Below are 57671 nucleotides of genomic sequence, written 5' to 3'. Positions count from 1 at the left end.
TTAGGCGTTGAAGGTGTCTTAGAAACATTAGTTGATGTTATTCCTGCTCCTACAGGTGACCGTGAGGCTCCTTTACAGGCATTAATCATTGACTCATGGTTTGATAACTATTTAGGTGTTGTCTCTTTAGTTCGTATTAAAGATGGTCGTATCCGCAAGGGCGACAAAATGTTGGTTAAATCTACTGGTCAGACTCACATTGTTACATCGGTAGGTGTATTCAACCCTAAACATACTGAAACTGGCGTGCTTGAAGCTGGTGAAGTAGGCTTTGTTATCGCGGGTATTAAAGATATTTTTGGTGCGCCGGTAGGTGATACCATCACGCTTTCAACAACCCCTGAAGTAGCTTCACTTCCTGGTTTTAAAAAGGTTAAACCTCAGGTTTACGCAGGCCTTTTCCCAATTGATGCAAGCGATTTTGAACCATTCCGCGAAGCCCTACAAAAACTACAGATCAATGACTCGGCTTTATTCTTTGAACCTGAAAGTTCAGATGCGCTTGGTTTTGGTTTCCGTTGTGGTTTCTTGGGCATGTTGCACATGGAAATCGTACAAGAGCGTTTAGAGCGCGAGTATGACCTTGATTTGATCAGCTCAGCGCCAACGGTAGTGTATGAAGCTGTAACTAAAAAAGGCGATACGATCTATATCGATAGTCCATCTAAAATGCCGGATGGCTCTGTTGTTGAAGATTTACGTGAGCCAATTGCAGAGTGTCATATTCTTGTACCGCAAGAGTACTTAGGTAACGTCATGACCCTATGTATTGAGCGCCGTGGTGTACAAAAAGACATGAAATTCTTAGGTAATCAAGTTTCAATTACTTTTGAAATTCCTATGGCTGAAGTGGTTATGGACTTCTTTGATAAGCTTAAATCATGTTCACGTGGTTTTGCTTCACTTGACTATAACTTTATTCGTTTTGAGAGTTCATCTTTAGTTAAGGTTGACGTGTTAATTAATGGTGAGAAGGTCGATGCGCTTGCAATGATTTGTCACCGTAATGATGCTCGTCATCGTGGTATTGCTTTAGTTGAGAAAATGAAAGATTTGATTCCACGTCAAATGTTCGATGTCGCAATTCAGGCTGCTATTGGTGCACAAATTATTGCTCGTTCGACCGTGAAGGCGATGCGTAAAAACGTTTTAGCAAAATGTTATGGCGGTGACGTGTCTCGTAAGAAGAAACTACTTGCGAAACAAAAAGAAGGTAAGAAACGTATGAAACAAGTGGGTAGTGTAGAAATCCCACAAGAAGCGTTCTTAGCTGTTTTGAAAGTAGAAAGATAAGAGAAAAGGCTGGGATGAACTTATCTACTCCCAGCCGCAAGGCAAGCAGCTAAGCTGCGAGTGAGGTCCTGTGGATTTTGATTTTAATTTAATTCTTGTTCCTGTTACGCTGATTTTATTTGCAGTGTGGTTGCTAGATAAGCTTGTTTTTAAACAGCGTGCAAATAAAGGGCGAGAGAACGAAAATTTTGTTATTACATGGGCCTATGACTTTTGGCCGGTTTTAGCTGTTGTGCTTGTACTTCGCTCATTTCTTTATGAACCATTTAATATTCCATCAGACTCTATGGTTCCGACCTTAGAGACGGGCGATTTTATTTTAGTTAATAAATTTGACTATGGTGTCCGTTTACCTATCGTCAATAAAAAAGTGATTGATATCGGTGAACCGAAACGTGGTGATGTCATTGTATTCCGTTATCCGCCACAACCTACTATTAGTTATATTAAACGTGTAATTGGCTTACCTGGTGACCATATTGTTTATGATCATGGACAATTGATTATTAATGGTCAAAAAATTCCTAAAGTACCAACACAGTTTAGTCGCGAAAAAGATGCTTTAGATACACCAACTTCTATTTATCATAAAGAAACAATTGGTGCTCATACCTTTACGATGCGTGAGCTTGAAGGCGTAAATGTTGCGCGTCAGGCACCATTTATCAACTATGTTGATAATGGTAAATATGCAAACCAAGACGGTTTATATTGGGAAGTAACAGTTCCGAAAGGACATTACTTTGCAATGGGGGATAACCGTGATCAAAGTGCTGACAGTCGTTTCTGGGGCTTCGTACCTGAAGAAAATTTAACAGGCCGAGCTTTCTATGTCTGGATGCATAAAGAACCTGGTTTCCACCTGCCAAGCTTTAACCGAAATGGGAAAATAGATTAAAAACAACCATTAGGAAAACAAAAATGCGTAAGGCACAACAGGGTACTTCGTATTTAGCAATTTTATTTGGGGTGGTCATATTTGCAATTGCGGTGAAAGCCGTACTTGCAGTTTGGCCAGCATATTGGGATGATCGTGTGATTAATAATCAGATTACAGAGCTTATGCAACAAAGCTCGGCTGATATCACACCCCAAAAGTTTATGACACAGATGGACCAACGACTGGAAATGAACAACATTCGTGATCTGCATTTTAAAGAGATTGCTGAAGTGTTTAACCAGCCAAGTCTAACAGTCAAAAAGAAATATGAGGTAAGAAAGCCTTTCTTACTGAATATTGATTTAGTTTTAACATTTGAGAAGAGTTTTGACAAAACATCAGTTCAAGCTAAGTGATCCTCGCTTACTCAGTCGAATCGGTTATCAATTTAAGCAGCCTGAATTGCTACAGTTGGCTTTGACTCATCGTTCGGTGAGTCATAAGTATAACTACGAACGTCTGGAATTTTTGGGCGATTCACTGTTGGGGATGATTATCGCCAATTATTTATACCATGCGTACCCTCATGAAAATGAGGGGCGACTAACGCGTATGCGCGCGACTTTAGTACGTCAGGAAGCATTAGGTAAAATTGCAACCGATTTGCAACTTAGTCGGTGTTTAATATTAAGCACAGGCGAGTTGAAATCTGGTGGTCATCATCGTGAGTCAATATTGGCTGACACAGTGGAGGCCATTATTGGTGCAATTTATCTTGATAGTAGTGATCTGAACCTACTCAAAGATATTGTGTTAAAATGGTATACGCCTTATTTAGATCATATTGAGCCAACAGATCAACTCAAGGATCCAAAATCACGTTTACAAGAGTATCTACAAGCACGTAAAAAACCTCTCCCTGTTTACGAGGTTGTAGATATTCAGGGTGATGCGCCTCATCAGCACTTTAAAGTCGAATGTTTGGTAGATGGTTTATCAAAAATTCATGGTGAGGGGTCAAGTCGTCGTTTTGCCGAGCAGGCAGCAGCGGCGGAAATTTTAAAGTTATTGGAGCAATAACCTGCATGTCGATGCATTCTGATCAAATCAATCCAGATTCAAACGAAAACCAAGATCCAAACAATCTGATTGATCAATTTTTTAGTTCCAAAGGCGTTACAATTCCTTCGGATTTTAAGAGCGGATTTGTGGCGATTGTAGGACGTCCAAATGTGGGTAAATCTACCCTCATGAACCATTTATTGGGCCAAAAACTCTCTATTACTTCACGTAAACCTCAAACGACACGCCATAAAATTATCGGTATTGATTCGCGTGAAAAAATGCAAGCGGTTTATGTCGATACCCCAGGTATGCATAAGAAAGAAGTACGTGCAATCAATAAAATGATGAACCGTGCTGCGCATTCTGCGTTACGTGACGTGAATTTAGTCTTATTTGTTATTGATGCCCACAAGTGGACACAAAATGACGATTTAGTTCTTGAGAAACTCAAGAATGCTGATATGCCAGTTATTTTGGTGATTAATAAAGCTGATACTTTTGGAGATAAGAGAGAGATTCTCCCTTTAATTCAAGAACGTGCCAAACTTATGAATTTTGCTGAGATTGTTCCTGTTTCTGCACTCCGTGGAGCAAACTTAGAGCACTTAAGTGAAACGATCGAAAAATATCTTCCTTATCAGCCACCTTTGTATTCATTCGATCAAATTACGGACCGTTCAGAGCGCTTCTTGGCAAGTGAAATCATCCGTGAAAAAATCATGCGTCAGTTGGGTGAAGAGCTACCTTATGATTTAACAGTACAAATTGAATCTTTCAAAACGGAAGAAGCAACTGTTAATGAAAAAACTGGTCGTTTAAAACCAGCATGTACCTATATTGATGCCACTATTTTTGTGGATCGTCCTGGTCAAAAAGCGATTGTAATTGGTGAAAAAGGTGCCAAGCTTAAAACAATTGGCATGGATGCACGTAAAGACATGGAAAAAATGTTCGAACAAAAGATCATGCTTACCTTATGGGTTAAGGTCAAAGGCGGTTGGTCTGATGATGAACGTGCTTTAAAAAGTTTAGGATATAGTGATATCTAAAAAGTAGGGAATACTGGTATGAAAGCAATTACATCAATATTGATTATCGTTGGATGTACATTGATGTTGCAAGGTTGTGTATATAAGCTTGTAACCGTACCAGTAGGTATTGCTTATAAAACGACTAAAGGTGTAGTGAAGGGTACAGCTGCTGTTGTAGGGGCTGTAATTCCTGATGGTGATGATGACGATAAAAAAGAAAAAGAATCTGAGGAATAGTTTCTTTTTATGATGCGCAATGAAGTCCTACATGGATATATGATTCACCATCGTAAATACCGTGAAAAAAGCCATATTGTGCATCTCTTCACTCAAGAATATGGGCGGGTTGATGGTATTTTAAGACAGACTCCGCCTCCTCAATATCAGCCAATCCGTTTGCAAGCCACAGGCAAAAGTGAGCTCAAAAATTTTACAAAGCTGGAAATACTAAATCAGCCGGTTTTCTTTTTTGGCGATGCTTTTTTTGCAGGCTTCTATTTAAACGAAATTGTTCTTAGACTTTGCCCACTAGAAGAGGCAATGCCACAAACTTTTGAACAATACCAGTTAACGCTGCTTCAACTCCAGCAGCTATCTTCTCATGAAAATCCGGATTTATTTCTTAGACAGATCTTGAGGCAATTTGAGCATATCTTGCTTGCAGAGCTAGGCTATGCGATTGATTTTTCAATTGATAGCTCACAAAAAGAAATTTTGCCTCAACAGTTTTATCAGTTTCAAGTGACTGAAGGATTTGCCCCCGTTGTTCAGGCAAGTCGCTCATCGTTGTCAGGAAAAGCAATTTTATCCATGCTGGATTATGAGCAGGGACAGGATTTTTCTCACGAACAATTGCAATTATTAGGTAAACTATACCGTCAAATGATTACATCGCTTTTAGGTGACCGTCCCCTAAAAAGTCGACAATTGTGGATTCAAAATACTCAAACTCAATCGTAATTAGGATTTTTTTATGGCTGCATTGCTTGGTGTAAACATAGACCATGTTGCTACTTTAAGACAGGCGCGCGGTACTGCTTACCCAGACCCTGTAGAAGCTGCTCTTATTTGTGAACAAGCGGGTGCAGAGGGGATCACTTTGCATTTGCGTGAAGATCGCAGACATATTCAAGATGATGACGTGCGTCGTATGCGTCCATTATTAAAAACACGTATGAATCTTGAAATGGCCGTAACTGATGAAATGGTTGAGTTTGCGAAAGAAATTCAACCGCAACATGTGTGTTTTGTACCAGAACGACGCCAAGAAGTTACAACAGAAGGTGGTTTAGATGTAGTAGGTAACTTTGAAAAAGTTAAAGCTGCAACTCAAGCCTTAGCTGCCATTGGTTGTGACGTTTCACTCTTTATTGATGCTGATTTTGCTCAAATTGATGCAGCAATTGCTTGTGGAGCGCCTACTATTGAATTACATACTGGGGCGTATGCAGATGCAACAACAGAGCAAGAGCAACAAGAAGAACTTGCTCGCATCGTAAAAGGTGTAGAATACGCAGCTTCAAAAGGTTTGGTTGTAAATGCTGGTCACGGTTTGAATCTGAAAAATATTGCTCCAATTGCGGCAATTCCACAAATTCATGAGTTAAATATTGGTCACTCAATTATTGCGGAAAGTGTTTTTGTTGGACTAGTACAGGCGGTGAAAGACATGAAAACAGCGATTCAGGCAGCAGGATAAGTAGTAATGTCGAGTATCAATTACGATGAATTAATGCAGCCTGTATTAGCATTTTTAGGGTGCCAAACCCCAAAAGAATGGTTGGATGAGGCTGTTAATAATTTAGACATCTTGATGCAAGATCATGCTAACTGTGAGAAAAAGGCAGCGGGTACAGCCATGAACTTGATGTTCCGCTATAGCTTTTTCACGGACCTACAAGTTAAGCTTGCCCAGCTTGTACGTGAAGAAATGCTTCACTATGAACAAGTTCTAGAATTTATGACGAAACGTGGGCAAGAGTGGAAAGGTTTAAGTGCTGGACGCTATGCAGGTGGCTTACGAAAAGAAATCCGCACATATGAACCAGAAGCTCTAATTGATGTACTCGTGATTGGGGCTTTTGTAGAAGCACGTTCATGTGAACGCTTTTATGCGCTTGCTCCGCGTGTTGATGATGAGTTAGGACGCTATTACCGTTACTTGCTTAAGTCAGAATCTCGTCATTTTGAAGACTATTTAGCACTAGCGCTTGACGTCGCAAAAACTGCCAAAATGAAAGATCCTGAAGAAGATATTCAACAGCGTATTGAACATATCCGTGAAGTTGAAAAGAATCTGATTTTGACTCCAGATGATACTTTCCGTTTTCATAGTGGTATCCCTGCATAAGCTTGGATACCTCAAGTTAAAAAGTTTACCTTTCATGGTAAACTTTTTTATTAAGTAGCTCTAACTTCTAAATAGTTTGAGCCGATATTTAAGGTTAAGTAAGGACCATTTTTTAGTTTTTTAATGCATATCATTATTTAATAAATATATTTTTTACAGATTTAAATTTCTCTTAAAATTTTTAAAAAAACTTTTATTTTTTTAGGCTAATAATAAATATTGTGTAAATATAAAGGCTGATATGTTCATCATGAGTTCAACTGAAACAGTTGATTATTTCTAAGGATATAAGAATGTTAGCATTAGTTACAGGCGCATCAGCAGGTTTTGGTTATAGTATTTCAAAAAAACTGATTGAGTCAGGCTATAAAGTTATTGGATGTGGAAGACGCGCAGAAAAATTAGAAGAACTGCAAAAACAGCTTGGCGAAAATTTCTACCCACTCGTATTTGATATGACTGATACGGCAGAAAATATAAATAAGTTATTTAAAGAATTACCAAATGAATTTCAAATCGATCAAATTGATTTATTAGTGAATAATGCAGGCTTGGCATTGGGTCTAGAGCCAGCAGATAAAGCGGATTTAGATGATTGGTACACCATGATTGATACCAATGTTAAAGGCCTTGTTACGGTTACCCGATTAATTTTACCAAGTATGGTAAAGAAGAAATCAGGCTTAATCATTAATATGGGTTCAATTGCAGGTACATACCCATATCCAGGTGGTAATGTATATGGGGCAACAAAAGCTTTTGTAGAGCAGTTTAGTTTAAATCTACGTGCAGATTTGGCTGGTACTGGCGTGCGAGTAACGAATATTGAGCCAGGGTTGTGTGGTGGTACCGAATTTTCTCTTGTACGTTTTAAGGGAGATCAGGAGAAAGCTAACAGTCTATACGATAAGAAAAATCCAATTTTGCCGGAAGATATTGCAAATACAGTAGCATGGATCGCATCACAACCACCGCATATTAATATTAACCGTATAGAAATGATGCCAACGACTCAGACTTTTAACCCTTTAAAAGTTGTAGAAGTGGAATAATGTAATTTTAAAAAGATCTAAGCGTAGAAGGTCTACCTAAGTTTAGAACTGATGATTTGATCTGGTAAATATTCGAATTATGAAAAGCAAATCCTCTACAGGCAGTAGGGGATTTTTTTTATAGGTATACTTTAATAGAGAGCAATAAAAAAGCCCGCTTTAATGCTGCGGGCTTTTTAGTATTTGGCTCTCCCACCTGGGCTCGAACCAGGGACCTGCGGATTAACAGTCCGTCGCTCTACCGACTGAGCTATGGGAGAATCTGCATGCGATTATAAGGAGATTTTGACAAGGGTCAAGTAAAAATCGTCATGTTTCATTCATTTTTGTGTTGTATGCTTTTTATTTGACCAGTTGAAAGGTAAGATCATAAATTACTTGCACTTTGAAAATTCAATTGCTAGATTCAGAAAAGAACAAGCGTTTGGAGTAATCCAAACAGTGTGGATTTAAACCAACTTGCCAGCACTAAAATGGCTAAATCGGAGATAAGTATGAAAACACTTACTGTTGCTTCTATTTTTTCTAATTTTGATTTTTATCAACGCAATTATCTCAATATTTTAAATCAACCAGAATCTTATTGCACACCTGTAGAAGATGCATGGATTGATGCTTTTCCATTTAAAAAACAAGATTTGTACTTAGGTGACTTACTACAACTCTGGTTTAGTTCAAAATGGGATGTGCATACTTCATTGAAAGTTCTAAAGTGTTCCAAGGTAGTAGATCAATCTAAACCTCTCTATATTTTCCAGCTCGAAGGGGAATTATTCCTAGGTAAAAATAAAGTTTTAGCCTGGTCTACTCAGCATCATAAAGTGATAGAGCTTCAACTTAAGAATATTTGGGCACCTTATGTGGTTGCGCAAACTTGTGCCCGCCCAGATATTCCTTACTTAATAAAAAAGGCAGCCGTTTAAAGCTGCCTTAGTTTTTATGGTCGAATAATCATGCAGGTTGCTGTTGCATAAGCATAAAGTTTGCCTTCTTCATCAGTAATTTTTCCTTCGGAAATACCTAAATTTTTACTTAAATTGATTACTTTACCTGTAGCAATTAAAACCTGATTTTGTGGAAGAGGGCGGCACATTTTCACATTAAGATCTATGGTTCCATAACCCACACCAGCAGGTAGCATAGTATGTACAGCACAGCCAGTCACCGAATCTAGGACTGTTGCAGCAAAACCACCATGTACACCACCTAAAGGGTTTAAATGATTGTGATCTGCTTGTGCTTTAAAGGTCACAGATCCTTCAGAAATCTCAGTAGGTTGCATCGGAATAGTTTTGCTAATACTGGCAGGTGGAATATGACCTTCAATCATGGCTTGTAAAAATTCGAGGCCTGTCATTTCCATAGGATTTTTCATTTTTTGAGTCCTTCAGTTATTAAAGTTCTAAAATGGAACTTGATGTTAAATTAGGCATTAAATTAATTGTTGTCAAGTTGAGAAGAATAAAAAGATAGGTCACTTATAGTTTATAAAATTGTAAAATTTGGTTGAGCAGAATATTTTATAACATTAAAAATATAAACTTTTTGTGGAAAATAATAATGAACGGACAGTGTTTATGTGGTGAAACAACTTTCGAAGTTGAGTTAAAAAATCATGATGTACATGTTTGCCATTGCTCGATGTGTCGTAGACAAACCAGTGGTGTCATTATGACAGTTGATGTAGTTAAAGGTAGTTTAAAGTTTATTCAGCAAAAGCATCTTAGTGTATTTAACTCTTCTGAATGGGGTGAAAGAGGCTTTTGTAACGCTTGTGGAACAACAATTTTTTGGAGAACAAAAGATCAAAGTTACTGCAATATCAATGTGTTTTCTTTAAATGAACCAGTAAAAGACTTGAAATTAGATATGGAAATTTTTATTGATTCAAAACCTGATTTTTATAATTTTCAGAATGATACAAAAAAACTGACTGAGGCTGAAGTGGCAGCTTTATTTAATTTAGAATAATTTTAATTATAAAAAAGGCCTCAATTTTGAGGCCTTTTTTATATTTTCAAATTATTTAGCAGCTTTCTCAGCTTCGATAGATGCAATTGCAGCATCAACGCCTTCGATTGATTCAGCAGCTTTTTTAATACGTGCTAACGCATCAACAAGTACTTCGTCAGCTGTTGCATATGAAATACGCATGAAACCACCTAAACCAAATGCATCACCAGGAACGACCGCTACGCCAGTTTCTTCAAGTAACCACTCAGAGAATTCTGTGCAAGATTTTAAGCCTTTTGCACGAATAAGAGGGCGAATGTTTGCATACGCGTAGAAAGCGCCATCAGCAGGTAAGCAAGAGATACCTTTGATGTCGTTTAAGCCATTAACCACTAAGTCATGACGACGTTTAAACGCTTCAATCATTGGTTTTAAAACATCTTGTGGACCATTCAACGCAGCTTCAGCAGCAACTTGCGAAATTGAAGTCGGGTTAGAAGTTGATTGAGACTGGATTTTTTTCATTGCACCAATGATTTTTGCTGGGCCGGCTGCATAGCCAATACGCCAACCTGTCATTGCATATGCTTTAGAAACACCATTTAAAACAATCGTGCGGTCATATAAATCAGGTGCAACAGTTGCAATATTGTAGAACTCATCTTCCCAACGAATTGGTTCATACATGTCGTCAGATGCAACAAATACTTGCGGATGACGACGTAAAACCTCAGCTAAAGCTTCTAATTCAGCTTTGCTGTAAATCATACCTGTCGGGTTAGATGGGCTGTTTAATACCACTAAACGAGTGTTAGGAGTAATCGCCGCTTCTAATTGTTCAGGTGTAATTTTGAAACGTTGCTCTTCGCCACATTTCACGATAACAGGCGTACCTTCAGCAATAATGACCATATCTGGATAGCTTACCCAAAATGGTGCAGGGATGATCACTTCATCACCCTTGTTTAATAATGCTAGTGCCAAGTTAAAGAAGCTTTGCTTACCGCCACAAGAAACCAAAATCTGGTTAGGTTGGTAATCAAGATTATTATCACGCTTTAATTTAGCAATAATTGCTTTTTTTAACCCAGGAGTACCATCTACAGCCGTATATTTGGTGAAACCATTATTAATCGCTTCAATTGCAGCATCTTTGATGTGTTGAGGGGTATCAAAATCTGGCTCGCCAGCACCCAAACCAATCACGTTCTTGCCAGCAGCTTTAAGCTCAGCAGCTTTATTAGTTACAGCAAGTGTAGGGGACGGTTTGATAGCATTGACACGATCAGAAAGACGTACGTCCACGGCAATATTCCTCTTATGGGATTAAAAATAAAAAGCACACTATCTTATCGCAAAAATTAAGCAATTTGCGGATGTGGGGATTTTTAGATGTAAAAAAGTTTAATTTAGGAAAGATCTTGTTGCGGTTTTATTCAATTGAAGCTTTTTTCGAAAGAAACAAGAAAAATCCTTTATAATAAGCCGCAATCGAAATATCGAGAATGAATCATGACTGAGCAACAGCCAAAACAGAAAAAGGCTTTGGTGAAATTGCCATTTCCAATGCCGAATGAAAGTAACCAAGCAGGTGATGCTGTACACAACCAAGTACGTCCGAAACCTGAACAATATGCAGATAGAACTTGGATGCCACCGCGTGGTACTCGTCGTTCTATGGGTAAGCGCTAATTTAAATAAAAAAACAGGCAATATGCCTGTTTTTTTATGGTAGAAGAATTTCTTGATAATAACTTTTTTTCTTTTGATACATATGATGATCTGCGCGTTTTAGCATATCTTCAACTTGTTCATTTTCTTTTGTTGTGGCGTGCCCAATCGCAATACTAATAGGATGACTTGAATAATATTGATTATCTATATTAAAAAGCTCCTGAATGGTTTGCAGCATCATCAAAACATTCGCTTCATCTGCACCAGGCATTAAAATTACAAATTCGTCACCACCGATTCGAGAAGCTGTATAAGCAGTATTCATAATTGCCTGATTTAAAATATTACCTACTCGACGTAATAAACCATCACCAATATCATGGCCAAGTTGATCATTGGTTTCCTTTAAGCCGTTCATGTCTAAAAAAATTGAAGAAACAGGGCGGATAATACTGCGATTTAAACGATTAAGCTCTTCTGTAAAAAAAGCTCGGTTATAAAGTTTGGTCAGTACATCATGCTGGCCTAAATATTCTAGATAATTTTCGGCTTTCTTTCGTGCAGTAATATCTGTAAGTGCAACCTGTACCAATCCCCAAGTCTCTTCATAACCGGGGAATACGGTAAATTGCAATAAGACATTTCTGATTTGGCCATCTAATGCATAGTTAACGGCTTCACGCTTGTGGTGAATATTTCCTTGCCAGAGTTCAATCAGCTGTTCTCTAAAAGTTTCCACCATCTCTTCGGCAAAAATTTTATGGGTATTTTTTAACAGAGTGGTTTTATCTGGTGCTTTAAATAAATCGAGAGTCGACTGATTGACGTCTAAAATTAAAATGTCTTCTATGCATTGGCGAACAAATTCAGGATGTACATCTAAAAAAGTCCTAAAGTCTTCAATTCCTAATAGCCTAAGCTGATCAATTCTATTTTTAATACGGCTAAAATCTTCAACCCAAAGCGAAGTCGGGGAGTAGATAAACATTGACTCTGCTAGGCGTCGATTTTTCTCTTCCTGACGAAGTGCATTTTGATACGGAGTAATGTCTTCGGTGGTAATTAAAATACGGTCAAACGTAGTTTCAGAACCCGGTAAAATTGCTCCACGTAGTTGTACATCAATACGTTTACCAGAGAGCGTGTAATTTATAGTGGTACTCGAGAAATGAGTTTTGCCATTCCATAACGCTTCGAGTTCATGAATATGGGCTTCAAACATTTCTTTTTTAAAAATAAGATTTAAGTTGGCACATAACTCTTCTTGGTTTTTTGCTTCAAAAAGGTCTAATACTTTTTGGTTGACCTTAATAATTTTAATTTTATGAGCACATTCAACCACTAGATTTTCATTTTGACTTAGAAATTCATATAAGTTTTCAACCCCTTGATTTCTCCATAAGTCAAATAACTGCTTAACTTCACTAAAGTCTTCAATCCACATTGGAATTGGGGTGAGGTCAAAAATTGAAGAATCTAAAGTTTCCATGCGTTTCTTTTAAGTATTCAGTTTGTCTTAAAGTATAATGAGAAAAACTAAGATTTGGGAAAATAATCGATTTAAATCTATTAGAATAATTAAAATAAAAATATTAAATATAAGTAAAATAAAATAATGAGAAAGCAGAATTTATCTGCTTCACTCATAAAATATCCAAGTAAATTAACGGTTAATAGGGTGGTCGATATTTTTCTCATCGCGCCATAATTTTATAAAATCTTGCTCATCAAAATCATAAAGTTCCATAAGCGCAACAATTACACTTACGAAAATCATTGCACCTTCTGAGTTACCATGAATATTAAAAATCTTACCATTGAGCTTACCTAAAATATCCCTCAATTCGTGGTCACGGCCTCTGCCATAGCGGTCACGAGGATACAATTCCTCATTAAGCACAATAAGCGCTATCGCTTTTTCAGCACGTGATAAATCCGTTTTATCTAAAGCATCTTCAAAAGATTCACTGCCGTGATTGAAGTAGAAAATAACTTCATCATTAATGAAACTTTGAACCATTTTTTGAGTGAGTGTTGGGAACTGTGAAATAGCATCTTCTTCAACATACGGTTTAAACGATTCAGGAAAAATCACATTGTGATGTATGCCTTTAAAAAGAGGAGCGATTTCGGAAACCTTATAACCTGCGATCCCACATCCTAAAGCTGTCACAAAGTATTTCATTTTAGGATGATTTTTTGCATAAACTTTAAAGTCTTCAACATAATGCTCGATTTGGGAGAGTGGCATTTTTTGGATATGTTCATTTAATGTTGGAATTGCAAAGCTCTGACCAGCCCAGCCACGTCCTACACCCTCTACAGCCCCAAAATGCTGACTGGCAACACGTGCGGCTCCACTACCATGTTGTCCAGCCATATTACTACCGAAGACAAACACGGTATCTTCAGGGAGTTCGGTTACAATACTTTCATCATGATATTGATAGGTCATGGTTATGCTTTTTATCTAATGGATAAGTCCATGTTGCAACCGTTTACAGCATTGGTCAAGTATCAAGATGCTTAATATTTTCGATATAGATTAATCTCACTATAGACTTTAAATTAGGGAAAAAATCCCCATTAATTTGCTAGACGATAAATTCAAATTTTTTATAAAGAGAGAGAACTGTGAACGAAAATCAACCTTTCGATTTGGTCACTCATTACCAGCCAGCGGGTGATCAGCCACAGGCAATTGAAAAGCTGGTGAATGGTATCGAAAAGGGTTTTCGTAATCAGTTACTGCTAGGTGTGACCGGTTCAGGTAAGACCTATACCATGGCAAATGTGATTGCCCAAACTCAGCGCCCGACGATTGTGATGGCGCATAATAAGACCTTGGCAGCCCAGCTCTATGGTGAGTTCAAAGCCTTCTTCCCAAACAATGCAGTTGAGTATTTCGTAAGTTATTACGACTACTATCAACCCGAGGCTTATGTTCCGTCGTCAGATACATTTATTGAAAAAGACGCGGCAATTAATGACCATATTGACCAGATGCGATTATCGGCAACGCGTGCTTTGTTAGAACGTCGTGATGCGATTATTGTTGCTTCTGTTTCGGCCATTTATGGTTTGGGTGACCCAAATGCTTATATGCAAATGTTATTGCATGTGGTCCAAGGTGACCGAGTAAGTCGAGACGAAATTATTCGCCGTTTGGTTGAAATGCAATATACGCGTAATGAGCTTGAATTCTTACGTGGTACGTATCGTATCCGTGGTGAAATTATTGATATTTTCCCGGCAGAATCAGACCAACATGCGATTCGTATTGAACTCTTTGATGACGAAGTAGACTCAATTCGCTGGTTTGATCCGCTGACCGGTAAAATGGTCCGCAAAGTACCACGTGTCACGATTTACCCGAAAAGCCATTATGTGACGCCAAAAGACAACCTAACACGCGCTATCGATACTATTAAGGATGAATTGCAAGACCAGCTTAAGTTCTTCCGTGAACATGACAAGTTACTCGAAGCGCAGCGTATCGAGCAACGTACGCGTTATGATTTGGAAATGATGCAGCAGTTAGGATACACCAATGGTATCGAAAACTACTCACGTCATTTATCGGGACGACCAGCAGGGGAAGCACCACCGACTTTATTTGACTATGTACCAGAAGATGCCTTACTTATTATCGATGAGTCGCATGTAACGGTTCCTCAAATTGGCGCAATGTATAAAGGTGACCGTTCGCGTAAAGAAAACTTGGTGAATTACGGTTTCCGTTTACCAAGTGCGCTTGATAACCGCCCAATGAAATTTGAAGAGTGGGAGCGTATTGTCCCGACCACTATTTTTGTGAGTGCCACACCAGCTAGATATGAACTGGAAAAATCAGAACAAGTGGTTGAGCAGGTTGTTCGACCAACGGGCTTGATTGATCCTGAAATTGAAGTTCGTCCGGTGCTTACCCAAGTCGATGATGTTCTGTCTGAGATTAATATTCGTAAGAACTTAAATGAGCGTGTATTGGTAACGACTTTAACCAAGCGTATGGCGGAAGATTTAACTTCTTACTTAAAAGAATATGGTGTTAAGGTTGCTTATCTGCACTCGGATATTGATACAGTTGAACGTGTCAAAATTATTCATGAATTACGTACAGGTGTATTTGATGTACTAGTGGGTATTAACTTGCTGCGAGAAGGCTTAGATATGCCGGAAGTTTCTTTAGTTGCTATTTTAGATGCAGATAAAGAAGGTTTCTTACGTTCTGAGCGTTCGCTTATTCAGACGATTGGTCGTGCTGCGCGAAATGTGAAAGGTAAAGCAATTTTATATGCTGATACAATCACTGATTCTATGCGAAAGGCAATTGATGAGACAGAGCGCCGACGTGCAAAACAAATCGAGTTTAATGAGCAGCATGGTATTACGCCACGTAGTGCAGTTCGTCAGGCTGTGAAAGAAATTGATACGGGTGAAGTACTTTCTGATGATCAGATTGATGAGAAAGTACTAGAGCAGGCGCAAGCACTTAGCGCAGATGAACGACATATTCTTTCTGACCCTAAATTGTTTAGTAAGCACATTACTAAGCTAGAGAAAGAAATGTTAAAGGCGTCAAAGGATTTACAATTCGAGCAAGCGGCGCGTATTCGTGATGAAATTGTTCGTTTAAAAGCGCAAATGTTGCAATAAATGGATACATAACACTACATGATTTGTTTAAAAAACAAGCTACTGTAGATATTTAAGTTATTTTGTATTCACAACAAAGAGTTGAGGGCAACAATGGCATTTCGAAATAATGTTCCGCAAGCCAGTTGGCGCTTGGCAAAAATTGCATTGGGCGGTATTGTTCTGACTGGCTTAGCTGTCGGAACATATGCCTATGCCCAGCAGAAGCCTCTACCTACAGTCGATAAGGTTGAATTAGACCGTTATTTAGGTGTGTGGTATGAAGTCGCGCGTAAACCTGCTTTTTTCCAAAAAAAATGTGCTTACAATGTATCTGCAACCTATACCTTAAATGAAAATGGAAACATAGTTGTAGATAACCGCTGCTACGATAATCAAAAGCAATTACAGCAATCTATCGGTGAGGCTTTTGTAGTTAATTCGCCGTATAACACGAAATTAAAGGTAAGCTTTTTACCCGAGGCTGTAAGATGGATTCCGATAATTCGTGGAGACTACTGGATTTTAAAGCTCGATGAAGATTACCAAACAGTTTTGGTAGGCGAACCTTCCCGAAAATATCTTTGGGTTTTATCTAGAACGCCGCATCCACACAAAGAAGTGGTTGATGAATATCTAAATTATGCAAAAACATTAGGATTTGATATTCGAGATATTATTCATACCGAGCATAAAGAATAAATATATGCTGCTTAAGAAAAAACCATGTTTTCGCATGGTTTTTTCTTTTTTATAGTGGATAAATCAAGTATTGTATCGCTTTATTTTTCTTAAAGTATAAAGAGGTTAGTGATGTTAAAGGGCGTGATTTTGTCTGTCATGGCATCATTAACTTTTGGTGTTCTTTATTTTTATACTCAATTACTCGGCCAGCTTGATAGTGGACAGACTTTCGGATGGCGTATTATTGCGACTTTGCCATTTTTAACTTTATTTATGTGGTGGAGTGGTGATTTAAGCCATATTAAAAATATATATCAACGTATTTTAGCGAAACCTTCTTTACTTCTATTACTCATTACAACATCCGTTTTGACTTCGGTGCAGTTATGGCTGTTTTTATGGGGGCCTATGCATGGACGTGGTTTGCAAGTTTCTTTGGGATATTTCCTGTTACCGCTTGTTTTGGTTTTAGCGGGTAGTGTCTTATATGGAGAGAAAATATCGAAATTTCAGTGGATCGCTATTGTTCTTGCAATTATTGGTGTAGGGCATGAGATTTTTCGACTAGGAAGTATTGCTTGGGAAACTGCTTTAGTGGCTATAGGTTATTCCGCTTATTTCTTGTTACGTAAGAAAATTAAAACGGATAATTTAGGGGGCTTTTGGTGGGACCTTCTGATTATTATGCCAGTTGCAATCTATCTGACACATACAGGGTTATTGCCATATAGTAAGTTCCTCGATCAACCGACACTCGGGTTGGTTATTGCGGGTTTAGGTGTGCTTAGTGCTATAGGCTTGGGATGTTATATATTGGCAAGCCGTTATTTACCTTTGGTTGTGTTTGGTCTGCTTGGATATCTTGAACCGGTGTTACTTGCTTTAGCATCTTTAGTGCTAGGGGAAAGCATTGGTAAAGAAGAATGGTTTACTTATCTTCCAATTTGGTGTGCCGTTTTCGTATTGGTTTTAGAAGGGGCTTTTCATCTTTACCAACAGCAGCAAAAAGCCAGAAATTTGCAATTAAATATCGAAAAATATCAAAAAAGATTAAAAAATGATGCTCACGATTAGAGCATCAAAATTTAAAAAGTAAGAAAAAGCAAAAATTTAGCGGCTTTAAACAATAAGATAATAAAAAATAATTATAGGTATTTTATGAATTTATGATGAATTTTGGGAAAATCTAGCCACTAACGTCAGCTTTTGATTCATTCTTGCCAATAATTCCATTACAATTACGGGGTTTTAAAAATCACGCCTAGATATAATTAATTAGAGGACGTATCTGTGAGCAAAGACACTATCATCGCCCTGCACGCTGAACACCAAGGCCGTTGGAAAAACCGTGAAGAAATCGCGGAACGTATGATTGCATTAATCGGTCAATTATACCGTGAAAAAAATATTGTCGTATCTGTTTACGGTCGCTCTTTAATTAACCGTTCTGTTATCCAAATTTTGAAAACTCACCGTCGTACACGTGTTGTAGATGTTGAGCTTTCTGTAGTAAATACTTTCCCTATTTTAGAAGCTTTAGCAAAAGTTGAAAATATCGGTTCTGCAGAAGTTGATATCGGTAAACTTGCAGTTGAATATAAAGAAAAAGGCGGTGATGTTGACGCTTTTGTTGCTCAAGCTGTTGAGTCAATTAAAGGTAGCGCAACTTCTGAACAACCTAAAGATGTAGTTCTTTACGGTTTTGGTCGTATTGGCCGTATCTTGGCTCGTTTAATCATTAGCCAATCAGGTTTAGGTCGTGGTTTAAGCCTTAAAGCGATTGTTGTTCGTAAGTCTTCTGACGGTGACTTGGCAAAACGTGCTTCTTTACTTCGTCGTGACTCTATTCACGGTACTTTTGCAGGTACAATCTCTGTTGATGAAGAAAACGAAGCAATTATCGCTAACGGTAACTTCATCAAAGTGATCTATGCATCTAGCCCAAGCGAAGTAGACTATACTCAATACGGTATTGAAAACGCGCTTTTAATCGACAACACTGGTAAATGGCGTGATGCTGAAGGCCTAAGCCAACACTTGAAATGCCCAGGTGTTGCACGTGTTGTATTAACTGCACCTAGTAAAGGCGAAATGAAAAACGTTGTATTTGGTGTAAACAACTCTGACATTTTAGATGAAGACAAAATCATCTCTGCTGCAAGTTGTACAACAAATGCGATCACTCCAATTCTTAAAGTATTGGATGACAAATATAAAGTTCTTAATGGTCACGTTGAGACAGTTCACTCATTTACAAATGACCAGAACTTAATCGATAACTACCACAAAGCTGATCGTCGTGGTCGTGCTGCTACATTGAACATGGTTATTACTGAAACTGGTGCTGCTAAAGCTGTTGCTAAAGCATTGCCTGCGTTAAAAGGTAAGTTAACTGGTAACTCTGTACGTGTTCCAACACCAAACGTATCTCTTGCGATTTTAAACTTAACGCTCGATAAAGAAGTTGATCGTGAAGAAGTGAACGAATACATTCGTCAAATTTCAATTAACTCTAACCTTCAAGGTCAAATCGGTTATACCAACTCTACAGAAGTGGTATCAAGCGACTTTATCGGTTCTCGTACTGCTGGTGTATATGATGCTCAAGCAACGATTACTTCTGGTAACCGCTTAACTGCATATGTTTGGTACGATAACGAAGTAGGTTATAGCTGCCAAGTATTACGTATTGCTGAGCAAATGTGTGGCGTAAGCTATAAAAAAATTCCTGCAGAAACTAACGCTTAATCTGTTTTAACGTTAGATAAAAGAATGTGACAAAAAGACCCAGTTTAGACTGGGTTTTTTTACAACCGTACAAAATATATGCTGATTATTTTTTAGAAATCAATGAGAATACGGTTTAAGGAACAAAAAGAAATAGTAAGGGATTGGAATTGCAGCAGTTTAAAAGATTATTGATCGTCTTCTTTTTTATTATCATCGCGAATATATGTGGTGTACTTATCGCCATTTGGGTGTTTAAACATTTTAATATTTATATTCCGTTGAAAAACCAAGCAGTAGCGATCGATTTACAAGAACCATTACAAGTACAGGTTAAAGTAAAAGATGCTTTAAATGTCGATGTAAAAGGGCGAGTGAATGCTAATATTCCTATTAATGAGAAGTTAAATATTCCTTTGACACAGACTTTAACACCACGTGTCTATTTCGATAATATGGTGCCGATTAGTACAGTTATTCCAGTTAAAGAAACTTTAAAAGTTGACCAAAGTTTGCCAATTGACACGAAAGTTCAGGTGAGAGTACTTGGTAAAGATATTACTTTGCCATTAAAAGGTAATATTCCTTTACAGTTGGATGTACCTATTGATATTCAAGTTCCACTTGATCAAAAAGTTCATTTGAAGTTTGATGCGCCGGTAAAAACGGTCTTAAAAGAAAATCTTCATATTCCATTAAATGCTCAATTAAAAACAAATATTCCAATTCAGGGAAGTTTGAATGTCCCTGTGAAAACAGCTTTAAATGCGTCGGTAGATGTAAAAAATACCTTGCCAGTTAAAATCGAGCATGGTGAGTTAAAAATACCACTATCGAGCATGAGCCTGAATCGCGTTAAATCTGGCGAAGATCACTCTTCGCCTGTTCAGAACCAGTCAAAATAGGTGAATGGCTTATGTTTGGCTCATTAAAAAGTATATTAATCAGTTTCTTTCTGATTATGATACTCACGGCAATCTTATTTTGGTTTTATTTAAACATACAGGCTTCAGTTGTGGTTTCAGCACATGAGTCAGATATTCGATTACCAGAATCATTAGAAACTAAAATACATGTTGGTAATAATTTGCAGGTCCAATCGATAGGTAAATTAGACACCTCTATTGATATTGACCGTCAGATTTCAGTTCCATTAAAAGGAAGATACTTGGCTGATTTAGAGTTTGAAGTCGAGACTCCAATTACAGTAAGTGTTGATTATGCGACAACATTAAAAGTCGATCAGGTGATGCCTTTAGAAACAACTACTGATTTAATTTACAAAAATAAGTTATTACCAAGGTTTCCATTAAAATTAAATATCCCGATTAAACTTGATATTCCATTTCAGTTAAAACGTAGTTATACCATTCCGGTTAAAATTGCTTTTAATGGTCCGGTTTATTTTGAGTTTGATGAATCTATAAATTTGCCAATTAAACATCAGTTTAACCCAAGTTTGAACGTTAACGATGCAATGGAAATGGGGAATATCTCAAGCTTTAATGCCATTATGTATAACTCTGTTCAGCACACTAAAGCTAATTTGGACATGAAGATGGATTTACCTTTACGTAATGTTCATCCTTAAGTAATTAATCAATAAAAATAGACCATGGCTTGCTGTAGGTTTATATCCTGATAAAAAGAAATAAAATAAGCAGCAGGAAAGTAGAATTCTCTCGATTTTCTATTCGAGAATTTTCTGAAAATATGGCAGAATAGGCGGTTTTAGAGTTTTTAGAGGATTGGCAAATGCGCTTTGTTGATGAAGCAGTCATTACCGTAGAGGCTGGCGACGGTGGCAATGGCGTAGCCAGTTTTCGCCGTGAAAAATTTGTACCATTTGGTGGCCCAGATGGTGGTGATGGCGGACGTGGTGGAAGTATCTATATTCAAGCAGATGATGATACAAGTACCCTGGTCGATTACCGTTACACCCGTAAATTCCGCGCTGAGCGTGGTAAAAACGGTGCAGGTGCTAACTGTACCGGACGTGGTGGTGAAGATGTGGTTTTAAAAGTACCCGTTGGTACAACAATTGTTGATACAGATTCAGGCGATATTATTGGCGATCTGGTAGAAGACGGCCAAAGAGTCATGGTTGCAAGCGGTGGTGAAGGTGGTTTAGGAAATACTCACTTTAAATCATCAACCAACCGTGCTCCACGTAAATGTACGACAGGTACAAAAGGTGAGTTCCGTGAAATTCGCCTTGAGTTGAAAGTATTAGCAGATGTTGGCTTATTAGGTATGCCAAATGCTGGTAAATCAACATTTATTCGTGCAGTAAGTGCCGCGAAACCAAAAGTAGCAGATTATCCATTTACCACTATGGTTCCTAACCTAGGTGTAGTAGATGCTGACCGTCACCGCTCGTTTGTGATGGCAGATATTCCGGGACTTATTGAGGGTGCAGCAGAAGGTGCAGGTTTAGGTATTCGTTTCCTTAAGCATTTAGCACGTACACGTATTCTTTTGCACATTATTGATGTACAACCAATTGATGGTTCAGATCCGGCCCATAATGCTAAAGCAATTATGAATGAACTTGCCAAGTTTTCTCCTACTTTGGCGAAGTTACCAATTGTATTAGTACTTAATAAACTTGATCAGATTGCTGAAGAAAGCCGTGAAGAATGGTGTCAGCATATTCTAGATGAGTTGCAATGGACAGGTCCTGTCTTTAAGACCTCGGGTTTACTCGAAGAAGGAACCAAAGAAGTTGTTTATTACCTCATGGATCAGATTGAACAACAACGTGAACGTGAAGTTGAAGATCCTGAGTACGCAGCAGAAGTAAGAGCATTCCGTGAACAGCTTGAAGCTGAAACACGTGAACAGACCATTGCAGCGAAGGAAGCATACCGTGCTATGCGTAAGGCACAACGCCTTGAAAGCATGATGGACGATGATGATGACTTCGATGACGATGAAGACGATGGTGATGTAGAAAGCATCTACGTTCGTGACTAAAAAACCGAGGAAAACATGATAGAAGTGGTCGATGGGCAACGTAAGCTCAGTGAGTGTAAACGAATCGTTGTTAAAATCGGATCATCTTTACTCACGGCAAATGGGCAGGGTCTAGATCTGGACGCTATTTCGCATTGGGCGAAACAGATTGCAGATTTACACAATGCTGGACACGAAATTATTTTAGTGTCTTCAGGAGCTGTGGCAGAAGGTATGGTTCGTATGAAGCTTGCGAGTCGACCCACCGATCTACCCAGTCTTCAAGCATGCGCCGCAATTGGGCAGATGGGCCTAATTCATACTTGGTCTAGTGTGCTTGAAAATCATAGTATCCGAACTGCTCAGGTGTTGTTAACACATGATGATTTGGCAGACCGCCGTCGTTACTTAAATTCATGTGATGCATTGCAGAACTTGATTGATTGGCGTGTTATTCCGGTCATTAATGAAAACGATACTGTATCTACCGATGAGATTCGTTTTGGTGATAACGATACACTCGCAGCTATGGTTGCTGGTCAAGTACATGCTGATTTATTAATTATTTTAACAGATCAGCAAGGTATGTTTGATTCAGACCCACGTCATAATCCTGATGCAAAACTGTTATCAACTGTGCGTGCTATGGATGATGTTTTATTTGAAATGGCTGGTGGTGGCGGTGTGCTTGGACGAGGTGGCATGGTCACTAAAGTTCGTGCTGCACGTTTAGCTGCCAAGTCAGGTTGCCCGACATTGATTGCTAGTGGTGAAAGCGACAATGTATTGTCACGAGTGATGGCTGGTGAGATGCTGGGTACATTGTTTACGACTGATAAAGACCGTATGACAGCGCATCAGCAATGGCTTGCTGCACATTTACAAACAGCGGGTCGTCTTGTAATTGATGATGGCGCAGTTGAAGCGATTAAATTGAAACATCGCAGTTTATTGCCTGTTGGGGTAAAAACTGTTGAAGGACATTTTGATCGTGGTGATGTGGTTGAATGTGTCGATAAACAAGGTAAACGTGTTGCGGTTGGGCGAGTGAATTTTAGCTCTCGTTCTGCTGAAATTATTAAAGGTCTTTCTTCAGACAAAGTTTACCAAGTACTTGGTGAAGCCCGTTCATTAGAAATGATTCATCGTGATCATATGGCAATTTACTAAGTTGTTCTAAATTAAAAAAGCTCGCATCATGCGAGCTTTTTTTGTGGGGTTAATGAGGGCAAGATTCGATCTTCACCGACCATAAAAGGATGTGTAGCAAGACTAAGCATGTCTAAATCTTCTGAGCTATTTCCATACGCATAGATTCGCTGATAATGTTTTAGAGAATATTGCTCATGTATTCTTAACTTCTTTTGCTCACTACTACAATCCGGAGTTGAGTAGTAACCTGTCATCATGCCATTTTTAATTTGAGTCTCTGTACAAATTAATTCGATATCTAGTAATTTGCAAAGTGGAGCGAGATAGATATCAATGGAGGCAGAAACTAATACCACCTGATCACCTAATAGCTGGTGTTGCTGTAATTGTGCAAAAATTTCAGGTGAAAGTGCCGAGACGAGTTCTTGTGCGTATTCTTCGCCTAGTCTTTGCAATTCAATTGCAGGAGTATCTCTGAACATGCTACGAAATAGCTTGGCACGCATAGCATGGGCTGGATAAAAGTTAAGATAATAGGCTTGAATCCATGGCAGGATTTTCAAGCCTTGCTTCACAATATGACGTTTAGACAACGCATAAAAGATGAACCCTGTAAAACTGTCTTTACTACACAAGGTTCCATCAAAATCGAACAGGGCGAGATTTTTTATAGTCTTATTCGTTTCGCTCGTTGCATACATGTTTCATATCGTCCGTTTACGCGGGTTGCATACCAGTTAGTATTATAGTCACGACTTAGTTTAGGCCCAGAAATCACCACTTGCGGCATAATTGCATAGAGCGGCTCTTTGCCAGTTTTTGATTTATAAAGTTTAGTCAGTGCAATATAAGTTTGAGTACTCTCAAACTTTTTTTCTTTTTCTAATTTTAGATCATCACGAATCTGTCTTGGTGTAACTAAAACATTATTACTAGCAAATACGGTAATTAGTTCTTTTTCTGACTCGCTTTGAGTTGCGCGTGGATCACCATCTTTTGTGTAAAGGAGTAGATCGCCATCAAGACTTATATCCTTGTCGGTGAGTTCTTTTAGCATTTTTTGAAAAGCTGCATTACGACTAGAGTACATACCAGAGTTGTAATCTGCAAAACGATAAATGGCTTTATCATAATCTGCCGGATAAACCATTAAACGGTGAATTCCATAATATAGGCCGCCATACTCGGTATATAAGTCATCACGTAGTGCAGCAGTATTCATACTCGAGCGTTTGTTTGCTTTGGCATAGTTAATATGAACTTGCATTGAACCCAATGTAGTGATCGGATTCATTTTTTCGCCAATATCTTGTCCAACTAATTTAGCTGCGCCAGTTAAAGCACTTACATGATAGTGTTTGGCCATAAAGTCGAAAATTTCTCGGTAAAGTAAATCAAGGTCTTTCTCGGTTTTAACTTTACGCATCTGACTCATATAGTTATTGTCAGGAGAGGGTTGGGTTCTTAGTACTTCTTCAAAGTAACCTGCAATTGTTCCACCAATGGTTTTGCCAAGCTTATCTTCAAATTTTTCATTTAAACGTGTACTGACTTCCTCAACCGCTTTTTGTCCTAATCCTGGCACTTGAGGATTGGCAACAAAATTGGATTCTTGATCAACGACCGCCACAATACTACAGACATTTTGTTTGGTTTTAGGAATGTCTAAGTCTTTCATAATGTCATCAATATCTTTAGCCCATGACTCACGGTCATGCACACGAGATGGGATGAGACGTTTGATTTGCTGGCTTTCTAATTCAGGCTCATCATTATTTGACCACCAGGCTTTATCTCCACAAGCAGCTAAACTCATGCATACGGCAACCATACCGAATGATTTAAATAAAAAACGGGAAGACAACGGTTTGTTCATGGAGAGGAGGACACCTGCATAAAAAGATGAGCTGATCAAGCGGATGAAGTATACTATGCCGATCATCAATTGTATGAATATATATGTATATTGGTCCCTATCAACTGTCAAATAATTTAATTGTTGCTCCTATGGCCGGTGTAACTGACCGTCCATTTAGAACGCTGTGCAAGTATTTCGGTGCGGGTCATGCAGTCAGTGAAATGATGACTGCTGACAAGACTTTACGTATGACTAAAAAAAGTCTTTATCGTGCTAATTTTGATGGAGAGTTAGCTCCAATTTCTGCACAGATTGCTGGTTCCGATCCAGAACAGTTGGCTGAAGCGGCTCGTTACCAAGTCGCAAATGGCGCGCAAATTGTTGATATCAATATGGGATGTCCTGCAAAGAAAGTATGTAATAAATTAGCAGGTTCAGCATTATTACAAGATGAAGATTTGGTAGCTCGAATATTAGATGCAGTCGTTGCAGCAGTTGATGTTCCGGTAACTTTAAAAACCCGTTTGGGATTTTTAAATGGCCAAGAGAATATTCTACGGGTGGCTAAGCGTGCCGAAGAGGCTGGCATCGCTGCATTAGCACTACACGGCCGTACGCGTGAAGATATGTATTTAAATACCGCCCGTTATGAATTGATTAAGCATGTTAAAGAATTAATCCATATTCCTGTGATTGCTAATGGTGATATTGATAGTCCTGAAAAAGCAAAATATGTACTGGACTATACTGGGGCGGATGCAATTATGATTGGGCGGGCTGCACAAGGTCGACCGTGGATTTTTCGTGAAATTGCCCATTACTTAAAAACTGGTGAACACCTTGCTGCTCCGAATATTGAAGAAGTTAAAGAGGTGCTTTTAGGGCATTTGTCTGAGTTATATCAGTTTTATGGTGAATACTCTGGTTGTCGTATTGCCCGTAAGCATATTGCTTGGTACACCAAAGGTTTACGCTCAAGTAATGAGTTTCGACAAAATATGTATAAAGTTGAAACGACTGCTGAACAAGCTTTAGTTGTTGAGAGCTATTTTAATCAATTGCTCGCTGAAGGTAATTTGATGAGCGATGTTCAGGTTGAACAGGTTAATTTATTAGATACTCACTAAAATAAAGCAACCAGTACAGAGACTGGTTGCTTGGAATTTTTACCTATTCATTGTCTAGCATTTCAACGACCAGTTGATTAACCAGATCAGGTGCTTCAAGTTCACGTATTTGTGCAACGTTACTTCCTGCCCAAAAAGCACCAAAACCGTAATCTTGGTGTTTGCTTGCAAGAGCATTTAGTTGCTTTGCTAAATCATAGGTATAAGGATATTCGGGTTGTACAGGGCGAGTAGGTGAATCAATTTTTGTATGCCAATGGTTGAGTATCCCCCGAGCAGGGCGTCCAGAAAGACTAGCACTAATCTGTGTTACAGGTTTACTAAATAGGGCTTTGCGATATTCGGCAGAAGCATTTGAAGTTTGGCATTGAACAAATGCTGTCCCTAATTGGACTGCGGCTGCGCCTAAGCCCAACATATGTTTGGCTTGTAAGCCAGTCATTATGCCACCTGCGGCGACAACCGGAAGTGTGCAGTGCTGCACAATCAGTTGAACCAAGTCACTAGTTTTAATTGCCCCATCAAAAGTCTGGTTGAAAATCCCTCTATGTCCGCCTGCCTCAATCCCTTGGGCAATAATAATATCGATGCCCGCTGCCTCAATAGCTTGAGCTTCGATCAAATTAGTTGCCGAAACCATAGTCAAAATACCAGCCTCTTTTAAAGCTTTAATTTGATGCGGATGCGGAATACCAAAGTGAAAACTTACTGCTTTTGGCTTAGTTTCTAAAACAATATTTAAAAAATCATCATTGTCTAAAAAACTTGGATAGATACAGTGCAGTTCTTGGGGCGGTTGAGCATCGAATTTTTCAAAATGAGGACGTAGGTACTCAAGCCATTGTTTTGCTTTTTCTACATTAAGCTCAGTCGATTGATGACAGAAAAAATTAACTTGAAATGGGTTTTCCGTGAGCGCTTGAGTTTTTAAAATTTGTTCACGTGCACTTTGCGGTGTGTTTGCTCCTAAGCCTAATGATCCAAGGCCTCCTTGATTTGAAACCTCGGCTGCTAATTCAGGAGTAGAGACGCCCGCCATTGGAGCCAGAAAAATTGGATGTTTGATTGCAAGTTGTTGTAATAGGCTCATTTTATTCACCTCAATTCTTTCTCTTCACCATAACGTGAAAATAGAATGAAGAGCAAATAATATTGGCTATTTAATTTTTAAATATTAAGAGTCTTATTTAAAAAACTCTCTTATAAAGGAGTGACATTAAATAAGGAACCAATCCAGCTTGAAAAAGCCATCGCTAAAATACCCCATAAGGTAATACGTAAACTACCTTTGATTTTAGAAGTGCCTGCAAAATAACTCGAAAGGGCACCTAAAATTGCTAATGCCGCGATACCTGTAATAAGCACACTTGGCATAATTAAATGCTCTGGGCTAAACAAAATGGCAAGCATGGGGAAAAATGCCCCAAATGAAAATGAAGCTGCTGAGGAGAGTGCTGCTTGAATTGGGTTTGCCGCCGTATTTTCATGAATACCGATTTCATCTCGGGCATGTGCACCCAAAGCATCATGAGTTGTAAGCTGAATAGCTACCTCCTTTGCTAGTTCTTTTGAAAGTCCCCTAGAAATATAGATTTGAGTTAATTCATCCAATTCTTTTTGAGGGTATTTTTTTAATTCTTTTGCCTCAATAGCTAAATCTGATTTTTCAATATCTTCTTGAGATTTAACAGAAATATATTCTCCGGCAGCCATTGAGGTTGCGCCTGAAATGAGCCCGGCAACACAAGTGATAAATAGAGTATGTGAGCTTGCCCCACTTGCAGCCATCCCCATAATTAAGCTAGTCACTGAAATAATGCCATCATTAGCGCCTAATACTGAGGCTCTTAGCCAACCTGAGCGCTGAATGGCATGATGCTCTGTATGATGTGGAAAAGCCATGTGTTTTTCCTTATTAATGTTTTATAAATGCTATGAAATTTTACAATTTATTGGTCAAAAAATATGTCATTATTATAGGAAATTTAGGGATAAGACAGAATAGATCAATAATAAAAATGGAGATTAAACAATTATTTTAAAACATCCTTAACCTAACTTAACGATGTAACTTATTATTTTTAATTATAATATTTATTGATCATTCCAAAGGCTTGCCCTCCCTAATAAGTCTAATTTACTGTAGAGGTGAAAATGAAAAATATCAAAACAATAAACTCTATAACACATTCAATATTACTGATGGGAGCAGTGATCTCTTCTTTGGGAATGATCGGTATAAGCTCAGTTTATGCACAAGAGCAAGTCGACCCTGCATATAAGCCCGGTAACCCTATTTATGATAAATGGGATAGATTTTATAAAATTGAACAGTCTCAACCGCAAGAGGCAGAAAAAATATTAGTTGAGCTTAGTAAACTGACACCAACCGATATTAAAGTCTGGAAAAGTCTTACTTATTTACAGATTCGGCTTGAAAAAAGGAAAGAAGCTTTACAAAGCTTAAGGCAAGCAAGAAATTTAGCTCCTCAAGATGACACCTTAAAATTACAAGAAGCTTATTTGCTGAATCAGCAGAAAAAAGATCGTGAAGCATTGGTTTTATTTAAAGAGTTAAGTTCCTCTTCAGACCCTGAAATTGCTGCTAAAGCAACTCAGGCAGTTAAAAATTTAAGTGGGGGAGAAGTTCAACCATATTTTAGAGATATTTATTTTGCACCGTCTTATGAGTCACGTTATGACGATGTTATTTTTCCTTTAAAAATGAGGTATGGCAAAAACATCGATAACGGGCGAGCCCAAGTATATGGCTTTCTTAATTTAAACCGCGATACTCAATCACAAGGTGGGGTCCGACCTGAAATTATTGATGAAAATGCAGCCACTTTAGGGGTGGGGGCAAATTATCAACCGTGGACTTCCATTCCTGTGCGAGCCTATGTCGAAGTTGGTGGAAGTTATGACTTGATTGATAGAAATAGAAAGCGATTTCGTGAGAGTGTTGTAGGCGGTGTAACGGGTTATCAAGAATGGTATTCACAATCAAACTGCGATCATTCACTTTGTTTAGATAATTATTTTACTGACTTATATGGCAATGTCGCGACTTATTCGAGAGAGGACTATAACGTTATTGGGGACTTACGCTTACGCACAGGTTTAAATCTCTATAAGGGTGAGAGTGGATCTGTGCAGGCTTATGTGAAATTGCATGGCTTAGCGGATAGCGAAGATGAATATTACAATAATTTATTTGAATATGGCCCAGGCATTTCATGGCAGCCTTTTAATTATCAACCGATAAAACTACGGGTTGAACGTCTATATGGCAATTATTTTAAAGACGTACCGGTTAATACAAAAGATCATTACAACAATACTCGTGTAGAACTTGTTTTTTATAAGGATTTCTAATAATGAAGAAAATTTTTATTTCAATTGTATTTGGTACTCGTCCAGAGCTCATAAAGTTGGCTCCGGTAATTTTATTAGCAAAACAAGACTCACGATTTCAGGTAGAAGTTATTTTTACAGGACAACATGATGAATTAGTTCGAGATGCGATAGATTTCTTTGGGGTTGAAATTGACCATCGCCTTAAAATTATGAATGCTGGACAAAGCCTAAATCAGCTTTTAATTCATGGCTTAACGCAACTTGAAAATATCTATACAGATGGTCAAAAAAGAGATGCAATTGTTATTCAAGGTGATACTACAACCGTGTTAGCTGCTGGGCTAGTTGCATTTTCAATGAAGATTCCTGTTGCCCATGTCGAAGCAGGCTTACGTTCTTATGATTTAGATCATCCGTTTCCTGAAGAAGGCAACCGCCAGTTAGTTTCTCGTATTACCAAATGGCATTTTGCCCCTACAGAACAATCAAAGCGTAACTTGTTAAATGAGCAGATTCCACCTTCATTGATTACAGTGACAGGAAATACGGTAGTTGATGCTGTATATTTAGGAAGGAAACTCATAGCTGAAAAGACAGGTTTGAAAAATCAACTTGAGCCTTACGGAATTGAATTAAAACAAAACGATAAAGTTGTACTTATAACTGCTCACCGCCGTGAGAATTTTGGCGAAGGAATTCAGAATATTTGTAATGCTGTTGAGTATTTAGCAAAACAGCATCCTGATTTACATTTTATTTGGCCTGTACATTTAAATCCTGCTGTACATAATGTAGTGCACGATAAATTTAAAAGTCATGCTCAAATTCATCTTGTGAAGCCACTCGATTATCCAAGTTTATTGGCCGTTATCGACCGCTCCACCTTTATTTTAACGGACTCTGGTGGTTTACAAGAAGAAAGCCCATCATTTAATAAGCCTGTCTTAATTTTAAGAGACACGACTGAACGCCCGGAAGTGGTAGAGGTGGGAGCAGGGGTATTGGTTGGAACAAATCAGCAGAAAATTATTGAAGAGGCTGAGAAACTTTTAACGGATTCGCAGCATTACCAAAAAATGGCTCATGTTGAAAATCCGTTTGGTGATGGACGTGCTGCCCAGCGAATATTAGATGAAATTGCCAGAACTTATAACTAGAGATCATTTATTTTGAGTTTTTGGGTTCGTTTATGGTGGCGGGTGTGCTGCCATAAACGAGTCGATACCATAGACCGACAATATAAACGGACCATCGGCCCATATAGTGGGGGCCATCAAAAATATAAATTTTTTTCCCTTCATACGCCTTAATTTGAGAGATAATTTCCCAAGGATAGGCTGCACGAAATTGACCATTTTTCTTGGTTCGAAATGCTTCTAAAACAATAACCGTTTTATCTTTTCCAAGTGTCTGTTCAAGTTGATCTAAAATACGTCTAGCTTGTTCGGGAGTTCGTACTCCGACACCTACACCATCTTGGAAAAAAACGCCTGCTTGTTGAGGAAGCCAGCTTTTAACCCATAAATCGTAGTTTTCAGGTTCACTTTCACCACTATAAACACTAACCCAAATAGGTGAGGGTAATTTTTCCAAAACATGTCCTAAGGTACTTACTCTTAGCCATGTTGGGTCGGCTTCTACTGGAAAATAATAGCCTTTTAAAGATGTATCATTTTGTTCTTGAATAATTTGTGCAGATTTTTCACCCAAAGCAACGACATTAGCACGCGCTTCGTGTTCATTATATTCACCTGCTAACCCCAATATAAGATTTTTGGCCCAAGGTTGCTGTTTAATTTTTTGTAAATCAATGGCTTTTTCCCATTGAGGAAGATTGGAGTTTTTCCACCAAGATTTAGATTCAACGACAGACCATTGGGGAACAAAAGTATTTATTCCTAAGTAATGCCAGTTTCCTTTAGGAGGAGTAGTATCATTGTCAGGTTGCCAGAAAATACCCTCAATAATGGGAGGTTGCCCATGATTTTTGAACAACCCCGCATAACCCACTACACTACATATAATTAAAATAATAAAAGCAGTTATTTTAATTGGTATCTGTTTTTTCATTATTACGTCGTAACCAATACCACAAGAAGATCACTATTATCATAATTGCAGAGATAATCACAACTAATAAAAAGAATGATGATTGCTGAACTAATGGCGCTTTTTGATTACCTACAATTAATTTTTGAAGAACATAAATATTGCCGTTTTCAGACACTAGCATTTTGGTCACATTATTTGGGATTTTATGCTGTATTTTTCCCCATAAATGCATAAAGGTTTGTGCACCGTTTTCAGAGTCTGTAATTACATCGAAGCGGTTATTGTTATAACTTACGATAAAGCCATTCGCTGCTGCGGGTGCATAAATAATATTTTGATGCATTAAGACTTGTTGCTGATAAATCTCTTTGTTCACTCTCACATTCACTGCTTGTGGAGAGGTCGGAGAAAAGCGTACTAGGTTCACTGGCATTGGTGCTTGTGTCAGCAGCATATTTTTAGCGACTTGTCCTAAAATAATGGCAATATTTAATGCCCCGGATTGGTCATCAATTGCGATTGTTGGCTTGGTGGCTAAGGTCATTGAAAGAGCGGCAACACCATTTTTAAGTTTATGGGGAAGTTTTACCGTTGATTTGGCGGTATCAACCCAGAGTGAGCCGTGAGCATTGGGTAAACATTGAGAGTTGGCAATAACCGAGTTTTCAAGTTTTAAGCTAAAGTTGGTTGTATTTGAAATTTCCTTGGCAAAGATGTTGAACTGTCGGTTTACAGGGTCGGATGCGAGATCCGCCGTTTTCATACTTCCTGCAAGTCCTCCATCAATCCATGCTGTAATATTTGAACCTTGTAATAGTCCACTTTGAATACGAAGTGCGATTTGCCCTTGCAGAATATCAGTAGGTTGCCATACTGCCGGAAAATCAAGAAATAAATTCTTTTCGGCATGATTTAGTCGAAAATCCTGAATACCTAGATCTGCAAGCGTATCAATTTTTTTAAATTGCGCCCAAGCTGGTGCTGAGATTGTAGTTGGAAAAATAGCGCTACCCGTATCAAGCTGTTGCACATAAGTTGGATTAATTAGCCCGTTAATGGCAGCGGTAAGCTCTTGTGGAGTGTGATAAGTAATAGATAGCGTCGGTACACCTTCAGCCGGTTTAGCAATTTGTACTAAGGCTCCTCCTTTGAGTGGGCTTGCCGAACGAATCACTTCAATAATAAAGTTCGTTTCAGGATTTAGATTGGTTTGGCCTGAATCAACCCATTCAATTGGCGTTACAGAACTCCACGAACTTACTAATCGGGCCAACATAGAGGCTTCGGTAATTTCTTTACGGTTATATTTTAAGATTCCGACAAAAGGTGTAGGACGTCTAGCCTGAGGGTTAAATAAAGCGTCCGGTAGATCTTTTAAACGGTACTCATTTCGAATAGGTGTAAAGTCGAGTTGGGAATTACTCAAATAAGTTAAGTGATCAATATCTTCTGTACAGAATGTTTCTTTTGTTTGGTTAAGCGTCGTTGGTTTTGCATATTGTTGAATAATAAAATCTAAACGGTGAAAACCACTCTGACTGGCAGGAATATTAAATTTGAATTGGCCATCACCATTAAGCGTAGTGTTATAAATGAGCTTGTCGTCATATTTGACGAGTACTGTTGTGTCATTTTCAGTTGAGTAGTCACTCGAAAACTGAATGTTTTGCCATTCAGCACCTTTTCCAATATAGAAAAAGTGAGGCTCGACTGTATATTTAGTCGAGGTACTAATATCGTCGAGTTTCCATGTATAAGCATGAGTAGACATGGCAAGCAAAAAACTGGTGCTGGCAAGGAGCACTTGAGCTGTTTGGTAAAGATCAAAAGTCTTTTTCATTTATTTTTTCTCCTTGCTACGTTCCGTTTTGTACCATTGAAGGGAGTTGCCCTGTATTTTATTTTTTAGCATGTCGAATGCGGCTTTAAACACAATAAATAAGAAGATTTGTGAGTAACTTACGTAAGATAAGACAGAATAAAAATAGAGTTCTGGTTTAACTTTTTCTAAAGAAAGCGTAAACCACATTTGTGCTACATAGAGACAAAATGAGAGTCCCCACAGTAGTGTAAATGGACCAGGAACTGAAATACCTGCAATATCAAGTAAGCCAAGCGTTAAGGTAATATGACTCCAGAATAAAGCCGGTACAAAAAGGATATAGCACATAATGTTATTTAGAATTTCAATCCCGATTGGGAATGGGGTTCTCAGTGCTACAGGTAAATATTTACGTGTCACATAAAAATTACCTTGAGTCCAGCGTGAGCGCTGTTTAACGAATACGCTTAATGAAGGAGGATCCTGTTGCCAACCGATTGCATAGGGAACCCATTTAATTCGTTTTTGTCCGATAAAAATTCGAAAACTCATTTCTGTATCATCGACTAGCGATTTTTCATCAAAACCGCCCAAAGTCTCTAGAGCATCGCGCCAGATGACATAATTTGTTCCCATTAATGTTGATAGTTCAAAACGTTGCCAGCGTCCACCTTGAAAGATCCATTGGAAAAAGATGAATTCAATCGCAATAAAACGAGTCAAAATACTATCTTGCCAGTTACGGGTTCTGACTTTGCCATTTACCGCGACTAGCTTTTTATCGGCTAACAAGGTTTGGGCAAGTAATCGGACGCAATCGGGTTCAGGGGTACTATCGGCGTCGTAAACAACAATTAACTCACCTTTGGCATGGGGAAGACCATTATTAAGCGTTCTTGATTTACCTTTACCACCCATACCTTTGGGTACATTGACAATTTTTATGCAAGGATAAATTTTTGCGAGGTTTTCTGCGATTTCAAGGGTGTTGTCTTTGGAGCCATCATTGATCAGTAAGACTTCATAAGACTCTGCCGGATAGTCCTGTTGAGCAATGGCATGCAAAGTGTCCTCAATCACAACGCCTTCATTATAAGCAGGGATCAAAACACTTAAGACTGGCCATCTTTCTGGTATTGGTAAGTTTTGCAGCTCTTTTTCAGCCGTTTTGGAATACTTCCACGCTTGATAGCTTAACCATGCCCAAAATGCTTGTGGAATCCAAATACCTAAAAAGCCAAATAAAAACAGGATATCAATTGGAGCCATTTTTACGGACCCTCCTAATAATAGAAGAGATGAGCAGCAATAATAAAATTGCCCCGACCACTAAGGAGATCCATGAAATATAGCTACCAAATGTACCGAGTAGATCCGGATACGTCGTTGTTAAAATCAGGTCAAGTGGAACAACAACAATGCTTAAAACAATAAATATATAACCTATAAGATTCGTACTTACATGTTCAGGAGTACTCTCATAATCAATATTATTAAAGTTCCAAGAAATGCCGAGTTGAGGATATCGAATATTAGATAGAGGTAAATCGGCAGGGGGATTAATGATAATTTCATAACCTGAAACATGACCGTTAAAACCCTTGGCCGAGTAAAATAAATGTTGGCCTTGTCTGACTTCTCTTGAGGGTAATGGTAAATTTGCTGAATTTAGCTGGATAATATAACTACCCGTTGGTTGAGAAATTAAATTTTCATCCCATCCCGTACTCACAAAAGCAGCCATTGGGCGTAAACCAATAGCGGTCGAAAAAGTTGCTTTTGCGGCAAAATATTGAGGTTGTTCAGTTTTAAAAAGCACAATAGGAATAGCACCTTGGCTTACTGCTTCTTTTAACAAGAAATAGTGTGGAAAACCAAACACCTCGTCTGGCAAGATAATGCCGGGTCTAATTCCGTTATGGATAAACTTTTGGAAACTTTCAGAGCTAATCTGATCAATCGTAAAGACAGGCCACCATGTATCTTGGTAAGGGAAAAACATGGAAAGATCACTAGGACTTTGAACCTCGGCTTTTATTTGCTCAGCTTTAATTTCGCAATGATAATATTGTCGATAGAACTGTTGTAATGTGGCATCTGGATATTGGCTAGAGGCGATTACAATTCCACAAATATTAAGAAGATTAGACATTAGCTCATCTCCTCGGGTGGAAGAGGAACAATTTTGTATTCCACCTCAAGACGCAAGGTCGTAATTTCTTTTAATTTTTTTAAGAATACAGGGTCTTCTTCTGTTTTCTGCTGGCGAATCATAATACTGTAAATATTTTCCAGATCATCATCTGCAAACTGGAAAACAATCTCGTTGGGTTCATGTTGGCTCAAAATTTTAATCATTTCATTTTGAGTTGTTTTCCAGACATCATCGCCTAACATTTCTTTAATCAGACTGCGATTAAGAATTCGGATTTCGAATACTTCATAATCTTGTACATTGTGGTGATCAAGTAATTTAAAAAAACTACGCTGAAAGTATTTTAAAGCACTGAGCGGGAAAATATCGCGGCGATAGTTTCGGTCATAGCTTTGAATATCACGATATTTCTGTACATTAATTTCAATATTGTGGCGTACAGCACTTAGAAAGAGCGGAATTAGGGGAATAATGAATAGTAAAAGTAACTGACGTTCAATATGTGTTTGTGCGCCTAAGTCGAGTAAAAAGTATACGGCAACCCCAATAAAAGCGACTAAACCTACAATTAAAGACAAACCGACTTCTAAAAAAGCACCTGAAATTAAAAGAAGAAGAATAAAAATCCAACTTCCTCTAAAACTCACAGGCAGCCACTCATATGCAACCATTCCCATAAATAGATGAGCTGCGATAATCCATAAGATGAGTGTTCTACCGGGGTGTTTTTGTTGCATGTGGCCTATGCTACCTTTTTTGTAATGTTAATTTTTTTATACTTTTATAATGAAAGGTGTTGATTTGCGAAGTAGTTGTTGTTTCTGTCCTTTTTAGGTATCTATTATGTTTATTTGTAGATTAAAGCCACTGTATAGTCAAACCTTGTTATTAATTTTTCATCAAAAATAAACAGAGCAGACTCAATTGTTATCTAAATATTCTTGAAAGTTTCAATTGCTTTAAGGCGTGTTTCTTTTAAATCTACTATGGGTTTTGGATAATTTAAACCAAGATCGGTTTTGCTTGAGTAGGGTTCATGAATCGTTTTATTGTCCAAATGAGCCAATTCTTTCACCCATTGGCGAATATATTCACCCTCCGGATCAAACTTCTTTGATTGAGCAATTGGGTTGAAAATCCGAAAATAAGGTACGGCATCTGTTCCTGTTGAGGCACACCATTGCCAACCGCCATTATTTGCGGCGAGGTCACCATCAATTAAATGTTGCATAAACCATTGTTCACCAATGCGCCAATCAATCAAAAGATTTTTACATAAAAACATGGCCGTAATCATACGTACTCGATTATGCATCCAGCCTGTTTGTAAAAGTTGTCGCATCCCGGCATCAACAATAGGAATACCGGTTTGACCCGTTTGCCATGCGGTTAAATGTTCTGGATTATGGTTCCATTTAATCTTCTGACTATCTTTCTTAAACGGGATGTGTTTAGAAACATGCGGAAAATCAAATAAAATATGTTGGTAGAACTCTCTCCAAAGAAGTTCGTCTAACCATGTTTGTTGGCCCTCATTGACTAAGTGAAAGTTGCCATGTTGATTACGAAAGAGTGCTTGTAAACACTGTCGAATAGATAAAATACCAATATTTAAATAAGGCGAAAGCTTACTTGTACCTTGTATATGAGGAAAATCGCGCTCGAGTTTATAATGACAAACCGATTCTTCAATAAATTGATCTAATTGTTCTAATGCGTATTGTTCGCCAACAGGCCATAAATCTTGCTGTTCTTTTGAGAGAGATGAGCAAAATAGCTTTTCAATTTCGTCTAAATCAATATTTTCCCCCTGTAAAAAATCTAGTGGTACTTCATTTTGTTTATTAGGGACCGGATAACATTGAGGTAAACCGCTTGTGTCGAGCTTTGTATAACAGGCTTTTTTGAATGCACTAAATACTTGATATGGTTGTTGTGATTGGTTACGGATTGAACGTAAAGGAAAAATAGTACGGTCATGGAATAAAAATAGTTCTTTGCCATGCCGATTTAAATAGTCTTGTACCGTTTTATCTCTTTTTAATTCATTTACGCCTATTTCGATATTGGCATACACGTTTTCAATATTATATTTCTTGCTGAAATCAGAAATAAAGTTTGCGATCTCTTTCCAATAGGGAATGACTTGAATAACTAGTGGAATATGAATTGCTGCTAACTCTTTCTGAAGCGTTCTGAGTTGTCGTAAATAAAAACTTATTTTTATTGGAGCATCGGCGTGTTGTTTCCATTGCTCTGGCGATAAGATGACTAAACCGAGGGAAGGTCCTTGCTGGCTGGCGTGCCATAAAGCTGCATGATCATGTATACGCAAATCTTGGCGAAACCAAATGAGCTGATAAGCATTTGACATGCAAGTCCCTAAAAATAAATTAACTCTATGAATATTATATAAAATAAAGACATAAAAAAAGCAAAGCCGAAGCTTTGCCTTTTATTATCTTCTAAAAGAAGACTTAGTGGTGGTGACCACCCGCACCGTGTACGTGACCGTGATCTAATTCTTCTTGAGAAGCTTCACGGATTTCTACGATTTCAACTTCAAAAGTTAAATCTTGACCAGCAAGTGGGAAGTTTGCATCAACGATAACGTTGTCACCTTCAACAGCTTTAACAGTAACGATTTGAACGCCGTCATCTGTTTGAGCTTGGAATTGCATACCTGGTTGAATGTTATCAACGCCTTGGAACATTTGAGCAGGAACTTCTTGTACTAGGTCTGGGTTGTATTCGCCATAACCTTCAGCAGCTGGTACGTTAACAGTGAATTTATCACCAACAGTCTTACCAGTTAATGCATTTTCTAAACCAGGAATGATGTTGCCTGCGCCATGCAAATAGGCAAGTGGTTCACCTTGAGATTGATCAAGTGTTTCACCCTCAGCGTTTGTTAATTTATAGTGGAATGAAACCACGTGGTTATTTGCAATTGCAGTCATGTTTTTGATCCATTCAATCAATTAAAGCGTACATCATAAAGTGAAAAATAAATTTTGTAGACTACAAAATCTCAATCTTTAACACTTTTTCTAATGCGTTTTTATCTAAATAGGGATGAACTTAAAAAATTCAACTCAATACAGCTTAATTTTTGGTCGTACTCGTCTTGTAAGTAAATCTTTCATTGTGAGTAGTCCAGCTTGAGTGTATCCGTGAATTGTTGCTTGATGTAAACGGTATAAAGATACATACATCGTTTTAGCAATATATCCTTGGACACTGACATCCCCCAGTAATTCTCCAACCGCTTTATTACGACTTAAAGACACAAGTGAACCTTTGTCATTAAAAGTAAACATCGGTTGTGATCGGCCATTTAGCCTAGCAGCCATAGCATCGACTAAAAAGCTTGCTTGTTGACTAGCAACTTGAGCGCGTGGTCCGAGAGGCGGGTGTCTTGCATCAAGTTGGCAATGGGCACAATCACCAAATGCAAATACATGAGGATCGGAATAGGTCTGCAGCGTTGCATAGACCATTAAGCGGTTAATATTGTCACGTTCGAAATCGCTAAGACTTTCAAGTACTTTTGGTGCTTTTACCCCAGCTGCCCATACCGTAATATCACTGTTGAGCTGGTTGCCATTACTAAAATAGATATGGTGTTCATCAATTTTTTCAACACGGTGTTTAGTTAAAATTTCAACACCCATTCTTTGAAGCTGTTTTGCGCTATGCTCAGCTGTTTTTTCACTTAGGGCAGGGAGGATGCGTTCTGAGGCCTCAATGAGTGTAATTTTGACTTGATTCGGATGGATCTTTTTCAAACCATAGCGATAAAAGTTTTTGGTCGTTTCAATCAGTTCAGCCGCAAGTTCGACACCTGTTGCCCCCGCACCAATAATTCCAATATTTAATGTACGTTGATCGGGTTGATTTTGCGCTTCGATATATAAATGTAAAAGATCTTGCTGGAAAATATCCGCCTGTTTACGGCTATCGAGGAAATGGCAGTTTTCACGAACACCGGGTGTATTGAAATCATTTGATACTGAACCAAGCGCTAAAACCAGTGTATCGTAACTGAGTTGTTGAATATGGGTACTTTGTTCTTTAGAGACTTGAGGGGGAATTAAATCAATTATTTTCTTATCTTTATTTACTGCTGTTAATGTTCCCAACACAAATTCATAGTGGTGTTTCTCTGCATGGGCAAAATAATTGGTTTGCTCTTCGTGAGGATTTAAAGAACCCGCCGCAATTTCATGAAGTAATGGTTTCCAGATATGAGTTAGATTTTGGTCAACCAATGTAATTTTGGCTTTACCATTTTTCCCAAAAGTTTCACCAAGTTGTGTGGCGAGTTCTAAACCACCAGCACCACCACCGACAATAACAATATGATGTAAGTTTTGGGTCATTTTTATCACCTAATTATTTTTCTATAAAAAAAGATGGCTAAATTATGCCATCTTTTCTTTATAAAATTTATTGTGCATCTGTGCACAATTTGATGTTTTTAGTGCGAATCTATAGGGTAGAGTTTTGCTGCACTGTGCTCACTTGATGAAAAGATTGAGAATAGGCTTGAGAACCACATCATAATTCTTTGGAAAATATTTGCTTCTTCAATGTGTACATCATTTTCAATTTGAAGACTGCGAATGAGCTGGTTGTTTTGATAAATTGAAACTGTTGCCAAATTCATCGCTTTCATTAACGGTGCTGTTAACTTTTGCTCATTTAACTGAATATTTACACGTGTTTGAGTTGTTTCAAGTGGAGCAATAACTTTAGGTTGTTGATTGCTATCAAGAACTTGAATACGCTGTGTAGCATAATCAAACGTATTTAAATCAATTGGTGTTGGCTCAGCATATAAAGAAGTCGTAACAATGGTTGGCTGCTTAGTTTCTACTTTAAACATTTTTAAAGTTGATTTAATAACAGGCAATTCAGCAATTAATTTTTGCTCAGGAATAACCACTTCATCACGTGTATAAGCATAAGCAAGATTCATTAATTTATCTGCAATTTCAGCACGTTTCACAGCACTTGGTGTACCTAAGACAATTACCAGTAAACGTCTTTGCGGTAAGTTCGGTGAAAATGAAGGGCGTGAAGCTGTTAGAGCCAAGTTATAACCTGCTGCTTTGGTATAGCCAGTTTTTAAGCCATCTACAGATGGATCGTATTTGAGCGCAAGGTTCGTCGCGTGGTGAAAACGTTGATTGTAGCTAAAGCTCGGCATTTTCGAATAATGTAAATATTCAGGGGTCTGGTGAATCACTGCCTGACTTAATAAGCTCAAATCATGAGCTGTCGTGTAATGATCCGGCATTGTAATACCAGCAGGGTTACTAAAGTGCGTGTCTTTCATACCCAGTGCTTGTGCTTCTTGATTCATACGTTGTACGAAATGAGGCACATCACCAGAAATTTTTTCAGCCAAAGTCACAGCTGCATCATTTGCAGACATAACAATTAAACCAGCCAAGAGCTGATCAACTGAAATTTGCTCGCCCGCTTTGAGGTACATTTGTGATTCATCCCACTGCACCACGCTTACGACTGGTGTTGCAGTAATGACTTCGTTCAGTTTTAACTTTCCAGCCTTAATCTCTTTTAATGCAATGTAGGCCACCATCATTTTGGTTAAAGATGCTGGCGCACGTTGTACATGACTATTATGCTCAGCAATAATTTGACCAGATTGGGTATCTACAATTGTCCATGCAGCGGCTTCAACACTTTCAGGAGCAATATTAAGTAGAGCAGCATTGGTAAGAGTAGTACAGAAAATACTAAACAGCGTAAAAAGAGATAGGAAGAATTTCACTAGGTGACCTTGACGTTTACTGGCAAATACGGAACACAGATGCCCAGCATGCTATGCCTTTTTTTTGTAGAAGGCTAGTGTGAATTGTTGCCAAAAAATACATCTACGCAAGTCGATACAAAAAAGTGATAATCTAATGTGAAACCGTTCTTATTTTTAAATTGAAGAATTTATGTTGCATTATCAAATTGAGTTCGATGATTACAAACAACACCTTGTTCACGTGACAATTCGCTTTTTAGCGAATCCAAATCAGGAACTATGGTTGCCAACGTGGATTCCGGGCAGTTATCTCATTCGAGAGTTTTCTAAGCACATCGAGGCAGTAAAGGCCTATGATGAAGCTGGACGCATGCTCAATATTAAAAAGACTGAAAAAAATCGCTGGCGTTTATTTAACACCGATCACGAGTTAATTACTGTTGAATATGATGTTTATGCATATGATTTATCAGTACGTGGTGCTTATGTAGATCAAACGCGTTTATATATTAACCCTGCCTGTGTGTGTTTAGGCTTAGAAGGCCAAGAACAATCTGCATGTGAATTAGAAATCTTTTTGCCGGATGAATTAAAACACTTTCAGTTAGCAACAGGATTAGCTTCAAAAAGTTTAGTAAAAGGACGTTTTACTTTAAAAGCTGATCATTATGATCAACTCATTGATAGTCCATTTGAACTGGCTGATCAAACGCGTTTTAGCTTCGAAACGCATGGAATTGAACATGAGTTTGTAATTTCAGGTACTCACGCTACGAATGTTGATCGTTTAAAAACGGATATTGAAAAAATTTGTGCAGCCGAAATTGATCTGTTTGGTTCAGCACCGTTTAAAAACTATACCTTCATGACTATGGCAACAGGGAATAGTTACGGTGGGTTAGAGCATTGCAATAGCACAAGTCTGATTACTCCACGAGATGATTTACCGAAATCGAATGAACCCACTGAACCTTCGAAAGATTATCAACGTTTCTTAGGTCTATGCAGTCATGAATATTTTCATTCGTGGTTAGTAAAGTTTATCCGCCCAGAAAATTTTGCGAACTACAATCTGCATCAAGAAGGTTATACCTCGCTACTGTGGATTTTTGAAGGGTTTACTTCGTATTACGATGATTTAATTTTATTGCGCAGTGGCGTGATTTCCCAAAAGTCTTATTTAGATTTGTTGAAGTCACAGATTGATCGCTATTTGCAAAACCCGGGACGTTTTGTTCAAACAGTAGCAGAATCAAGTTTTGATGCTTGGATTAAATTTTATCGTCAAGATGAAAATTCGAATAATGCAGGCACGAGCTATTATAACAAAGGTGCATTAGTTGCCTTGTGTTTGGACTTAGGCTTACGTTTACGTGGTTCTAGCCTTGATGCCTTAATGCGTCGATTGTATGAAAATACGCAAAACGGTGTTCAGGTTAATGAGCGTACAATTTTTGATTTATGCGAAGAGCTAACAGGTGATAGTTGGTTAGAGCAAATCAATCATTTGATTAATACTACTGAAGAGTTACCACTCGATCAGTTATTCCCTGAGTTTGGTTTAAGTTATACGCTTAAAAATGATAAGACTTTAGCTTATGGTTTAAAGCTAGCTGATAAGCCTGAAGGTGTGCTAGTACAAAATGCTCACCGTGAGGGAGCTGGTGCTAAAGCGGGTATTTCTGCTAATGATGTCATTATTGCAATTGATGGTCTAAAAGCGACCACAAAACTTATTGAGAAATATGCTAAACAAAAGGGTAATTACTCAGTCTTGGCTTTCCGCCGTGATGAGTTATTGTCGTTTGAAGTTACAAGTGGCAGCATAAACTTAACTGAAGTTGAACTTATTATTGAAGATCAAAGCAAAGCTGACAAATGGTTAAAAGCCTAAATAACCGTTAATTAATTTATAAAAAACCGATGTTTCGTGCATCGGTTTTTGTTTTTTCCTAACTTCAAAACATAGAAAGAGTCTTTATCTTTGAGTTTGTTTTGAATGAAAAGTATAATAATTGTCAGAACTCTGAAAGATATCTCATGTAATTTAAGACTGTTCTATACCTAAAAAGTTGGTAAAAGCACATTTATTACCATAAGTTAGGTATAAGATTATTATCGATAGATTTAAATTATGTATTATTTCGCTGCGAAATGTCGTTATCACTGGATATTTCGTTGACTGAAAGCCAATGAGAGCCGATACTCTCAGGGTTTTATTTAAGCATATCGGTTCGTAGGCACTGGGCCAAAAGCTCGGTCCTCAAAACTCAATTCAACGGAAGGGGCTATATATGGCTGGTGAAAAGTCAACCATCATTTACACACTGACTGACGAGGCGCCATTATTGGCGACTTATTCGCTACTGCCGATCATTGAGACCTTTACTAAGCCAGCTGGTATCGAGATTGTTAAAAGTGACATCTCTGTAGCTGCACGTGTGCTCGCAGAATTCGCTGACTACCTAAGTGAAGAGCAAAAGGTATCCGACAACCTTGCTGAGCTAGGTCGTCTTACACAAGATCCAGATACTAACATTATCAAACTCCCAAATATTAGTGCCTCTGTTGCGCAATTGACAGCATGTATTAAAGAACTTCAATCTAAAGGTTATGCAATTCCTGACTATCCGGAAAACCCAGCGACTGAAGAAGAAAAAACAATCAAAGCTCGTTATGGCAAATGCCTAGGTTCAGCAGTAAACCCTGTTCTTCGTGAAGGTAACTCTGACCGTCGTGCTCCTGCTGCCGTTAAAAATTACGCTAAGAAACACCCTCACTCAATGAGCGAGTGGAAACAATGGTCGCAAACTCACGTTTCACACATGGAAGAAGGTGACTTCTACCACGGTGAAAAGTCAATGACACTTGACCGTCCACGCAATGTAAAAATGGAACTTATCACAAATAGTGGTAAGAGCATTGTTCTTAAGCCAAAAGTTGCGCTTCAAGAAGGCGAAATCATTGACTCAATGTTCATGAGCAAAAAAGCGCTTTGCGACTTCTATGAGAAACAACTTGATGACTGCCGTGAAGCAGGAATTTTATTCTCATTACACGTAAAAGCGACAATGATGAAAGTTTCACACCCGATCGTTTTCGGTCACTGCGTGAAAATCTACTATAAAGAAGCTTTCGAAAAACACGGTAAGTTGTTTGACGAATTAGGTATTAACGTAAATAACGGTATGGCTGGGTTATACGAGAAAATCGAAACTCTTCCAACCTCATTACGTGAAGAAATCATTGAAGATTTACATGCTTGCCAAGAACACCGTCCTGCACTTGCGATGGTTGACTCAGCAAAAGGCATCACTAACTTCCATTCACCTAACGACATCATCGTAGATGCTTCTATGCCTGCAATGATCCGTGCTGGTGGTAAAATGTGGGGTGCTGATGGTAAGCAATACGATGCTAAAGCAGTAATGCCAGAATCAACATTTGCCCGTATTTACCAAGAAATGATCAATTTCTGTAAATGGCATGGTAACTTTGATCCAAAAACAATGGGTACAGTACCAAACGTTGGTTTGATGGCTCAAAAAGCTGAAGAATACGGTTCTCACGACAAGACTTTTGAAATTCCTGAAGCAGGTATTGCAAACATTACTGATCTTGACACTGGTGAAGTGTTATTGACTCAAAATGTTGAAGAAGGCGATATCTGGCGTATGTGTCAGGTGAAAGACGCTCCGATTCGTGACTGGGTAAAACTTGCAGTAACTCGTGCACGTAACTCAGGCATGCCTGCGATCTTCTGGCTTGACCCATACCGTCCACACGAAAATGAATTGATCAAGAAAGTACAGAAGTATTTAAAAGATCACGATACGACTGGTCTTGATATCCAGATCATGTCTCAAGTACGTGCAATGCGTTACACACTTGAGCGTGTAGTTCGTGGCCTAGATACAATTTCTGTAACCGGTAACATCTTACGCGACTACTTAACTGACTTGTTCCCAATTATGGAACTTGGTACTTCTGCGAAAATGTTGTCTATCGTTCCGCTTATGGCGGGTGGTGGCATGTACGAAACTGGTGCGGGTGGTTCAGCACCTAAACACGTACAACAACTTGTTGAAGAAAACCACTTACGTTGGGATTCGCTTGGTGAATTCCTTGCGCTTGCAGTTTCTCTAGAAGAAATGGGTATTAAAGAAAATAATGCTCGTGCGAAGTTACTTGCGAAGACACTTGATGAAGCGACTGGTAAATTGCTTGACAACGACAAGTCTCCATCACGTCGTACAGGCGAACTTGACAACCGTGGCAGCCACTTCTACTTGTCACTTTACTGGGCAGAAGCACTTGCTGCACAAAATGAAGATGCTGAGTTGAAAGCTAAATTTGCTCCACTTGCAAAAGCATTAGCTGAAAACGAACAGAAGATCGTTGCTGAGCTTGCTCAAGTACAAGGTAAACCAGCTGATATCGGTGGTTACTATGCAGTTGACCCAGCGAAAGTAAGCGCTGTAATGCGTCCAAGTGCTACATTCAATGCAGCGCTTTCAACTGTTCAGGCTTAATTACTAATTCATTAGTACATAGCTAAAAGCCGGTGCATAAGCACCGGCTTTTTATTTTTATAAAATAAAAGTCATTAAAAAAAGCCCACTAACGTGAGCTTTAAAACTTAAATATTTTTATCGGCTATTGCGGCTACGACCACGTGGTGCTTTGGTATTTGGACGCGTTGTACCGTTAGTCTTACGACGCGGTTTTTCACTTTCATCCATTTGCCAAATACGCTTTGTACCAGATTTTTTCGCAGATCCATCTTTGTTCTTGCGAACCATTGGCTTACCGCCAGTGCCACCCGGTTTTTTCACATATGAACGTGAACGATAAGGTTGTTCAGCCGGAACATCTTTAAAGTCTGGGTAGAGTAGAGGCTCAATTTCTTTGGTTTCGCCCGGTTGTAATCCCAATTGAACTAAGTCAATCGTACCAATTTTTGTACGAATGAGACGTAAAGTCGGAAAACCTACCGCAGAGGTCATGCGACGAACTTGGCGGTTACGACCTTCACAAATAGAGATTTCAATCCAAGATGTTGGAATGCTGGCACGGTAACGTACAGGAGGATCGCGGTCCCATAACCATTCAGGCTCACTTACCTTAATTGCTTTAGCTGGTAAAGTCATACCATCATTAAGCTCTACACCCTTACGAAGCTGCTCGAGTGCTTCTTCGGTTACATCGCCATCAACTTGAACTAAATACGTTTTGTATTTTTTATTCGCAGGGTTGGTAATGAACTGATTCAAACCACCATGATCAGTTAAGAAAACTAAACCCTCAGAGTCCATATCAAGACGGCCTGCTATGCGCAAAGTCGGGTCATCTACAAAGTCAGAGACCGTCATGTGTGCTTCGTCTTTACGAAACTGGGAGAGAACGTCATATGGTTTGTTGAGAATGACGATTTTCATAAAAAATGACTTCTTCTTTCAAATAAGCGGTAAAAACATTGAGCTATATTTAAGTGCGAAATTTGCTTATTTCCCACATAAATCTCAAAAAGGGTTAAATTCGATTAAGCTATTATGCGTTAATAAAAGTTGAAAGTATTGTTTATCGATAATTATTTTTGTTTGGTTAGTTAAATATTATAAAAGGGAGAATCTACATAATGGGTTATCAGAAGATCGTGGTTCCTGCCGACGGTGATAAAATTACAGTAAAAGCAGACCTGTCACTGAATGTACCAAATCATCCAATTATTCCTTTCATTGAGGGTGACGGTATTGGTGTAGATATTACACCAGCAATGAAAAAAGTTGTTGATGCGGCAATTTTAAAAGCCTATGGCGGCAAACGCTCTATTGAATGGATGGAAGTGTATTGCGGTGAAAAGGCCAATAAAATTTACGGTACTTATATGCCGGAAGAAACCTTTGAGGCACTGCGTGAATTTGTAGTTTCTATTAAAGGCCCTTTAACTACACCAGTCGGTGGTGGTATTCGTTCACTTAATGTTGCACTACGCCAAGAACTGGATTTGTATGTATGTGTACGTCCTGTGCGTTGGTTCCAAGGCGTCCCTTCACCCGTTCAACATCCTGAGTTAACTGACATGGTAATTTTCCGTGAAAACTCGGAAGATATTTATGCAGGTATTGAATGGAAAGCAGATTCTGAAGAAGCTAAAAAAGTCATTAAATTCCTTCAAGAAGAAATGGGGGTCACAAAAATTCGTTTCCCTGAAGGATGTGGTATTGGTATTAAACCTGTTTCTAAAGAAGGAACACAGCGCTTAGTTCGTAAGGCTATTCAGTTTGCAATAGATAATGACAAACCTTCGGTGACTCTTGTTCATAAAGGCAACATTATGAAATATACCGAAGGTGCCTTTAAAGAATGGGGGTATGAGTTAGCGTTAGATCGTTTCGGTGGTGAATTAATCGATGGTGGCCCATGGGTTAAAATTAAGAACCCTAAAAATGGTAAAGACATCATTATTAAAGACGTGATTGCAGATGCTTTCTTGCAACAAATCTTGATGCGTCCTGCTGACTACTCTGTAATTGCAACCCTTAATTTAAATGGTGACTATATTTCAGATGCTTTAGCAGCAGAAGTAGGGGGAATCGGGATTGCGCCAGGTGCGAATATTGGTGGAGCTATTGCAGTGTATGAAGCAACGCATGGCACTGCACTTAAATATGCTGGGCAAGATAAAGTCAACCCGGGTTCAATTATTCTCTCTGCTGAAATGATGCTCCGTGATATGGGGTGGACAGAAGCAGCGGACCTGATTATTAAAGGTATTTCAGGGGCGATTGCAGCTAAAACCGTAACTTACGATTTTGAGCGTTTAATGCCGGGAGCGACCTTGTTACGTTGCTCAGAATTTGGCGATGCCATAATTCAACATATGGAAGATTAAACTTTCATAGAAAAGCCCTCAATTGAGGGCTTTTAAAGTCTTTAGATTTATAATTTTGAAAAATAATAAAAAATAAGAATATTAAACGTTAAAATTTTAGCTAGGAATTAGCCGTATATGCCCACAATATACATGCTAATATCGTTAAACTCAGTAATATTAAGCCTTGCCCATGATGTGTTGCATACAGTGGTACATTTCCAATGGTATGCGTCATTTTGTAGTTTAGAATAGGCCGAATACAAAAGAAAAAAAGCGGTAATGATAAAATCACTGTATTACTAATTTTAATTGTATGGCGAAAATAGTAACTAAATAGTCCTATTAGGGCGGCATACAATAATGTTTTAAATAGCACCTCTCCACTGGTGTATATATCTATACCGAGATAAAAATTAAACTTCCATATCAGAAGACTAACTGTAGCAATTATTGCTATAATACCTACAACAACGGCATTTGCTGGGTTTGATACATTGAACATTTTTAGAGTTTTTAATTGATATAAATTAATTTGCTTAAAATATATATTATAAAAACATAGAGTACAGTGACGATTTTTAACTTTATAAAACTCCCTAAAAATCCTCATTTAGACATTTTGAGACTCAAGGGAGTTTGAGCTTGTTTCTTTAAATACCCATAGGGCAAAACAAAATATGATCACGATGAGTAGCCCTAAACTTTGACCATGACCCGAGAGATAAAACGGAACATCTGGGATAGTTTGAATGGCCTTGTAGTCAAGAATTGGCTCTAGCCAAAAGTAGGCAAATGGAACGGCAATTAAAAATTGTGTTGTAAACTCAATATGATTGCGTGTTAAAAAGCCCAAAATAGCTGCTGTGACAATATAGATAACAATCCTTACCGAGACTTCGTATGATGTGGTCATATCCAGTGCAAAGATGGTCTGACATTTAAATGCCAGTAATAAAACACCGATAAAAGCGAACATCGCCAAGAGCTTTAAAAGCTCATCAATATAATTGTTATTGCTCATGTTTTGCTCAATTTTAAGTATTAAAAATTATAAATTTTGACTGAATATAGATCAGAAAATAGCTCTCTACATTGACATAATATGACATTTTTTGTCAGTTAAGCGTTTTTAATAAGCGTACTAAAATAGCTGTTATGCGGTTTGTTCTACTGATCTATTCATTAATTTTATTTTGACAATATACGATTATTCAATGGAAAAGCCCCTTATGTATAGGGGCTTTTTTTATTGCATAAATTCGGGATGTTTTTGGGACTTAGAGATACCAATTTTCTTTTGATAGCTTTGGTCTAAAGCCTGAATAAGGAGTACGAAAACAATCAAAAAGAGAGGAAAGAATAAAGTTTTCACGATTCGGTTTCTCCGAGAGTGTTTGGCATGGAAGAACGGATAGGAATTAAAAGGCTCAATGCAAATAACAAAACAATGCCGCCCATTAAAAACAGATGGGCATAAGACCAATGCAAGTGATGTAAAGTACTAATAACAACGCCACCTAATAACTGAGTGCTGGCAAACCCAATGGTGGCAAGGCTCCAGATTTTTTGATAACGCTGTTCATAAATCTGTAGCAGGCTATAAGAGCTAATAAATACGGTGGCAGGTGTGAGTAAACCTGTAAGAAAGGACGATAAAGTGAGCAAAGCAGTAGCATGTGAAAAAAATGGTAGGGCAACTGCCAAGCAATAGACACCGTATAGACATTTAATTGCCTGCAAATATCCAATAAGGCGGCTTAAACAATACGCCACAAAGGCGCCAACACAACTTCCGACCCCATAAAGAACCCAAAATAAGTTTCGTTGTTGCAATGGAAAATGTAGGGTCCCCGATAAATAGTCCATCCAAAACAAAGAGTGAGGGATATATGCAAAAGCACTGCACATATAAGCAATAATAATGACCAGTCCTAAACGTGAATGTTTGAAGTTTTGAGGAGCGTGATTGGCCGTTTGAACGGACTCGGTAGGTGGGTGCCTTAATAACTGAAAAAGTACCAAACTGCCAATAATGGAAATGGCGGCAAAAATTTCCCAGACATATTGAACAGGCATATTTTTAAGTGCAGGAATAATGAGAGTGGCAGATAACACGCCTGCGCCAATACCACTAAACCCTAAAAAATTGACTTTGAGCCTTTGGCTAATTGCAATATTTTTCATGGCAAAGCTAGGTGCCAAAATCATGAGTAGGCCACCTGAGATACCTGAAATGGTGCGCCAGAGAACAAACCAAGCCAAAGACATGTGTATAAAAGAACAGCAGAGTAGGCTTAAGCTACCTAAAACCGCCGAAGTTATAATCAAAGCGGGTATAGATTTTTCTTTAATGCTAAACAGTGCCAATAATGCGCCAATCAGATAGCCCAATAAATTTGCACTTCCTAAATAGCTTGCAAAATCATGAGTCCATCCATATTGCACAATCATAATAGGCATGAGTGCGGTATAGGAAAATCTAAAAATACCAATTCCTAGGCAAGTCGCTAAAAAGACAAGCAGGCTCATTCGATAGAATGTAGACATGAGAAATCTCTCAATTTTTTTATTATTAAAAGCGAGTTTATTTATCATTAGAAATGATTTAATATGATATTAATTATCTTGTTTTGAGATAGTGGCATGTTGCTTAAGTCTTTAGAGTTTTTTTTAGCGGTTGCAGAGAGTGGAAGTTTTTCATTGGCTGCACAAAAAATGTGTACGGTTCAATCCAATATCACGAGCCACGTGAAAAAGCTTGAAGAAGAGTTAGGTGTGATTTTATTAAATCGTCATAACCCCGTTACATTAACCAATGCAGGACACCAGCTACATAGTTATGCTGTGCAAATGATCGCACTGCATAATAAAGCGAAGACAATCTTCCGAGAAGGTGATATTGACCCGAATGAAGCTATTCGTTTGGGCAGTATGGAAACGACAGCAGCAATACGACTTCCGCAATTGCTTAATGAATGTATGCAGCAACATCCGAATTTGCCGCTTGAACTTCAAACTCACCCGACAGGATATTTGTTAAATGCTGTGCAACAAGGAGAAGTCGATTGTGCTTTTGTCGCTTCTAAATATGTGATTCCAGAGCTATATAGTTTTCCGGTGTGGCAAGAACAACTGGTTTTGGTTTGCCCAAAACAACAAATTGATTTTCCCGACATTGCCACCCTCGCAAAGACTCGATTTATTGCATTTCGACAAGGATGTTCCTATCGGCATGCAATTGAGTTGTTTTTAAATGATCACAGTGTGCCACCTTCGCAAATTATGGAAATGGGCAGTCTGGATGGCATTGTAAGCTGTGTGGAATTAGGTGTCGGTTTTGCTTTATTGCCAAAGTCATATCTGAATAAAGTAGCCGATAAAGTCTCATTAAGTTGTTTTGAAATTAACACTGAATCTGCACATTTCACTACTTATTTGGTCGCTCAGCCTCCTGAAACATGGGGCAGTAATTTAAAGCAGTTTATTTGTTTTATTGAGCAACAATTTATACAGAAATGCGCTTAATTTTTATACATAAATATCTAACGTAACTTATGTTTTAAAAGTGATATATATGTATTTAAAAGTCATTTTATATTCTCATTCAGATCGGTAATGATCTGCATGCTAGAAAATTGTTGAAAAGGGTAGTTTATATAGGCCGGCTATGGTCAAATATGCCCCCTTAAAAGATGACACAAGCAATAATTTGGAGTTTGGGAATGAATATACCCTTAATCATCAATATTGTGGTTTTTGTCGGGTTAATATTTTTACTCGCCCAAACACGTAAAACGGACTGGAGCTTATCTAAAAAAGTTCTAGCTGGCTTAATTTTAGGTGTAGTGTTTGGTTTAGGACTACATTTGATTTATGGCGGTGGCCATCCGATTCTTGCTGAATCTATTAGTTGGTTTAATATTGTTGGTAACGGCTATGTAAAACTTTTACAAATGGTCGTGATGCCTTTGGTCTTTGTTTCGATTTTAGGTGCGGTAGCGAAGCTACACCAAGCTTCTTCTTTAGGAAAAATCAGCTTCTACACCATCGGGACTTTGTTATTTACCACACTCATCGCTGCGCTGGTTGGGGTATTTGTGACGAACTTGTTTGGTTTAACTGCCAAAGGTTTGGTACAAGGGGCGGCTGAAACAGCTCGACTTACTGCAATTCAGACCGACTATGTGGGTAAAGTAACAGACTTAAGTGTACCGCAATTTATTCTTTCTTTTATTCCGAGTAACCCTTTTGCTGAGTTAACGGGTGCAAATCCGACTTCAATTATTAGCGTGGTTATCTTTGCTGTCTTTTTAGGGATAGCAGCACTCAACCTAATGAAAGATGACGCAGAAAAAGGTCAACGTATTCTGACGGCTATTCAAACATTACAGTCTTGGGTAATGAAGCTTGTTCGTTTAGTGATGACACTTACACCATATGGTGTTTTTGCCCTAATGACGAAAGTTGTGGCAAGTTCAAATGTCGCAGATATCTTGAACCTAGGTGGTTTCTTGGTGGCGTCTTATTTAGGTTTGGCGATTATGTTCGTCGTGCATGCCATTATTTTGACTCTGACCGGTGTTTCTCCACTTAAGTTCTTCAAGAAAGTTGCTCCGGTTCTAACATTCGCGTTTACGAGTCGTTCAAGTGCTGCAAGTATTCCACTGAGCATTGAAGCGCAAACTCGTCGTTTGGGTGTGCCTGAGTCTATTGCAAGTTTCTCTGCTTCTTTTGGTGCCACTATTGGACAAAATGGTTGTGCGGGTTTGTATCCAGCCATGCTCGCAGTCATGGTTGCGCCAACTATGGGTATTAACACCCTAGACCCAATGTGGATTGCTTCGTTAGTGGGTATTGTGACTTTAAGTTCAATTGGCGTAGCCGGTGTTGGTGGTGGTGCAACTTTCGCAGCATTGATCGTACTTCCTGCTATGGGCTTACCTGTAACATTGGTTGCTCTTCTTATTTCAATTGAACCACTCATTGATATGGGACGTACTGCGTTAAACGTAAATGGTTCGATGACTGCTGGTGTAGTTACAAGCCAATTTATGGGGCAGACCGACAAAGCTATAATGAATAGCGAAGATGAAATTGAATTAACTCAACATCATTAAGAGTTAATATTAAACGGCTCTCCACTCTGGATGAGCCTTTTTTTTATATGTGTAACTTGCAACTGTGATGTTAATTTTTAAAAAACTGTATCTATTTTTCTTTTAAATAATTTTCGAAAATGGGCCTATTAAGAAAGAGAGCACTAACATGAAAATGTATCAAGTCGATGCTTTTACCAAAGAGCTATTTCGTGGAAATCCGGCTGCTGTGATTGTTGGAAAAGAGTGGCCAGATGCAGATTTAATGCAAAAGATAGCACTTGAAAATAACTTATCTGAGACTGCTTTTGTAAAAATTATAGACTCTGAAAATTATGAAATACGTTGGTTTACTCCAACGGTTGAGGTGGATTTTTGCGGGCATGCGACTCTTGCGAGTGCTTTCGTATTATTTAAAGATTTTACTGAGAAAAAGACTCTTAATTTTCATGTACGAAACTTAGGTTTGTTTGTAGTTCATCAAGATGAAGACGGCAAAATCAGAATGGATTTTCCAATTCGTAAAGCTCAGCAAGTTGAAGATTATCCGGCTATTTTACGTCAAGCATTAACAAAACCGTTTAAAGCGGTTTATCAAAATGTTCAAGCCTACATTGTTGAATATGAGTCAGTGCAAGATGTGTTAGATGAGCAACCTGACATGAACTTACTTAAAGCCTTAGGTAAACGGACTGCAATTACAACTACAGCAATGGATGTTGCAATCACCTCAAAAGCTGACCATCAATATGACTGTGTTTCTCGTTATTTTGCACCTGTCGCAGGCATTGATGAAGACCCGGTTACCGGTTCAATTCATACCGCAATAGCGCCGCTATGGGCAGAGAAACTCGCTAAAAATAATATTGTGGCCTATCAGGCTTCTAGCCGTGGAGGCGTATTGTATTGTAATGTCTTAAATCAGGAACGTATTGAAATTTCGGGATATGGCAAACTTTATATGCAAGCCGAAATTTTTCCTTAAAATATAAGGCCGTTTAAATAAACGGCTTTTTTTTCAAATCTTTACTATGAAAGTCAGCTCAAATTTCCTACTATAGTCACACAACTATTGATTTTTTATTATTCAAATTAATTGGTATTTATATGTTTATGCAGTTTAAACAACTGACTCTCTCCCTATGTATTTTTGGTTTAAGTGCTGCCTCTTTTGCACAAACAACATTAGTAAAAAGTAAGCAAAATGTTGAGGAATATAAATTAGATAATGGTTTTCGGGTAGTGCTTGCGCCGAATGACAAAGAAAATAAAATCTTTATTAATACCATTTATTTAACGGGTTCTTTAAATGATCCACAGGGTAAAAGTGGTTTAGCACATTTACTCGAACATTTAGCATTTAAAGGCACGCAAAATGTAAAAGGTGAAGAATTCCAACGCCGTTTAGATCAATATACGTTAATGACGAATGCGAGCACGGATTACTATTCAACCAAATACACCAATATTGTCCGTCCAGAAAAAACAGCACTCGATCAAGTGCTGTACCTTGAATCTGAGCGCATGGACAAATTAGTTCTACAAGAAAAATTTGTGCCTTCTGAAATTGAAATCGTAAAGCGTGAACGTGAAGTCCGTATGGATCAGCCTTTTGCTGTCTTGATGGATCAAATGTGGAAGTCGGCTTATGGTAATCAATATCTAGGTCGATTACCGATTGGTGATTTACCTGAGCTTAAGTCAATTAAAATGCCTGAGTTGAACCAGTTCTATCGCAGTTGGTATGCGCCTAATAATGCGGTCATGGTGATTTCAGGCAAGTTTGATAAAACTGATGTTTTGAAAACGATAGACCAATATTTTAGCCCAATTCCTGCGCGAGCTGTGCCTAAGCCTGTTCAAGTGCCTGTGTTAGATTCTACAAAACTCAAAAACCGTGAGTTTGTGGTGAAAAAGGGCAGTGATTTGGCCAAATTCCATATCTATATGGATGGTAAAAACACAAAAATTCAACCGGAACTGGCTTTCGCGCCTATGTTGTATACCATGCAGCCAAGTGGTCATTTGTACCAAAATATGGTTGAAACAGGTGTTAGTACAGACGTTCAGGCATCAACATGGCTAGATCAAGATTTTAACGTCGTATTTTTAGGTGCTATTTATTCACCAAAAAATGACCCTAAAAAAGTTGAAAGCGCTTTGCTCTCTGGAATTGAAAAGGGTAAACCTTTTACAGAGACTGAGCTAAATCGTGTAAAAAGCTTAATGAAAACGCAAGGTGAGTTAGTCAATAAAGATGCCGTTGCTTTGGGTTCCCGTTTAAGTGATTACACTGTAGCGGATGGGCAATGGGACCAATATTTTAAAGATTTAGATTCAATTGATAAAGTGAAGCTCAATGAGGTAAATCAAACCTTAAAACAGTTCCTTGTTGCAGGTCATCGTATTGATGGCGATATTTTGCCAACACCAGAAGACCAAAAGAAAGTATTACAACTCGACGCAAAAGATAAGCCTAAAACATTAGATCAAACAGATGTTAAAGCAGAGCCTTTAAAAGATCCGAAAGTTTATCAACAAGAAGTTGCCGAGTTTTTAAAAACGTCTAAGCAATATGCCGAGAGTAATGAGAAAAAGATCATTCGCGGAAAACTTAAAAATGGGATGAAGTATGCTTTATTCCCTGTAGAAACCCGTGATGATCGTACCTATGCCACCATTACTATGGATTTTGGTACTGAAAAATCTTTATTCGATAAAGGTACGGTTGTTGATTTAACTTCATATTTATTGCTTCGCGGTTCTGATAAATATAGCTTGCAAGATATTGCCGATAAATCGATTGATGCAGGTGGCGCAGCTTATGCGAGTGCCGATGGCAATGGCATGACCATTAATATTCAATCTAAAACTGAAAAGTTCGATGAGTTTTTCAAGTTTGTTCTAGAGGTCATGAAAAATCCTAAATTTGAACAATCTCAATTTGACTTAATTAAATCTCAAAGCTTATCTAGTCTTGATCGTCCTTATACAGAACCGGATGTGGTAGCAGGTCTAACATTATCTCGCTTGGTTGAAGAATACCAACCTGGTGATTTGCGTTATCACTTTGAACCGGAGCTAGCTAAAAAACAATTAAAGAATGTGACTCAAGAACAAGTGAAAGAGCTATATCAGCATTTCTTTGCCATGAATCATGCGCAAATTGCGATTACAGGTGCATTTGATGCCCAAAAAATGAAAAAGCTATTGAATCAAGAGTTCGGAAGCTGGAATAGCAAACAACCGTATGAAAAAATCTTGATTCAGCACGTTGATTTCCCTGCTCAGCAAGTACATGTCTTATCTGAGCAGCGAGAGTTTGGTAGTTATCAAAGTGTACTTGCCTTACCGGTTGGGAAAAACCATCCCGATGCTTCTGCATTAATTTTAATGAATTACATTTTGGGTGAATCTCAAATTTCTTCACGTTTGGCTCAAGAGCTTCGTGAAAAAAATGCATTGGTATATGGTTTTGGTACTGGTTTGCAATTAGATCGAGACACGAATGTAGGTGCGTTAAGCATTAGTGCAAATTATACGGCTGGTCGCTCGGCACAAGTTTCTGCTTCAGTTCATAAGGTTCTAAATGACTTAATTACTCATGGTATTACAGAGCAAGAGCTTGCAGCAGCGAAGGCGGATATCATGAAGAAACGTGTTACTGCCTTAGAAGATGAACGTAATATTCATGGTATGCTAAATCTAGAGCTTGAGTCAGGTAAAACATTACTTGACCGTGTTAAACATGATCAAGAGTTAACAAAGTTAACGGTTGCTGATGTGAACGCAGTTATTAAAAAATATATTAAACCTTCAAATCTTGTTGAAGTTATGGCTGACCAGTATGGTCAAGCACAAAAGCAGTAAATAATTGCCAAATAAAAAGCCACATGAAGTGGCTTTTTATTTGAGTGGTAAAATATTTTAATGGTCGTGTTTGTGAGTATGAAAATCTTCATTCTTACGGAAACGTAAGTAGTTATCGAACTGTTCACAATACTCATCAAAGTTATCTTCAAGCATCATTTGGAACTGTTGAAGAAGATAAGACATCACCTGATCTTTTGCATCACGCATTTCATTACCATCTT

Annotated in this window: 55 protein-coding genes and 1 tRNA gene (2 of these 56 only partly in view); 32 read left to right on the top strand and 24 right to left on the bottom strand. The window is 38.3% G+C overall.

Features of this window, described 5'->3' with window-relative positions:
- The 10 genes from lepA to MKL36_RS10040 form a co-directional block, all read left to right on the top strand.
- A protein-coding gene (gene lepA / locus MKL36_RS10085; RefSeq protein WP_000035781.1) for a translation elongation factor 4 crosses the window boundary here: on the top strand, positions 1 to 1293 show its 3' portion. It extends 525 nt beyond the left edge of the window; the window shows 1293 of its 1818 coding nt (coding positions 526–1818); its start codon lies beyond the left edge, outside the window; the stop codon is at positions 1291 to 1293.
- 70 nt (positions 1294 to 1363) lie between these two features.
- The gene (gene lepB, locus MKL36_RS10080) at positions 1364 to 2191 is read left to right on the top strand and encodes a signal peptidase I (RefSeq protein WP_021511062.1); all 828 of its coding nucleotides are present in this window, start codon (positions 1364 to 1366) and stop codon (positions 2189 to 2191) included.
- A 23-nt stretch (positions 2192 to 2214) separates the two neighbouring features.
- Positions 2215 to 2589, top strand: coding sequence for a DUF4845 domain-containing protein (locus MKL36_RS10075; RefSeq protein WP_001224039.1), 375 nt, complete (start codon positions 2215 to 2217; stop codon positions 2587 to 2589).
- Positions 2561 to 3253, top strand: a complete 693-nt coding sequence (gene rnc, locus MKL36_RS10070) for a ribonuclease III (RefSeq protein WP_000160699.1) — start codon at positions 2561 to 2563, stop codon at positions 3251 to 3253. The genes MKL36_RS10075 and rnc overlap by 29 nt, the downstream gene beginning before the upstream one ends.
- An 11-nt stretch (positions 3254 to 3264) precedes the next feature.
- Entirely contained in the window at positions 3265 to 4287 is a 1023-nt protein-coding gene (era, locus tag MKL36_RS10065; RefSeq protein ID WP_001985518.1) for a GTPase Era, read from the top strand.
- Between the two features lie 18 nt (positions 4288 to 4305).
- Positions 4306 to 4506, top strand: a complete 201-nt coding sequence (locus tag MKL36_RS10060) for an NF038104 family lipoprotein (protein WP_000644486.1) — start codon at positions 4306 to 4308, stop codon at positions 4504 to 4506.
- 9 nt (positions 4507 to 4515) lie between these two features.
- Positions 4516 to 5229 (top strand): DNA repair protein RecO, encoded by a 714-nt coding sequence (recO, locus tag MKL36_RS10055; protein WP_000985103.1) that lies wholly within the window; start codon positions 4516 to 4518, stop codon positions 5227 to 5229.
- A 13-nt stretch (positions 5230 to 5242) separates the two neighbouring features.
- The gene (gene pdxJ, locus MKL36_RS10050; protein WP_000729414.1) at positions 5243 to 5968 is read left to right on the top strand and encodes a pyridoxine 5'-phosphate synthase; all 726 of its coding nucleotides are present in this window, start codon (positions 5243 to 5245) and stop codon (positions 5966 to 5968) included.
- Between the two features lie 6 nt (positions 5969 to 5974).
- Positions 5975 to 6619, top strand: a complete 645-nt coding sequence (locus tag MKL36_RS10045) for a tRNA-(ms[2]io[6]A)-hydroxylase (protein WP_000095056.1) — start codon at positions 5975 to 5977, stop codon at positions 6617 to 6619.
- Between the two features lie 293 nt (positions 6620 to 6912).
- Positions 6913 to 7671: an SDR family oxidoreductase gene (locus MKL36_RS10040; protein ID WP_000880601.1), complete on the top strand. Its 759-nt coding sequence runs from the start codon at positions 6913 to 6915 to the stop codon at positions 7669 to 7671.
- Between the two features lie 184 nt (positions 7672 to 7855).
- On the opposite strand, the gene MKL36_RS10035 is transcribed toward MKL36_RS10040, so the two are convergent.
- A tRNA-Asn gene (locus tag MKL36_RS10035) sits at positions 7856 to 7931 on the bottom strand.
- Between the two features lie 58 nt (positions 7932 to 7989).
- On the opposite strand from MKL36_RS10035, the gene MKL36_RS10030 reads away from it, so the two are divergent.
- Both MKL36_RS10030 and MKL36_RS10025 read left to right on the top strand, forming a co-directional pair.
- Positions 7990 to 8124: a hypothetical protein gene (locus tag MKL36_RS10030; RefSeq protein ID WP_086374097.1), complete on the top strand. Its 135-nt coding sequence runs from the start codon at positions 7990 to 7992 to the stop codon at positions 8122 to 8124.
- Between the two features lie 41 nt (positions 8125 to 8165).
- Positions 8166 to 8594, top strand: a complete 429-nt coding sequence (locus MKL36_RS10025; protein ID WP_000855163.1) for a hypothetical protein — start codon at positions 8166 to 8168, stop codon at positions 8592 to 8594.
- A gap of 14 nt (positions 8595 to 8608) precedes the next feature.
- Here the strand turns inward: MKL36_RS10025 and MKL36_RS10020 are convergent, their stop codons facing one another.
- Positions 8609 to 9046, bottom strand: coding sequence for a PaaI family thioesterase (locus MKL36_RS10020; protein WP_000795395.1), 438 nt, complete (start codon positions 9044 to 9046; stop codon positions 8609 to 8611).
- Between the two features lie 185 nt (positions 9047 to 9231).
- Here MKL36_RS10020 and MKL36_RS10015 point away from each other — a divergent pair, with 185 nt between their 5' ends.
- Positions 9232 to 9642, top strand: a complete 411-nt coding sequence (locus tag MKL36_RS10015; protein ID WP_001014258.1) for a GFA family protein — start codon at positions 9232 to 9234, stop codon at positions 9640 to 9642.
- A 51-nt stretch (positions 9643 to 9693) separates the two neighbouring features.
- On the opposite strand, the gene MKL36_RS10010 is transcribed toward MKL36_RS10015, so the two are convergent.
- Positions 9694 to 10929 carry a pyridoxal phosphate-dependent aminotransferase gene (locus MKL36_RS10010; protein WP_000383200.1) on the bottom strand — a complete coding sequence of 412 codons (1236 nt, stop codon included), beginning with the start codon at positions 10927 to 10929 and terminating at the stop codon, positions 9694 to 9696.
- 207 nt (positions 10930 to 11136) lie between these two features.
- Between MKL36_RS10010 and MKL36_RS10005 the strand changes: the two genes are divergently transcribed.
- Positions 11137 to 11316: a hypothetical protein gene (locus tag MKL36_RS10005; RefSeq protein WP_000139632.1), complete on the top strand. Its 180-nt coding sequence runs from the start codon at positions 11137 to 11139 to the stop codon at positions 11314 to 11316.
- 34 nt (positions 11317 to 11350) lie between these two features.
- On the opposite strand, the gene MKL36_RS10000 is transcribed toward MKL36_RS10005, so the two are convergent.
- A complete protein-coding gene (locus MKL36_RS10000; RefSeq protein ID WP_000448849.1) occupies positions 11351 to 12787 on the bottom strand; it encodes a sensor domain-containing diguanylate cyclase in 1437 nt (478 codons plus the stop codon).
- A 174-nt stretch (positions 12788 to 12961) separates the two neighbouring features.
- Complete coding sequence (locus MKL36_RS09995; protein ID WP_021511061.1) at positions 12962 to 13753, bottom strand: A1S_2505 family phage non-structural protein; 792 nt, start codon at positions 13751 to 13753, stop codon at positions 12962 to 12964.
- A 179-nt stretch (positions 13754 to 13932) separates the two neighbouring features.
- On the opposite strand from MKL36_RS09995, the gene uvrB reads away from it, so the two are divergent.
- From uvrB to proB, 8 genes are all read left to right on the top strand, one after another.
- Entirely contained in the window at positions 13933 to 15954 is a 2022-nt protein-coding gene (uvrB, locus tag MKL36_RS09990) for an excinuclease ABC subunit UvrB (RefSeq protein WP_001004983.1), read from the top strand.
- 93 nt (positions 15955 to 16047) lie between these two features.
- On the top strand, positions 16048 to 16635 hold the full coding sequence (locus MKL36_RS09985) for a lipocalin family protein (protein WP_000885645.1): 588 nt from the start codon (positions 16048 to 16050) through the stop codon (positions 16633 to 16635).
- Positions 16636 to 16743: 108 nt separating this feature from the next.
- Entirely contained in the window at positions 16744 to 17691 is a 948-nt protein-coding gene (rarD, locus tag MKL36_RS09980) for an EamA family transporter RarD (protein ID WP_171251846.1), read from the top strand.
- Positions 17692 to 17907: 216 nt separating this feature from the next.
- The gene (locus MKL36_RS09975; protein WP_000031228.1) at positions 17908 to 19365 is read left to right on the top strand and encodes a glyceraldehyde-3-phosphate dehydrogenase; all 1458 of its coding nucleotides are present in this window, start codon (positions 17908 to 17910) and stop codon (positions 19363 to 19365) included.
- A 149-nt stretch (positions 19366 to 19514) separates the two neighbouring features.
- Positions 19515 to 20249 (top strand): hypothetical protein, encoded by a 735-nt coding sequence (locus MKL36_RS09970; protein ID WP_031945601.1) that lies wholly within the window; start codon positions 19515 to 19517, stop codon positions 20247 to 20249.
- Positions 20250 to 20260: 11 nt separating this feature from the next.
- Entirely contained in the window at positions 20261 to 20935 is a 675-nt protein-coding gene (locus tag MKL36_RS09965) for a hypothetical protein (RefSeq protein WP_000468065.1), read from the top strand.
- Positions 20936 to 21099: 164 nt separating this feature from the next.
- Positions 21100 to 22320, top strand: a complete 1221-nt coding sequence (gene cgtA / locus MKL36_RS09960) for an Obg family GTPase CgtA (protein ID WP_001212949.1) — start codon at positions 21100 to 21102, stop codon at positions 22318 to 22320.
- Positions 22321 to 22335: 15 nt separating this feature from the next.
- The gene (proB, locus tag MKL36_RS09955; protein ID WP_000573844.1) at positions 22336 to 23469 is read left to right on the top strand and encodes a glutamate 5-kinase; all 1134 of its coding nucleotides are present in this window, start codon (positions 22336 to 22338) and stop codon (positions 23467 to 23469) included.
- 26 nt (positions 23470 to 23495) lie between these two features.
- Here proB and MKL36_RS09950 read toward each other — a convergent pair whose 3' ends face one another.
- Both MKL36_RS09950 and MKL36_RS09945 read right to left on the bottom strand, forming a co-directional pair.
- On the bottom strand, positions 23496 to 24152 hold the full coding sequence (locus tag MKL36_RS09950) for an HAD-IB family hydrolase (RefSeq protein ID WP_000271361.1): 657 nt from the start codon (positions 24150 to 24152) through the stop codon (positions 23496 to 23498).
- Complete coding sequence (locus MKL36_RS09945; RefSeq protein ID WP_001039857.1) at positions 24119 to 25327, bottom strand: DUF1615 domain-containing protein; 1209 nt, start codon at positions 25325 to 25327, stop codon at positions 24119 to 24121. The genes MKL36_RS09950 and MKL36_RS09945 overlap by 34 nt, the downstream gene beginning before the upstream one ends.
- Positions 25328 to 25410: 83 nt before the next feature.
- Here MKL36_RS09945 and dusB point away from each other — a divergent pair, with 83 nt between their 5' ends.
- Positions 25411 to 26436, top strand: coding sequence for a tRNA dihydrouridine synthase DusB (dusB, locus tag MKL36_RS09940; protein ID WP_000275423.1), 1026 nt, complete (start codon positions 25411 to 25413; stop codon positions 26434 to 26436).
- 43 nt (positions 26437 to 26479) lie between these two features.
- Here the strand turns inward: dusB and MKL36_RS09935 are convergent, their stop codons facing one another.
- Both MKL36_RS09935 and MKL36_RS09930 read right to left on the bottom strand, forming a co-directional pair.
- On the bottom strand, positions 26480 to 27526 hold the full coding sequence (locus MKL36_RS09935; protein ID WP_021511058.1) for an NAD(P)H-dependent flavin oxidoreductase: 1047 nt from the start codon (positions 27524 to 27526) through the stop codon (positions 26480 to 26482).
- A 110-nt stretch (positions 27527 to 27636) separates the two neighbouring features.
- Positions 27637 to 28338 (bottom strand): VIT1/CCC1 transporter family protein, encoded by a 702-nt coding sequence (locus MKL36_RS09930; RefSeq protein WP_000885360.1) that lies wholly within the window; start codon positions 28336 to 28338, stop codon positions 27637 to 27639.
- Positions 28339 to 28590: 252 nt separating this feature from the next.
- Between MKL36_RS09930 and MKL36_RS09925 the strand changes: the two genes are divergently transcribed.
- Both MKL36_RS09925 and wecB read left to right on the top strand, forming a co-directional pair.
- Positions 28591 to 29811 carry a tetratricopeptide repeat protein gene (locus MKL36_RS09925; RefSeq protein WP_021511057.1) on the top strand — a complete coding sequence of 407 codons (1221 nt, stop codon included), beginning with the start codon at positions 28591 to 28593 and terminating at the stop codon, positions 29809 to 29811.
- Between the two features lie 2 nt (positions 29812 to 29813).
- Positions 29814 to 30950, top strand: a complete 1137-nt coding sequence (wecB, locus tag MKL36_RS09920; RefSeq protein WP_000718059.1) for a non-hydrolyzing UDP-N-acetylglucosamine 2-epimerase — start codon at positions 29814 to 29816, stop codon at positions 30948 to 30950.
- 7 nt (positions 30951 to 30957) lie between these two features.
- Here wecB and MKL36_RS09915 read toward each other — a convergent pair whose 3' ends face one another.
- From MKL36_RS09915 to MKL36_RS09875, 9 genes are all read right to left on the bottom strand, one after another.
- On the bottom strand, positions 30958 to 31863 hold the full coding sequence (locus MKL36_RS09915; protein WP_000744222.1) for a hypothetical protein: 906 nt from the start codon (positions 31861 to 31863) through the stop codon (positions 30958 to 30960).
- Positions 31841 to 33685: a hypothetical protein gene (locus tag MKL36_RS09910; protein WP_000750591.1), complete on the bottom strand. Its 1845-nt coding sequence runs from the start codon at positions 33683 to 33685 to the stop codon at positions 31841 to 31843. The genes MKL36_RS09915 and MKL36_RS09910 overlap by 23 nt, the downstream gene beginning before the upstream one ends.
- A complete protein-coding gene (locus tag MKL36_RS09905) occupies positions 33686 to 34936 on the bottom strand; it encodes a glycosyltransferase family 2 protein (protein WP_000035257.1) in 1251 nt (416 codons plus the stop codon).
- On the bottom strand, positions 34923 to 35819 hold the full coding sequence (locus MKL36_RS09900; RefSeq protein WP_021511056.1) for a hypothetical protein: 897 nt from the start codon (positions 35817 to 35819) through the stop codon (positions 34923 to 34925). The genes MKL36_RS09905 and MKL36_RS09900 overlap by 14 nt, the downstream gene beginning before the upstream one ends.
- Entirely contained in the window at positions 35819 to 36559 is a 741-nt protein-coding gene (locus tag MKL36_RS09895) for a hypothetical protein (RefSeq protein ID WP_001186261.1), read from the bottom strand. Before MKL36_RS09895 ends, MKL36_RS09900 begins: the two co-directional genes overlap by 1 nt.
- Positions 36560 to 36753: 194 nt before the next feature.
- On the bottom strand, positions 36754 to 38196 hold the full coding sequence (locus MKL36_RS09890; protein ID WP_000063721.1) for a cryptochrome/photolyase family protein: 1443 nt from the start codon (positions 38194 to 38196) through the stop codon (positions 36754 to 36756).
- 103 nt (positions 38197 to 38299) lie between these two features.
- Positions 38300 to 38782: an FKBP-type peptidyl-prolyl cis-trans isomerase gene (locus MKL36_RS09885; protein ID WP_000123995.1), complete on the bottom strand. Its 483-nt coding sequence runs from the start codon at positions 38780 to 38782 to the stop codon at positions 38300 to 38302.
- Positions 38783 to 38917: 135 nt separating this feature from the next.
- Positions 38918 to 40204, bottom strand: coding sequence for an NAD(P)/FAD-dependent oxidoreductase (locus MKL36_RS09880; RefSeq protein ID WP_021511055.1), 1287 nt, complete (start codon positions 40202 to 40204; stop codon positions 38918 to 38920).
- Positions 40205 to 40302: 98 nt separating this feature from the next.
- Positions 40303 to 41622, bottom strand: a complete 1320-nt coding sequence (locus MKL36_RS09875; protein ID WP_000667907.1) for a D-alanyl-D-alanine carboxypeptidase PBP6B — start codon at positions 41620 to 41622, stop codon at positions 40303 to 40305.
- 172 nt (positions 41623 to 41794) lie between these two features.
- On the opposite strand from MKL36_RS09875, the gene MKL36_RS09870 reads away from it, so the two are divergent.
- Positions 41795 to 43498 (top strand): M61 family metallopeptidase, encoded by a 1704-nt coding sequence (locus MKL36_RS09870; protein WP_021511054.1) that lies wholly within the window; start codon positions 41795 to 41797, stop codon positions 43496 to 43498.
- A gap of 400 nt (positions 43499 to 43898) precedes the next feature.
- A complete protein-coding gene (locus MKL36_RS09865; protein ID WP_000896679.1) occupies positions 43899 to 46136 on the top strand; it encodes an NADP-dependent isocitrate dehydrogenase in 2238 nt (745 codons plus the stop codon).
- Positions 46137 to 46253: 117 nt separating this feature from the next.
- Here MKL36_RS09865 and MKL36_RS09860 read toward each other — a convergent pair whose 3' ends face one another.
- Positions 46254 to 47042 (bottom strand): rRNA large subunit pseudouridine synthase E, encoded by a 789-nt coding sequence (locus MKL36_RS09860; RefSeq protein ID WP_000706554.1) that lies wholly within the window; start codon positions 47040 to 47042, stop codon positions 46254 to 46256.
- Between the two features lie 200 nt (positions 47043 to 47242).
- Here MKL36_RS09860 and icd point away from each other — a divergent pair, with 200 nt between their 5' ends.
- Positions 47243 to 48499 carry an NADP-dependent isocitrate dehydrogenase gene (gene icd, locus MKL36_RS09855; RefSeq protein WP_086374096.1) on the top strand — a complete coding sequence of 419 codons (1257 nt, stop codon included), beginning with the start codon at positions 47243 to 47245 and terminating at the stop codon, positions 48497 to 48499.
- A 100-nt stretch (positions 48500 to 48599) separates the two neighbouring features.
- Here icd and MKL36_RS09850 read toward each other — a convergent pair whose 3' ends face one another.
- The 4 genes from MKL36_RS09850 to MKL36_RS09835 all read right to left on the bottom strand — a co-directional run bounded on the left by MKL36_RS09850 (position 48600) and on the right by MKL36_RS09835 (position 51028).
- Positions 48600 to 49091: a hypothetical protein gene (locus MKL36_RS09850; RefSeq protein WP_001218091.1), complete on the bottom strand. Its 492-nt coding sequence runs from the start codon at positions 49089 to 49091 to the stop codon at positions 48600 to 48602.
- The gene (locus MKL36_RS09845) at positions 49092 to 49502 is read right to left on the bottom strand and encodes a hypothetical protein (RefSeq protein ID WP_000069673.1); all 411 of its coding nucleotides are present in this window, start codon (positions 49500 to 49502) and stop codon (positions 49092 to 49094) included.
- Between the two features lie 225 nt (positions 49503 to 49727).
- Positions 49728 to 49853: a hypothetical protein gene (locus tag MKL36_RS09840; RefSeq protein WP_002041688.1), complete on the bottom strand. Its 126-nt coding sequence runs from the start codon at positions 49851 to 49853 to the stop codon at positions 49728 to 49730.
- Positions 49850 to 51028: a YbfB/YjiJ family MFS transporter gene (locus MKL36_RS09835; RefSeq protein WP_021511053.1), complete on the bottom strand. Its 1179-nt coding sequence runs from the start codon at positions 51026 to 51028 to the stop codon at positions 49850 to 49852. Before MKL36_RS09835 ends, MKL36_RS09840 begins: the two co-directional genes overlap by 4 nt.
- A 96-nt stretch (positions 51029 to 51124) precedes the next feature.
- Here MKL36_RS09835 and MKL36_RS09830 point away from each other — a divergent pair, with 96 nt between their 5' ends.
- The 4 genes from MKL36_RS09830 (at position 51125) to MKL36_RS09815 (ending at position 57447) form a co-directional block, all read left to right on the top strand.
- A complete protein-coding gene (locus tag MKL36_RS09830; RefSeq protein ID WP_021511052.1) occupies positions 51125 to 52006 on the top strand; it encodes a LysR family transcriptional regulator in 882 nt (293 codons plus the stop codon).
- A 197-nt stretch (positions 52007 to 52203) separates the two neighbouring features.
- Entirely contained in the window at positions 52204 to 53598 is a 1395-nt protein-coding gene (locus MKL36_RS09825; RefSeq protein WP_001025080.1) for an L-cystine transporter, read from the top strand.
- A 148-nt stretch (positions 53599 to 53746) separates the two neighbouring features.
- Positions 53747 to 54562: a PhzF family phenazine biosynthesis protein gene (locus tag MKL36_RS09820; protein ID WP_000784951.1), complete on the top strand. Its 816-nt coding sequence runs from the start codon at positions 53747 to 53749 to the stop codon at positions 54560 to 54562.
- A 122-nt stretch (positions 54563 to 54684) separates the two neighbouring features.
- The gene (locus MKL36_RS09815; protein WP_021511051.1) at positions 54685 to 57447 is read left to right on the top strand and encodes a M16 family metallopeptidase; all 2763 of its coding nucleotides are present in this window, start codon (positions 54685 to 54687) and stop codon (positions 57445 to 57447) included.
- Between the two features lie 57 nt (positions 57448 to 57504).
- On the opposite strand, the gene MKL36_RS09810 is transcribed toward MKL36_RS09815, so the two are convergent.
- Positions 57505 to 57671 carry the 3' portion of a DUF3144 domain-containing protein gene (locus MKL36_RS09810; protein ID WP_000078676.1) on the bottom strand. 217 nt of this gene lie beyond the right edge of the window, so 167 of the gene's 384 nt are visible here — the last part of the coding sequence; the start codon falls outside the window, past its right edge — the gene reads right to left on this strand; its stop codon occupies positions 57505 to 57507.

Source organism: Acinetobacter sp. AOR12_HL (genome assembly GCF_027855275.1).
Lineage (GTDB): Bacteria > Pseudomonadota > Gammaproteobacteria > Pseudomonadales > Moraxellaceae > Acinetobacter > Acinetobacter baumannii.
Note: the sequence above shows the minus strand (reverse complement) of the source record. Positions and strands in the feature narration are given on the sequence as shown.

Bases quoted from the DNA above. Each gene is read 5' to 3' on its own strand.
- MKL36_RS10075 (WP_001224039.1), top strand. From the start codon at position 2,215: ATGCGTAAGGCACAACAGGGTACTTCGTATTTAGCAATTTTATTTGGG.
- era (WP_001985518.1), top strand. From the start codon at position 3,265: ATGCATTCTGATCAAATCAATCCAGATTCAAACGAAAACCAAGATCCA.
- MKL36_RS10060 (WP_000644486.1), top strand. From the start codon at position 4,306: ATGAAAGCAATTACATCAATATTGATTATCGTTGGATGTACATTGATG.
- recO (WP_000985103.1), top strand. From the start codon at position 4,516: ATGATGCGCAATGAAGTCCTACATGGATATATGATTCACCATCGTAAA.
- pdxJ (WP_000729414.1), top strand. From the start codon at position 5,243: ATGGCTGCATTGCTTGGTGTAAACATAGACCATGTTGCTACTTTAAGA.
- MKL36_RS10045 (WP_000095056.1), top strand. From the start codon at position 5,975: ATGTCGAGTATCAATTACGATGAATTAATGCAGCCTGTATTAGCATTT.
- MKL36_RS10040 (WP_000880601.1), top strand. From the start codon at position 6,913: ATGTTAGCATTAGTTACAGGCGCATCAGCAGGTTTTGGTTATAGTATT.
- MKL36_RS10025 (WP_000855163.1), top strand. From the start codon at position 8,166: ATGAAAACACTTACTGTTGCTTCTATTTTTTCTAATTTTGATTTTTAT.
- MKL36_RS10020 (WP_000795395.1), bottom strand. From the start codon at position 9,046: ATGAAAAATCCTATGGAAATGACAGGCCTCGAATTTTTACAAGCCATG.
- MKL36_RS10015 (WP_001014258.1), top strand. From the start codon at position 9,232: ATGAACGGACAGTGTTTATGTGGTGAAACAACTTTCGAAGTTGAGTTA.
- MKL36_RS10005 (WP_000139632.1), top strand. From the start codon at position 11,137: ATGACTGAGCAACAGCCAAAACAGAAAAAGGCTTTGGTGAAATTGCCA.
- MKL36_RS10000 (WP_000448849.1), bottom strand. From the start codon at position 12,787: ATGGAAACTTTAGATTCTTCAATTTTTGACCTCACCCCAATTCCAATG.
- MKL36_RS09995 (WP_021511061.1), bottom strand. From the start codon at position 13,753: ATGACCTATCAATATCATGATGAAAGTATTGTAACCGAACTCCCTGAA.
- MKL36_RS09985 (WP_000885645.1), top strand. From the start codon at position 16,048: ATGGCATTTCGAAATAATGTTCCGCAAGCCAGTTGGCGCTTGGCAAAA.
- MKL36_RS09965 (WP_000468065.1), top strand. From the start codon at position 20,261: ATGTTTGGCTCATTAAAAAGTATATTAATCAGTTTCTTTCTGATTATG.
- cgtA (WP_001212949.1), top strand. From the start codon at position 21,100: ATGCGCTTTGTTGATGAAGCAGTCATTACCGTAGAGGCTGGCGACGGT.
- proB (WP_000573844.1), top strand. From the start codon at position 22,336: ATGATAGAAGTGGTCGATGGGCAACGTAAGCTCAGTGAGTGTAAACGA.
- MKL36_RS09950 (WP_000271361.1), bottom strand. From the start codon at position 24,152: ATGTATGCAACGAGCGAAACGAATAAGACTATAAAAAATCTCGCCCTG.
- MKL36_RS09945 (WP_001039857.1), bottom strand. From the start codon at position 25,327: ATGAACAAACCGTTGTCTTCCCGTTTTTTATTTAAATCATTCGGTATG.
- dusB (WP_000275423.1), top strand. From the start codon at position 25,411: ATGTATATTGGTCCCTATCAACTGTCAAATAATTTAATTGTTGCTCCT.
- MKL36_RS09935 (WP_021511058.1), bottom strand. From the start codon at position 27,526: ATGAGCCTATTACAACAACTTGCAATCAAACATCCAATTTTTCTGGCT.
- MKL36_RS09930 (WP_000885360.1), bottom strand. From the start codon at position 28,338: ATGGCTTTTCCACATCATACAGAGCATCATGCCATTCAGCGCTCAGGT.
- MKL36_RS09925 (WP_021511057.1), top strand. From the start codon at position 28,591: ATGAAAAATATCAAAACAATAAACTCTATAACACATTCAATATTACTG.
- wecB (WP_000718059.1), top strand. From the start codon at position 29,814: ATGAAGAAAATTTTTATTTCAATTGTATTTGGTACTCGTCCAGAGCTC.
- MKL36_RS09915 (WP_000744222.1), bottom strand. From the start codon at position 31,863: ATGAAAAAACAGATACCAATTAAAATAACTGCTTTTATTATTTTAATT.
- MKL36_RS09910 (WP_000750591.1), bottom strand. From the start codon at position 33,685: ATGAAAAAGACTTTTGATCTTTACCAAACAGCTCAAGTGCTCCTTGCC.
- MKL36_RS09905 (WP_000035257.1), bottom strand. From the start codon at position 34,936: ATGGCTCCAATTGATATCCTGTTTTTATTTGGCTTTTTAGGTATTTGG.
- MKL36_RS09900 (WP_021511056.1), bottom strand. From the start codon at position 35,819: ATGTCTAATCTTCTTAATATTTGTGGAATTGTAATCGCCTCTAGCCAA.
- MKL36_RS09895 (WP_001186261.1), bottom strand. From the start codon at position 36,559: ATGCAACAAAAACACCCCGGTAGAACACTCATCTTATGGATTATCGCA.
- MKL36_RS09890 (WP_000063721.1), bottom strand. From the start codon at position 38,196: ATGTCAAATGCTTATCAGCTCATTTGGTTTCGCCAAGATTTGCGTATA.
- MKL36_RS09885 (WP_000123995.1), bottom strand. From the start codon at position 38,782: ATGACTGCAATTGCAAATAACCACGTGGTTTCATTCCACTATAAATTA.
- MKL36_RS09880 (WP_021511055.1), bottom strand. From the start codon at position 40,204: ATGACCCAAAACTTACATCATATTGTTATTGTCGGTGGTGGTGCTGGT.
- MKL36_RS09870 (WP_021511054.1), top strand. From the start codon at position 41,795: ATGTTGCATTATCAAATTGAGTTCGATGATTACAAACAACACCTTGTT.
- MKL36_RS09865 (WP_000896679.1), top strand. From the start codon at position 43,899: ATGGCTGGTGAAAAGTCAACCATCATTTACACACTGACTGACGAGGCG.
- MKL36_RS09860 (WP_000706554.1), bottom strand. From the start codon at position 47,042: ATGAAAATCGTCATTCTCAACAAACCATATGACGTTCTCTCCCAGTTT.
- icd (WP_086374096.1), top strand. From the start codon at position 47,243: ATGGGTTATCAGAAGATCGTGGTTCCTGCCGACGGTGATAAAATTACA.
- MKL36_RS09850 (WP_001218091.1), bottom strand. From the start codon at position 49,091: ATGAGGATTTTTAGGGAGTTTTATAAAGTTAAAAATCGTCACTGTACT.
- MKL36_RS09845 (WP_000069673.1), bottom strand. From the start codon at position 49,502: ATGAGCAATAACAATTATATTGATGAGCTTTTAAAGCTCTTGGCGATG.
- MKL36_RS09835 (WP_021511053.1), bottom strand. From the start codon at position 51,028: ATGTCTACATTCTATCGAATGAGCCTGCTTGTCTTTTTAGCGACTTGC.
- MKL36_RS09830 (WP_021511052.1), top strand. From the start codon at position 51,125: ATGTTGCTTAAGTCTTTAGAGTTTTTTTTAGCGGTTGCAGAGAGTGGA.
- MKL36_RS09825 (WP_001025080.1), top strand. From the start codon at position 52,204: ATGAATATACCCTTAATCATCAATATTGTGGTTTTTGTCGGGTTAATA.
- MKL36_RS09820 (WP_000784951.1), top strand. From the start codon at position 53,747: ATGAAAATGTATCAAGTCGATGCTTTTACCAAAGAGCTATTTCGTGGA.
- MKL36_RS09815 (WP_021511051.1), top strand. From the start codon at position 54,685: ATGTTTATGCAGTTTAAACAACTGACTCTCTCCCTATGTATTTTTGGT.